Below are 57,671 nucleotides of genomic sequence, written 5' to 3'. Positions count from 1 at the left end.
GGGATACGGGCAGCCGGCATCCCGCTGACTGGCCCGGACGGCTACCAGGCAGCCGCAGTACCGGCACGTCGTGCCGTACTGGAGGCCCTGGCAGCCGGAGCAGACCGCCAGCCGCCGCGCGTATTCATCATCGCTGGCGGCTGGGCGGTTCTGAACGGCCATCTGGATGAGCCGTTCCAGCTTCTCCGGCGGCACGTGCACACTGGCCGTGCCGGAGCAGCCCTTGCAGCCGGCGGGGGCACCGCCGGCTAAGCCCGCCTGCCGGCTCATGCCAGTTCCAGCACAGCTACGGAGGCGGCCGGCAGATCAAAGCTCAGCACGCCGCCCTCCAGCGATACGCCGCCAAGTGTAACCGGCGCCACCAGCTCCGGCTGGTCAAACGTGTTGTGCGCGTTCAGGGAGGTGTGGCTCAGCACGCGTCCTGACGCCTTGACGCCGTCTCCGGCAAGTCCGTCTACCTGAATCTGCAGGCTGACAGGCTGATCGTGATGGAGATTGCAGGCGGACAGGTAGACCTTGCCTTCGCTGTCTTTGGAAGCGGAGAGGCTGATCTGCGGAATGGATTCGGCTCCGTACCGGTAAGCAGGGCTTTCGAACTCCAGCTCGACCAGCTCGTTGTCGTGATGCACCTTGAACATTTCAAAGACATGGTAAGTTGGCGTGAGGAGCATTTTGTCGCCTTCGGTCAGAACCATGGCCTGCAGCACGTTCACCATTTGGGCAATGTTCGCCATCTTCACCCGGCTGCTGTATTTGTGGAACAGGTTCAGGTTGATGCCGGCGATCAGGGCGTCACGCAGTGTATTCTGCTGATACAGGAACCCTGGATTTGTGCCAGGCTCCACGTCACACCAGATGCCCCATTCGTCAATAATCATGCCGACGCGGCGGTCCGGGTCGTATTTGTCCATGATGGCGGAATGCTTGACGATCAGCTCTTCCATCTTCAGCGTATTGCGCAGCGTTGCGAACCAGTCGGCCTCGGAGAAATCAGTCGCCGAGCCTTTGCTGGTGAACCAGTCGCCGGATGGAATGGTGTAGTAGTGCAGGCTGAGTCCATCCATATGGCCGGCCGCTTCGCGCATCAGCACCTCGGTCCAGTGGTAATCGTCCGTGTTGGCGCCGCAGGCAATCTTGTAGACCTTATTGTTACCGTAGTTGCGCACATAGGTAGCGTAGCGGCGGTACAGGTCGGCGTAATACTCCGGCCGCATGTTGCCGCCGCAGCCCCAGTTCTCGTTGCCGACGCCGAAGAATTCCAGCTTCCAGGGCTCGTCGCGGCCGTTTGATTTGCGCAGGTTCGCCATCGGAGATTCGCCTTCAAAAGTGATGTATTCGACCCACTGCTGCATCTCCTGAACCGTGCCGCTGCCGACATTGCCGTTGATATACACTTCGGTTCCCAGCAGCTCGCACAGCCGGTAAAATTCATGGGTGCCGAAGTGGTTGTTCTCCTCCACACCGCCCCAATGGTTATTGATCATCCGCGCCCGCTGTTCCTTTGGCCCGATGCCGTCCATCCAGTGATATTCATCTGCAAAGCAGCCGCCCGGCCAGCGCAGCACGGGGATATTCAGCTTCTTTAAAGCGGCCAGGACGTCATTGCGGATGCCGTCCGTGTTCGGAATCGGCGAATCCTCGCCGACCCAGAGGCCCTCATAAATACAGCGGCCCAAATGCTCCGCGAATTGTCCGTACAAGTACCGGCTGATTGTACCTTTAGCGTTTTGGATATCTATTTTTGCAGTAATGGCCATGTTCAATCACTCCTGTTTTGTATAGTTAAAGGTTGTTTAAATAGGTTCCCGGATCAGCCTTTCACAGCTCCTGCGGTCATACCGTCGATGAAGTATTTCTGGAAGGCAATAAACAGAACGAAGATCGGCAGAATGGAGAAGAACGAGCCGACAATCAGCAGGTCATAGTTGTTGCCGTAAGGCGTAAGCAGCGTCTTGAGACCGATCGGCAGGGTGTACTTGTTCTCGTTGCTCAGCACCATAAACGGCCAGAGGAAGTTGTTCCAGCTGTTCATCCCGTTGAGGATCGCCATGGCGGCGAAGGAAGGCTTCATAATCGGCAGGATCAGCCGGACATAGATGCCGTATTCGGTGGCACCGTCGACACGGCCCGCTGCGATGAGCTCTTTCGGAATGCCGGATAAATATTGCCGGAAGAAGAAGATGGTCGCCGCACTGGCGATGCCGGGCAGAATAATAGCGGAATAGGTATTCATCAGATTCATGTTAAAGATGAGCTTGTATAAAGGCAGCAGCAGAATCTCAAACGGCACCATCATGATCAGCAGCACGCAGATGAAGAGGAAGTTCTTCCCGCGAAAGTCATAAGCCGAGAAGCCGTACGCTACCGTCGCGCTGATCAGCAGCGTCAGGACAACCTGAACGATGGTCAGGATCAGCGAGTTGAAGAACCAGGTGAAGTAAGCATGGTCGCCGGTGAACAAATAAACGAAGTTGTCAAAGCTCATGACATTTAAATCAAATTTCAGGTTAAGTCCGTACCGGACCAGCTCCTCGCCGGGTTTGAAGGCCGAGATGGTGACGGCATAGAAGGGCACCAGAATAAAGAAACTGATAATAACAAAGAAGATAAACAGACAGATCCGAACGGCCTTTTCTCTGCTTTTGGTCATCGCACTAATCCTCCTTCTTGAACAGGCCTGTAAACGCAAGCTGCGTCAGATTGATAATCATCGTGATCAGCAGCAGGACGATACCGACTGCAGCGGCGTAGCCGAGGTTGTTCTTCTCAATGCCTTGACGGTACAGATAACCGACAATCGTAAGCCCGATATTTTTCGGGGAGTTGTTGCCGTTCCAAAGCATCATACTTTCAATAAACATGGCCAGACCGGCGTAGATACTGATGGTCAGCACATAAATGGAAGTTGGCTTCAGCAGAGGTACAGTAATCTTCATGAATTTCTGGAAGCTGGAGGCGCCGTCAATGGAAGCCGCTTCGTAGTAGTCGTCGGGGATATTTTTAAGGCCAGACAAGAAATAGAGCATGTTCACTCCGGTCCATCTCCAGGTGGCCAGTGCCAGCAGGGCGATCATACCGGTAGTGTGCTCCTTCAGAAACTTCATGGGTCCTACGCCAAAAAGGGCTAAAATGCTGTTCATCAACGAGCCATCCATTTCGCCAAACATCAGACGGAAGATCGTACCGGCTACGACGACGGAAGTCAGGGCAGGGAAGAAGAAGGACGATTTGAAAAATTCGCGTCCCCACATCAGCCGGTTATTGATTAAAACTGCAAACAGCATCGGAAAAGGAATAAGAATAACGAGCGTTAGAACCATATAAAGCGCACTGTTGCCGATCGCCTTGAGGAACGTTTTGTCTGTCATCAGCTTGGTATAGTTATCAAACCCTATGTACTGGGCTTCCTGTCCAAGGGTGATTTTCTGAAAGCTCATTTGGAACGAGCTGATCAGGGGATAAACCCAAAAGATCGCAAAGACAAGCACAAAAGGAAGCACGAAGACATAGGGAGCGACCTTCTGGGAGTACAAAAATCTTTTAATCATGATTGCGCAGCTCCTTTTTTAAACAAAGCCGCCCCGCAGAGGGGCAGCTTTGTTTGCAAATTTTTAAGAAGGAAGGAATTACTTCAGCTCCTGCTCGATTTGCGCTTGAGCATCGTCCAGTGCCTGCTTGACGTCTTTGCCGTCCTCGAAGATTTCATTCAGGGTTACGGTGCAAAGTACGTTGTTAATCGTTGGTGAAGCAGGGGTGGATTTAATCAGCTTGATTTCATCCTTGATTTCGTTCAGTACGTCGAATGGATTGTTCTGGAAGTATTTAACGAACTGGTTATCCGGATTGTGAGTTACATCTTCCATAGTCCAAACGTTCATATTAACCGGGTCAAAGCCGAGTGTATTCCAGATTTCGATATTGGCGTCCTCAGACAGTTTGGCGAAAGCGAGGAAATCTTTGGCAAGCTGCACATCTTTGGCTGTCTTGGTGACTACTGTACCTGTACCGCCGCCGCCATAGGATCTTGGCATGCCTTCTTCGATAACCGGGATCGGAGCGATAGCTACTTTGCCGGACAGGTCAGACATGTAGTTCGTGAAGCGGGACATCATCCAGAAAGGCATGAACGCTGAAGCATAATTACCGGAGTTGAATTCGCCGTAAGCTTCTTCCGTATCCGGCTGGCCGCCTGCAACCGTAGCAAGGACATTGCTGTCCTGAAGGTCTTTAAGAAGCGTCAATGCCTTGACCATTTCAGGAGAGTTAACCTGAGGGTTGCCGTCGGCGTCAGTGAAGTCAGATCCCTGCTGAGCCAGCAGCATGGAAGCCTGCCAGGTTGCGCTTGTGTCCGCAGTACCCATATGTTTGCCGGTTTTTTCATAAACCAGCTCACCGGCTTTTTTGTAATCATCCCAAGTTTTGATTGTAGTGTAGTCAACGCCGGCTTCCTTGAGAATATCCGTATTATAGAAGGCTACAGCTGCACCAACGTGAGTCGGAATCCCGTAGTTCACGCCATCCTTGCTGTACAAGTCGATCCGGGATTTAACGATGGTATCTCTGTATGGATCAATGACATCGTTCAGCGACTCCAGCTGAGGCGTGCCTTTCAGGAAGTCAGGGAATTTGCCAAGCTCGATATCCGCGATATCCGGCGCGCCTGTTCCAGTCTGCAGCGCGATGGACAGCTTGTTGTGCATGTCGTCATAAGGCATGACCGTTACATTCAGCTTGATCTGGCGGTCCGGGTTGGCTGCATTCCATTTCGTCAGCATTTTCTCAAAGTGCTGGCCATGAAGCTCAACAAAAGTCCAGTACGAAAGCTCGGTTGCCGTCTCTCCTGCACCGCCGTCAAGAACGGATTTTGTACCGCCGGAGCTGTTTGACGATTTGCCGCAGCCGCTCATAAACAGGACGAGCGAAATCACGCTGAGCAGGATAAACCATTTTTTCATTTTCATCTTTTGACCCTCCCCATAATTTTGAACAAGATGTTTGTTGAGCAAAATCTCTGTCAAACCAAATTGCAGTCCGCTTTCTTAAGCGCTTACATGGATGTGGGGTGTTGGACTTATTTCTATAATGGGGCTTTGTCATCCAGGGCAGCAGGCCTCCCTGAATAACAAAGCCGTAAAGCACAAGTTCAGGTCATCAGGCTTTCGCCCCGGCGGATTAGGCCTTCGTCAAACGGATGACGTTCCAGGAGGCTTTGGACAGCATCGTTTCGACATAGCCGTCATTCAGGGAAGAATCGCCGTTTGACTGCGGTTTAACCGCTTCATGGTCAGCCGTATTTACGGCTTTGAGATCATCGCTGTGCAGTACGATGTGCTCGGCTACCTTGTAGCCTTCGAAGCTGCGGACATCGCAGGTCAACTCAATGTCTTCTTCCAGATGGCGGTTCACGGCAAAGATCGTCAGGCTTTCGTTCTCTTCATCGTAGACGACGGCGCTGTCCACGTAAGGGACGTCCGTATAATCTTTGGCGTCATAGACCGGAGAGTCGACAATCGGCTTCAGGGAGACGCCGCGTCCAAAGCGGGAAGCATGGAGGTAAGGGTAGTAGATCGTCTGCTTCCATACCCGGCCGCCATTCTCCGTCATAATCGGAGCGATGACATTGACGAGCTGGGCCATGCAGGCCATCTTGACCCGGTCCGCGTGCTTCAGGAACGTAATCAGCATGCTGCCGACAAGGAGGGCATCTTCAAAGTTGTAATGATCCTCCAGCTGCGGCGGCGCGATGCTCCATGGATCGATTTTGCTGTCGGCATCGTTGGAATGGTACCAGACGTTCCATTCGTCGAAGCTGAGATACATCGTCTTCTTGCTGCGCTTCTTGGCTTTGATGTAATCGCAGGTGGAGATGACTGTATGAATGAAATGATCCATATCCATGGACCGGGCCAGATAGTTGGCGGTGTCGTTGTCACGGTTGCCGTAGTACTGATGCAGGGAGACGAAGTCAGCCACATCGTACGTATGATCGAGAGTGACAGCCTCCCATTCCGGAAAGGTTGGCATTCCGGTGCTGGAGCTTCCGCAGGAGACCAGCTCAATGTCAGGATCGACAAGGCGCATGGCTTTCGCCGTTTCATAGGCGATTCGGCCATATTCCTGAGGCGTCTTCTGCCCGATCTGCCAAGGACCATCCATCTCGTTGCCGAGGCACCAGGTCTTGATGCGGTGCGGCTGCTCATAGCCGTGCTTCCTGCGCAGGTCGCTCCAGTAGCTGCCGCCGGGATGATTGCAGTACTCGATCAGATTTCTTGCGTCATCCACGCCGCGGGTGCCCAAATTTACGGCCATCATGACATCGGAGCCGATCTCCCTTGCCCAGGCGGTAAATTCATTTGTGCCTACCCAGTTGGGCTCGACCGTTCTCCAGGCCAGCTCTAGCCTGCGTGGTCTCTCCTCTACAGGGCCGACACCGTCCTCCCAGTTGTAGCCGGATACGAAGTTGCCTCCGGGATAACGGATAATCGGTACGCCCAGCTCCTGAATCAGCTCTTTGACATCGCTGCGAAAGCCGTTCTTATCAGAGGTTGGATGACCCTGCTCGTAAATTCCACCGTATACGGCTCTGCCAAGGTGCTCGATGAAAGAGCCGTAAATGCGCTTGTCGACCTCAGCGATCCGGAAAGCTTTGTCAACGATAATCCGTGCTTTTTGAACACTTGCGACCATAGCTGCCACCTTCCACTCATTTAGTTTAGATCTTTGTGAATTGATCAGCATATTTTAGTATGAATCCGCTTACAGATATAAAATAACATAGGAAATTCAGGAAGTAAACTAATTTTTCTAAATCTTTTTAAATTAATTTAAATGAAAAGGGAGTGCAGACTTATTTACAAAGCTGAAATAGGAAAAAGGGTTGGAAATAGCGGAGTTTGCAGGTGGTAAACTTAAGGATTGAGGTTTATTTTTTCAAGTAGTTTAACGGAATGAGGCATATTTCATTGCTTTCTTTGTGGTTTAGTTTATAATTATATAAAACAAATCAGCACCCCAGCGGAAGAAGGTCCAGCGATGATTTATATTAAAGACTTAATGAGCGGTATTGATATCTTCAAAGCTTTAAGCTCGGAGATCCGGATTCAAATTCTGGAGCTGCTTGCCTCCAATCAGTCTCTGAATCTGAATGAGATTGCCGGCAGGCTTAACCTCAGCAACGGTGCCATTACGATGCATATCAAGAAGCTGGAGGACAGCGGCCTGATTGAGATCAATACGTCTGTCGGCAAACATGGCATCCAGAAGATGTGTTATCTGAATAAAGATAAGCTGATGGTTGATCTGCGCAGCAAGGAATTGGAAAATCTGTACGAAGTGGAAATTCAGGTCGGGCATTACAGCAATTATCAGGCGGTGCCAACCTGCGGGCTTGCGACGAAAGACAGTATTATCGGCGATTTTGACGATCCCCGTTATTTCGCAGATCCCCAGCGGATTGATGCTGAAATCCTGTGGCTGACGGAAGGGTTCATTGAATACCGGATCCCGAATTATCTGAAACCGAATCAGACGTTCCGGGAGATCCAGTTCTGTCTGGAACTGGGGTCCGAAGCTCCGGGCTACAACGAGAACTATCCGTCGGATATTTATTTCTACCTGAACGGAATCGAGCTGGGTTACTGGACCAGCCCCGGTGATTTCGGGGATGCGCGCGGCACCTTTAATCCGGACTGGTGGCCTCCCCATTTGAACCAGTACGGGATGCTCAAGCTCATCCGCATCAACCAGGAGGGCAGCTTCATCGACGGCTGCCGGATTTCGGATGTGACGCTGGATCAGATCGGCTTGAACTATAAGAGCGAAATGATCTTCCGTTTGGCGGTCACGGAGCAATCGGCTAACAAAAGAGGGATGACGATCTACGGCAAACATTTTGGCAACTATGCCCAGGATTTGATGGCCCGGCTCTTGTATGATGTTAAACCGCCGGGTATGGCCTAATACAGCCTGCTGCTAATCTGAATTTGAATCTGAATGTTAATCTGAAGTTGAAGGAGAAGGAAGTCCCGCCTGGGAAGGCGGGGCTTTTTTTGTGCTGCTGCATCTGCAGATATACCTTCTACAAGGCAGGGGGCAGACTCCTGCTTGACGCCTAAGCTTCGTTCAACGCGCGAAGCAGCGTGCGGCGGTCGCGCAGCTTATGCGCCTCGCGCAGGCTGTCCGCGAACAGCTCGTCGTCCACGCCGAGCTCCGCGCGGGTGGAAGGGCCGCCGGCCAGCTCCAGCAGCCGGCGGATCTCCGGCGCGGCAGGCACGGCGGCCAGCCATTCGCGGACCTGCGCGCCGTGGCGGAGCAGCTGCTCCGGCTCGCGGACCGGGTACTGCGCCCGGTCCACGGCGTCGTGGTACAGCTGCGAGATCTCGGCGCAGGCGACGCCGACCTTGGCGCCGTGCAGGAGCGCTTTGCGGCCGCGCTCCAGATAAGCCATCTCCCAATAGTGGGAGAGATGGTGCTCCGCGCCCGAGGCGGGGTGGGACTGGCCGAACAGCAGCATGGCCGCGCCGGATTCGATCAGGGCGCTCATCAGGACGCGGATGCCCAGCTCCGTGCGGCGGCCGATCTCGGCCGCGTGGGCGACGCAGGCCTGCAGCGCTTCTTCGGTAATCCGCGCGGCCTTGTCGTCATAGGATTCTCCGCCGGTCAGGCTGGAGAACTTCCAGTCAAACAGGGAGGTGAATTTGCCGAGCATATCACCGAACCCGGCCGCGACGAGCTCCTGCGGGGCGCGGGTCAGAACGTCCAGGTCAGCGAACAGCGCCTTCGGCGCGGCAGCGCTGACCGTCTGCTTCACGCCGCGGATGATGAGCGGCGCGCCTTTGGAGGTGAAGCCGTCGACGGACGGCGCCGTAGGGACGGACAGGAACGGAATGCCGGTCTTGCTTGAGGCAAACCGGACTATGTCGTGAATCGTGCCGGAGCCTACGGCCAGCAGGCAGTCGGTTTTGCCGGGCGTGACAGCGAGCAGCAACTCGACGAGGCCTTTCTCGTCGGCGATGCAGTCGCCTGTGCTGCCTGGCTGAAGCAGGCACAGACTGGCCGCGCAGCCGGCCCTGCCGAGCTCGGCCTCCACCGTCCTGCCGGCGGCTTCATAGGTGTTGCGGTCAGCCGCGATCAGGGGGCGTTTATAGCCGGCCTTTTTCACATAAGGAGCCAGCTTGCCGAGTGCGCCTCTATCAAGCGCCATAAAGTCCAAGGGGATATCGTCCAGCAAATGGATCATCATCATAATTCCTCCTTGATTCCGATTCGGAAAATAATGAACCCTGCAGCATACACAGTACTCCGGCAGCGACTAAATTGAATCCGCTTTCATAATCATAGGTGGGACGCTTCCTGTTATTGAAGTTGCCATCTTCTGTCCATTAACTTGTACATACTATTCCGAGTAAACAGCAAATATGATTTTGAGTTGTACGTACAAATAAATTTGTTTTTATTGTAATCCCGTGCGGCGGAGTTGACAACCCCTTTTTTGTAAAAGTTTCCCGTGCAATCAATAAAAAAGCAGGCCCCTTATCGGGACCTGCCTAGGCAGAGCTGGATCTGAAGTATAAAGTTACAGATTCAGGATTATACCTGCGAAACCAGTGTGCTCAGATACTCGCGGATTTGGCCGGGCGTCTTGGCATATTTGCTGTGCAGGTGGGCGATCTTCTGGCCGTCTTTGTAGACAAGCAGGCTCGGAATGCCGCGGACTTCATTCTCCTGGGCAACCTGCTCAAGCTGCTCAACATCCAGGGCGTAGAACTGCTTGTCGCTGTTCTCTTCAATAATAGAGCCGATGAAGCGGTCCAGGTTCTTGCAGTCCGGGCACCAGGTTGCATCAAATTTAATGACGGTGTATCCGTCTGAATGAATCAGGCTTTTATATTGGTCTTCACTTGTGATTCTATCCATAGGGCAGCAGCCTCCTGACTGTAAATGTAGAATTGATTTCCTTATTAAGGATTGACACAATTATAACAGTACAAAATTATATTTTACAATACCTAATTTGATGAAATGTAAATGAAGGGCTCTGAGCGCATCCTTGCTCAATTTCTGGCACGATCCAAGCTGTTGGTAAAAATATTATAACCGATTTTGACGGTTTAAGTCTGAACTTATCGAATAAAGCAACCAGAAAAAACACAAAATGAAAGCAAAATTAAGAAAAAATCAAAAATATATTTCAAACTGATATTTAAAAGGTGTAATATAGGGGTAGAGAGTTCGTTTCGGCTCAAGTGTGATTTCACCATTTCGTCATTAACCTGTTGAGAACATGTGCTGATTGTGCGGACCCGGTTCCTGCACGGCGCAGAGAACAGGGGCTCTTTTTTGCGGGTAAATGTTGACGGGTGGTCGAGCGAACGCAATGCACTGGCTGATGAGGTTCAAAACGGCGGTCTGCCCGGCTGTTTCTGTTTTGAAGGCATCCGCATGCCCGAATATTGACGGACTGTAACTAAGCGTAAAGGAGGACGTTCCAAATGTCACAAACTTTGAATCAATCGGAAACACAAGGAACGCAAGAAACGGCGGCTGCTGCAAGCACGAAGGATCTTGTGGATCAACTGCTCAAGCCTGAGGTACAGCAGTCTCTAACTACCCTTGTGGACAATCTGCCAAAGCTGACTGAGATGGTGAATACCATGACTCAAGCTTACGAAGTAATGCAAAGCCTGGCTACAGACAAAGTGTTTATTGAAGATATCAAAGCAGGTTTCACAGGCGTTGTAGGCCCAGTGGTAGGCATGGCCAAAAATGCGGCTGCAACCGCTATGGAAGCCAGCGACCGCGCGAAGAAAGACAACTCCAATGTCAGCGTATTCGGCCTGCTGAAAATGCTGAAGGACCCTAACATCCAACATGCCCTCAAGTTTGCACAGGCTTACCTGGATGTAACAAACGAGAAGAAGAAGTAAGAGAGCACTTGAATTTTTGGAATCGCATAACGAACGGAGGATGGAAATGTCGAAGCAAATTTTGATTTTGGGCGGCGGATACGGTGGACTTCTGAGCGCGCTGACTGCGCGTGAATACCTGAGTGCTGAAGAAGCAACCATCACAGTCGTAAACAAATACCCAACACACCAAATTATTACTGAGCTGCACCGTTTGGCTGCCGGCAATCTTGATGAGAAAGCTGTAGCACTTCCGCTTGAGAAGCTGCTCAGCGGCAAAAACGTGAAGCTGGTTGTAGACACTGTTGAGAAAATTTCTCCGGATGAGAAGCAGGTTAAACTCGTGAGCGGCGCTACATACAAATATGACGCCCTTGTTATCGCTCTTGGCAGCGAAACTGCGTACTTCGGAATTCCTGGATTGAAGGAAAACAGCTTAACGCTGAAATCCGTAGACGAAGCTCATCGTGTATATGAAACGGTTAAAGCTCGTCTTGATGCTTATAAAGTCTCCAAAAACAAAGCGGACGCTACCTTTGTGGTTGGCGGCGGCGGTTTGACTGGTGTTGAGCTGGTCGGCGAATTTGCGGATGAGCTTCCAGAGCTTTGCCGCGAAAGAGGCATTGATTTCAATGATGTCAGCCTGTACTGCGTAGAAGCTGGCCCGACGATTCTGGCTGGTTTCCCTGCCGATCTGGTTGAACGCGCTACGAAGAGCCTTGAGGCTCGCGGCGTAAAATTCGTGACTGGCGTGCCAATCACTGAATTGAAGGACAACAAAGTATTCCTGAAAGACGGAAGCTCCTTTGAAGCAAGCACTGTAATTTGGACCGGCGGCGTACAAGGCAACGCACTTGTGGCTGACAGCGGCATCGAAGTGAACCGTGGACGCGCAACTGTAACAGAATCTCTGCAATCCACGTCCCATAAAGATATTTTTGTTGCTGGCGACAGTGCAGTTGTATTCGCTCCAGGCGCAGAACGTCCGTATCCGCCAACAGCGCAAATCGCTTGGCACATGGGCGAAACGATCGGTTACAACCTGTCCGTGCTCTTTAAAGGCGGCACAATGGAATCCTTCCATTATGTAAGCTCCGGTACGCTGGGCAGCCTGGGCCGCAAAGACGGCATCGCAATGGTTGGCGGAAGCGCTACTAAGCTGAAAGGTATGCCGGCTTCCCTGATGAAAGAGGCAAGTAACATCCGTTACCTGGCCCGCATCAAAGGCTTGTCCGCTTTGGCGTACTAATCACATAGGTTTATGGGTTTGAAGCCGTCCTTCGGGGCGGCTTTTTTCATGGGCAAAATTGCTTTCTGTTTGCCGGGACTGTTTGCTTTTTCGGAAAAGGGGTAACTATACCCTACCGACAATCGTCTCGGCGAAAGGAGGTGAACAGATGAGAAAAGACAGATGGGTGATCAGTGCGGCGGTATTGGCCGTTTCGTTCGCCCTGGGAAATCACTCTTACGCTAAAGACGAAAAGCCTTCAACAGGCGGGCCGGTTGGTTCAATTGTATCCAGTGTAACCGGGATTTTGTCCTCGGCTGCGGATCAGACCGAGCAAGCAGAGCAAGCCGAACAAGCAGAGCAGGCAGGCGGCAGCTTGTCCGTTCACGCCGGAATCTCCGCAGGCGCCTTATTGCAACCGCTCACAGAAACTGTGGATACGACGGTTCAAGAAACGGGGAATGCAGTCTCCCGTTTGGTGGAAGAGACTGTTATTCAGGATACTGCGCAGCCCGTAGTGGAGGCTGCCGGGCAGGCCGTTCAGCAGACGGTTGAGGACGTCGTGAGCACGGCTGCTCCCAAGACGGCGGAATCCCTTAAGCCCGTTCTTGATCCGCTGCTGGAAACCGTAGGTGAAACGGCAGACGGAGCGCTGGAAGCGGCCGGAGATACGGTCCAGGCAGCGGCTGATACGGTGGGCAGCACGGTTGATGCCGTGACAGACACCGTCAGCGTTCTTGCAGAGGACATGCCGGATGTGCAGATTGATGTGGAGCCGGACGGGCCGGCATTGCCGGGCATTCCGGACGAGACGGGTTCAACCGTTAAGCCGGGGACGGGAAGTCCGTCAGCAATGACGGACCTTGGGGACCGCGGTACAGATTCCGGCAAAAGGCCGGCAGATGCCGCGGCAGAGCCGGCAATTTCAGCGGAATTGTCAGATGAATCAGAAGTTCAGCCTGACTTCTCGCTGGAGTTCCCAACCCAAGCCGTCACTTCTGACGGACAGACAGCGGAGTCTTCGTCAGAGCAGAGTCTGCAGACGGGAGCTGTGGTTGGAGAGTCGGCTGCAGCGGAGGAAAGCGCCGGCCTGAACGTTGAGGCAGCTGCCGGCAAACAGGATGCGGACCGGAGCGCAGCCGTTCTTTCTGCCGGGGCTGGACAAAAGGCCAAGCCGACGCAGCTTCCTTTGAATCAGCCGTCGCCTTGGGCGGATTCAGCCTACTTGGCAGCCGGCCAGCCGGGCAGCGGCGCAAACGGCGGCGCAAGCTCGGGCAGCGGAGGCCCGTCGTTCAACAGCGGCGGTTATTGGACCGCCGTCTTAAACGAAGGGTTTGTTCTCGCCAAGACGCAGGGGATAAACCTGCATGGGGCAGGATTTTTCATGAAGGACCAGTATTCGAATGCTCCTCCATCTATGCCGCCGAAGGCATTCCTATTCTTTGAGGCCGCTTGACACTAAGCCCAAAACAAGAAAAAGGAGTGCTTGACTAATGAATAAAAAACTAACCGGATTTATGATTGCATCGTCTTTTGTTTTTGCTGTGGGTTTGTCCCAGAAGGATGTCCATGCTTCAGCCAGCCAGGAGCAGGCGGGAAGCGGGAGCAGCCTTGTGAACCTTCACCTGAACGTGCTGCAGGATGACAGCAGCAGCAGCAGTGTGCTGAACGGCAAATTGAAGGTGCTGAACGACCAGAGCCAGAGTGGAGGGACGCAGCAAAGCAGCGGGCGGGATAACCAATCCGCGTTAGATTTGAGCGGTTCTGTGCTGAAGGATGGAGAGGACAACGAATCTGTGCTGGATTCGAATCTGAACGTTCTGAAAGACGGAGAGGATAACGAGTCTGTACTGGATTCCAAGCTTAACGTTCTGAAAGACGAAGAGGATAACGAGTCTGTGTTGGATTCGAATCTTAACGTTCTGAAAGACGAAGAGGACAACGAATCTGTGTTGGATTCGAATCTGAACGTTCTGAAAGACGGAGAGGACAACGAGTCTGTACTGGATTCGAAGCTTAACGTTCTGAAAGACGGAGAAGATAACGAGTCAGTGCTGGATTCGAAGCTCAACGTTTTGAAAGACGGAGAGGACAACGAGTCTGTGCTGGATTCGAAGCTTAACGTTCTGAAAGACGGAGAAGATAACGAGTCTGTACTGGATTCTAAGCTCAATGTTTTAAAGGATGAAGAGGATAACGAATCTGTGTTAGATTCGAAACTTAACGTTCTGAAAGACGGAGAAGATAACGAGTCTGTGCTGGATTCTAAGCTTAACGTTCTGAAAGACGAAGAAGACAACGAGTCTGTGCTGGATTCGAAGCTCAACGTTCTGAAAGACGGCGAAGATAACGAGTCAGTATTGGATTCGAATCTGAACGTTCTGAAAGACGAAGAAGACAACGAATCTGTGTTGGATTCGAATCTGAACGTTCTGAAAGACGGAGAAGATAACGAGTCCGTGTTGGATTCGAATCTTAACGTTCTGAAAGACGGAGAGGACAAAGAGTCTGTGTTGGATTCGAAGCTTAACGTTCTGAAAGACGAAGAAGACAACGAGTCTGTATTGGATTCGAATCTGAACGTGCTGAAGGACGAAAAGGACAACCAATCCGTGCTGGACGCTCGTCTCAGCCTGTTGAAGGATGAGGATGGCGAGTCCCTGCTTGACCTTAAGCTTGGTCTGCTGAAGGATTGGGAGGATTCTTCATCTGTGCTGGATCTTGATTTGAATCTTCTGAATAACTGCTAAGACCAAACCTTGTCTTTAAGGATGAGGTCATTGCAAGTTAGGGCTGCCCTGTAGGGCGGCCCTTTTCCATTTATAGAGAAAAGGATACAAACCCCATTTCTAACGCGCCGATCTGGTATAATAAACTCGCTTTTACCATACTTGATGACAAATGCAGGAGAAGACTGCCATGAATCAAACGACAACAGGCACAACGAAAGCAGGTACAAAATATACAGCCGCAGACCCGAAGGGGGCAGCCCGGAGAAATGTGGGGATTTTTGCCCATGTGGATGCCGGAAAAACAACGACCACCGAGCACTTCCTGTTCTTAAGCGGCAGGACGCGTGAGCTCGGCAGCGTGGATTCGGGGACAGCCGTGACGGACTGGCTGGACATTGAGAAGGAACGCGGCATTTCGGTGCGCGCGGCAACAACGTCTTTTATGTGGAAAAATACGATGGTGAACCTGGTCGATACGCCCGGACACGTCGATTTTCTGTCTGAGGTGGAACGGTCCATGCGCGTGATGGACGGGGCCGTGCTCATCGTTTCGGCGGCCGAGGGCATACAGGCGCAGACCGAGCTGATCTGGGGAGCGCTGAGAAAGCTCAAGATTCCTACGATCATCTATGTCAACAAAATGGACCGCACCGGAGTCGACGAAACGGCTCTGATGGCGGATATCCGCAAATATTTATCGCCGGATGCGCTGCCGGTTCAGGAGCCGCTGGGGCGGGAGCAGGATTTTGCAGGCGTGGTTTCGCTGCTTGGCGGGGAAGGAACAGAGGCTTCGGAAACTGAAAGCGCTGCCGGAACGGAGCTGCTGGAATCGCTGGCCGAACGGGATGAGGCGCTGTTCCAGCGTTATCTGGCTGAAGAGCCGGTCTCCCCCGCAGAGTGGAAGGCCGCTGCTATTGCGATGGCCCGCGCCTGCCGGATGTTCCCGGTGCTGTTCGGCGCTTCAGGCAAAGGGATCGGCGTGAAGGAGCTGATGGATGCCGTCGTGGATTTCCTGCCCGGGCCAGGCGGGGAGAGCACAGAGGCATTATCCGGAATTGTCTTTAAAATTGAACGGGACAAAACCATGGGCAAAATGGCTTTTGTCCGGCTGTACTCCGGCATGATCCGCAACCGGGATCTGGTACGGAATGTGACGCAGAATCTGGACGAGAAGGTCACGCAGATCCGCAAAGTCGACGGGAGCAGATCCGAGGACCTCGGCGTGCTCGAAGCGGGAGATATCGCAGCAGTCTGCGGGCTGGCCTCCGTCCGGATCGGGGACGTGCTGGGCAGTCCGGACCGCATTCCCGAGGAAGCCAGGCTTGCCGTTCCTCTGCTGACCGTCCAGGCCCACTGGGCAAGTGAAGCCGATTATCCGAAGACGGTTCAGGCTCTGCAGGAGCTGTCGGATGAGGATCCGCTGCTGGATGTGCAGTGGATGCAGGATGAACGGGAGCTGCATATTAAAGTGATGGGGCCGATTCAGCTCGAAATGCTGACCAGCGTTCTGGCGAGCCGGTACGGGCTTGATGTCCGGTTTGGCAAGCCGTCGGTCATTTACAAGGAAACGCCGAAGCAAGCCGGGGAAGGCTATGTCGCTTATCTGATGCCGAAGCCGTGCTGGGCGATTCTCCGCTTTGCTATTGAACCCGGGCCGCGGGGCAGCGGGCTTCAGTACGAAGCCAGGGTCCGCACCGAGGACCTGCTGCTGCAGTACCAGAATGAAGTTCAGCGCCGGGTGCCTGAGGCTTTGTCGCAGGGGCTGTATGGCTGGGAGGTTGTAGATCTCAAGGTGACGCTGACGGAAGGGCAGCACCATGTGTGGCACACCCATCCGCTGGATTTTGCAGTGGCTACGCCTATGGGCATTATGGACGGGCTGGCGAATACCGGAACCCGGCTGCTGGAGCCGGTATTGAATTTCCGCATCCATGTTCCCGAGGAGAACGCGGGACGGGTCATGAACGACCTCGTCCAGATGAGGGGCGTGTTTGAAGCGCCGGTCCTGCAGGGGGACCGGATGACGATCACCGGCAAAGTGCCGCTGGCGGAATCGATGGACTATGCGGCGCAGCTCAGCTCGCTTACGAAGGGGCGCGGCGCGATGGTGACCTTTTTCGCCGGATATGAGGAATGCCCGGAGGGCTTCACTGCTGAACGCCAGCGGAGAGGAGTAAACCCGCTTGACCAGTCCAAATATATTCTGAGTGTGCGCAAAGCGCTTCAGGGATAGAGGATCTGAGCTGGGGGCGCCGTCAATCAGAAACCGGACGACAGGCGGGGCCCCGCGGTTTATTTCGGCCGTCTAGCGATCTCTTCGGTCACCACAAAGGCGAGGTCTTCGTTGCCGAACAGCGACAGTACGCCCAGCAGCGTCTCGTCGGCAATTTCGCCGGACTCCTCCTTTGGTACAGTAAGGCCCGCCATTTGCTCCAGCACCGGGCTGCCTGCCTGATCCGGATAGGCTCTGCGGTAAACCTCCGCGGGATCGAGATCGTGGTTGACGCACCACTGGGCAAAGACCAGAATCATCATATGCTCGTCCTGGCGGTAGCTGTCGATTATCCGCTGTTCATTTTCTTTAGGATCCATCTGGGCTCTCTTCCTTTCGCTTGTCAAAGGTTCATTAATAAAGTTAATAAAGTTCTATAAAATCAAATGCTATTATAGCGGAAAGGCCGTGAGCGTTACAAATGATCAAGAATGAAAAAATCAAAGCCTCCGAGGTCCGGCTGACTGGGCTTGACGGAGAAGATCTGGGCGTAGTGCCGACTGCCGAGGCTCTGGCTCTAGCCAAGAAATACAAGGTGGATCTCGTCTGCGATTCACTTATGGCAAGTCCCCCGCCGTGCCGGCTGGTCGGGTCCGGCAAAGCCCGCGAGGAGCGCGATCAGGCCAGGAAGAAGGCGGGCCCGGCGAAAGTGAAGGAAATCCGGCTCAACCCCGAAATTGAAGAGCATGACTATGATACGAAGAGCAGGCAGGCGGAGAAGCTGCTGCAGGGCGGAGATTCGGTGCTGCTGACGGTAAAAATCCCGGGGAAACAGAATGCGCAGGCTAAAGCGCTGCTCGAGCGGCTTATTAAGGATTTAGCGGCCTCAGGCCGGCCCGTTACCGGCATTCAAATGAGCGGCAGGCAGGCGCAGATTCAGCTCGACTCTATTAGCTGAACTTGAGGATTTTTCCGATGATTTTACCGGCTGATTTAGGGTAATGTTCGTGTTTTGTAGTGGAAAAAGAGAAAAATAGGCTTGACTTAAATAATTCATTCGTATATTCTAATGCTTGGCTTCAGATTATCCATGAGAAAGTTCGTATATTCCCGGCAATAAGGGCCGGGTGTTTCTACAAGGAACCGTAAATTCCTAACTACGAATAAAAGGGAGAAGTATACCTTATTATTCGCTGGTTAGGTTTTTTTTGTGCTGATTAACCATAATAAGGCAGGTACGGACTTGTCCCGGGCTAAGCATGGGCAAAATTAGAATTTTACGGATGGGGTGGCACAGCTTGGATAACTGGTTTAAGTTGAAGGAAAGAGGCACTACGGTGTCGACGGAAATTATGGCCGGAATTACGACGTTCTTGACGATGGTGTACATTGTTATTGTCAATCCGGGAGTTCTGAGCAAGGCAGGCATGGATTTTCATGGGGTGTTCATCGCGACGGTGCTGGCCAGTATAGCTGCAACTCTGATCATGGGGCTTGTCGCCAATTATCCGATTGTCATTGCTCCGGGGATGGGCCTGAACGCTTATTTCGCCTTTACAGTTGTCGGCGGCGGGGATGTCAATTGGCAGACGGCACTTGGCGCCGTATTCGTTGCCGGTATCATTTTCATATTATTGTCGCTTACCAGCTTCCGCTATATGCTGCTTGATGCGATTCCGAGCAGTCTGAAGCATGCCATTACGGCCGGGATCGGCTTGTTTATTGCTTTTCTTGGTTTGCAGAACTCGAAAATTGTTATCGCATCAGAATCCACGCTTGTTACGCTGGGCCATCTCTCCGAGCCTATGACGCTGCTTACGATCATCGGACTTGCGGTTTCCCTGGTTCTGATGGCTTATAATGTAAAAGGCTTTCTGTTTATCGGCATGCTGATTACGTCCTTGCTCGCCTGGATATTCGGCCTGCTGCATGCGCCTGCTTCTATCGTTTCCCTGCCGAGCGGGTTCGCTTCTACGGCTATGCAGCTGGATATCGGAGGCGTATTCTCAAACGGAATGTATGCCGTTATCTTCACCTTCCTGCTGATTACGCTGTTCGACACGACCGGAACGATGCTGGGCGTTGCCGAGCAGGCGGGTCTGATGAAGGACAATAAATTCCCCCGTGCCCGCGGCGCGCTGCTGGCGGATGCGGTCGGGACCACCGTCGGCTCTTTGCTCGGGACAAGCCCGACTTCGGCCTATGTGGAATCGAGCTCAGGCGTTGCTGCCGGAGGGCGCACCGGGCTGACTGCGATAACAGTTAGTGTGCTGCTGGCGATCACGCTGTTCTTCTCCCCTACGGTGGAGGTGCTTGCCGGCATTCCGGCGATTACTTCGCCGGCCCTGATTATCGTCGGCTTCCTGATGATGAACGGGCTGCGGCAGATTGACTGGCGCGATCTGGAGGAGGCATTCCCTGCTTTCCTGATCGTCATTCTTATGCCTCTTACCAACAGCATTGCTACAGGCATCGGGATCGGCTTTATCGTGTATCCGGTGCTGAAATTGATCCGCGGCAAACGCAAGGATGTCCATCCGATTTTTTACCTGTTCGCGGTGCTCTTCTTTATACAAATCGGATTCTTTACGCATTAATCAGCTTAACAGCATTTTATTAAAATATTAGGACACGGATGAGGGATTGGCCCTCGCCGTGTTCTTTTTTTTGTTTGGGGAGCCCGGAGTAGAGAACGGCCCGTTTCTTCTTGCGGGTGCATATTTTGGCCATTTATGGCAAATACCAACACAAAGAGGTGAGAAACGTGTCGTGGTTTGAAGGCAAAGAGCAGGCTAAAGGAAACGACAAGCCGAAAAAGGAGCCCAAACAGGAGTCCAAAAAGGAGCTGAAAAAGGCCGTGGAGCCTGCCCGAATTGGAGAAGAGCAGCCTGAACCGCAGGAGCTGGACCGGGGAGAATCCGGGGTGGAGGCGGGCGAGTTAGATTCGGGCGAGGCAGAACCGGAGCCAGAATCCGAGGTGCCGGAGATGGGCGCCCAAGAGGCTGAAGGCGACGGTGATCAGGGCCGCAGGTCAGAGTCTCATTCGGCGAAAAGCGCCGCCCGCGGGAAGCAGGAGCCCGGCAGCCCGCAGCTGCCTGAACAGGCGAGGGGGGATGCGCAGTCCGGTCATTTGGCAGGCCAAATTTCAGGCCGGGATGCAGGCCAGGATGCAGCCGGGGATGCGGGCCAACATGCAGGCCAGGATACCGGCCAAAACGCTGGCGCTGCCGATCCCGCTGCCGACCCCGCTTGTGATCCCAAAAGCGCCCCCGGAGGCGGCTCGGAAGCTCCGCTTCAGCCCGGCTTGGAAGACAATCTGAAGCGGTTTGAGGCCAGCTTTGCGAAGTGCTCGGACATTGTTTTCCGCCGGTTTGTCATCATGCCATCCGGCACAAAAGCTGCGGCGATTTATTTGGACGGCATGTGCGATACCCAGCAGGTGGAGGAAGCCGTTTTGCGGCCGCTGATGGAGGGCGCTAACCAGGGAGCAGACCGCTTTGTTAATGAAGCGGGCAATGAAGCCGGTAATAAAGCGGCTCATGCCGAGAGCGATGCCGCGCAGCTGGAGGGGCGCCTGGTTTCTGCGCTGCAGGTCAGCAGAGAGACGCAGTTCGGGGTGGTTATCGGGCAGATTTTGAAGGGGGAGACAGCTGTTTTGGCCGATGGAAGCCCGGAGGTTTTGCTGGTTAACCTGGTCAAAATGGAGCAGCGCTCGATAAGCGAGCCTACTTCGGAGAAGGTGGTGCGCGGTCCCCGGGACGGCTTTACCGAATCGCTGAGAACGAACACCTCGCTGATCCGGCGGCGGATCGTTACACCGCGGCTCAAGACGGAAGCCCTGACGGTCGGCACCTTCACCCATACGGACATTGCGCTTATGTACATGGATGGAATCGTCCAGGAATCGATGGTGGAGGAAGTCAAAGGGCGGATCAAGGACATCGATGTGGACGGCATTCTCTATTCGCAAAATATTGAGGAGTACCTCGAGGATAAGGTCTACTCCCCTTTCCCGCAGGTGCAGAACACAGAAAGGCCTGATGTCGCCGCTTCCAGTCTGCTGGAAGGCAAGGTGGTGGTTGTGGTCAACAATTCACCGATCGTCCTGGTCGTCCCGATGACCTACTGGTCCGGCCTGCAGGCCGCTGACGATTACACGGAAAGGTCCATGTACGGGACGGCGGTAAGATGGGTCCGGTATATTTTCATCCATATCTCGCTGCTTCTTCCGTCGCTGTATGTGGCGCTGACTACGTTTCATCCCGAGGTCATACCGACGCCGCTTCTGATCAGCATCGCCTCGGCGCGGGAAGGGGTGCCTTTTCCGGCTGTGATTGAAGCGCTGCTGATGGAGCTGATCTTCGAAGGGCTGCGCGAAGCGGGCATCCGGCTGCCGCAGCAGGTCGGTCCGGCGGTGAGTATCGCAGGTGCGCTCGTAATCGGGCAGGCTGTCGTGGAGGCGGGAATTGTGTCTTCCTCGATGGTCATTATCGTGTCTCTTACGGGCATTGCCTCCTTCGCGTTCCCGATGTACAACATGGGGACTTCATTCCGGATGCTGCGTTTTCCGCTGCTGTTCATTTCAGGCTTTATCGGATTTTACGGGATTATGCTGTTCATGATACTGCTTACCGTCCATTTGGCGACGCTTAAACCGTTTGGTATTCCGTACCTGGCTCCGGCGTCTCCGCTGGAAGCATCAAATTTGAAGGACATTCTGATCCGGGCGCCCAAATGGAAAATGAACAAGCGGATGGGCCTCTTGTCCGGCCGCAACCGCAGGCGTTCGCCGCTCGGGTAGGCAGCATAGGCAGCATCCTGAATTCAGACGGGGAGGAGGACAGACATGTGGAGGAAATTAGCGCCCGTTCTTCTGTGTATGCTCCTGCTTACAGGATGCTGGGACCGGCTGGAGCTGAATGACCGGGCCATCCTGCTGGGCACAGGGGTGGATCTGCTGGAGGACGGGAGGTATATGATGACAGCGAATATTGTCGTGCCGTTAGCCGCCGGCTCAAAGGGCGGGAATGGCGGAACGCCCGGCTTCCTGACGGAAACGGCGGTGGGCAAGGATCTGACCGATGCCAAGCAGAATATGCAGAAGAAGCTTTCGCGCGTAGCCTTTTCCGGGCACCGGCGTAATATTTTTATCGGGGAAAGCCTGGCCAGGCATGGTTTAAGCCACCTCATGGACCAGTATGCACGAAGCCCGGATGTCCGCCCCCGCAGCAACATTTATGTCGTCAAAGGAGGCACCGCGCAGCAGGCGATGTCTCTGTTCTACAAGCTTGAAACCAACCCTTCGATTGCCGTGCAGAAGATTCAGGAGAAGGTCGGGGCGCCGATCAGCCGCTCGCTCCTGGACTTCTTTATCTTGATTAACAAGGATAACTGCGGGGTCATGCCGTCTCTGAAGCTGGTGGATCCCGAGGTTGAGCCGGTCAAGAAGACGGATAACGACAGCCCTCCGCAGCCAACCCTGGAGATTGAAGGAATCGGGATCTTTAACGAGGAGCTCAAGCTTGTCGGCTATATGGAAATGGATGATTTCTGGGTAAGGCTGTGGGTGACTAACCGGCTGAAGCACAGGGATCAGACCGAGAGCATCGGCGGCAAAGAAGACACGGTCAGCATCCGGCTGACGCATCTGAAATCCAAAGTGACACCGGAGTTTAATGAGGATGGGGTTTCTTTCAATATTTTGCTGAAAGCCAAGGGGGAAGTCATTGAGAATAACACTGCGCTTGCGCTGGCCGATGAACAGGCGGTAAAAGATCTGGAACAGCAGTTCGAGAAAATCCTGCAGTCGCGCGCAGAGCAGTCCATCAAGAAGATTCAGACCGGATACGGCCTTGATATCTTTGGATTAGGCGATTCGATCCGGATGTTTCACCCGTACAAGTGGAGAAGGCTGGAGCCGAATTGGGAGAACACCTTTAAGAAGGCTGAGATCAAGGTGCGGGTTGACTTAAATGTTAGAGGGACAGGGCTTGATCTGGATTCCCTTGTGCCTGAAAGGAGCCGTGAGGATAGCCAATGAGAATCAGCAACCAGCAGCTGTTCTGGATGATTATGATGCTGAACGTAGGAATCAATCTGCTGATCGCCATCAGCCTGGTGATTCAGGACGGGCACCAGGATGCCTGGATGTCGTCGATGATCTCCGGCCTGATTGGCGTGGCTGCTTCCTACCTGGGCACAAGGCTTGCCCTCCGGCATCCCGGGCAGACGCTTGTCGAATTCAGCGGGGTGATTCTGGGAAAATGGCTCGGCAAGCTCATCCTGCTTCCCTATCTGTTTCAGTGGTATATCGTGATTCCGCTGATTATGCGCGATCAGTATACCTTTGTACACATAAATGTGCTGTTCATGACGCCTGTCTGGATGGTGGTCGGCCCTATGCTGCTGGTCATCGTGTATGCCGTTTACCATGGAGGAATTGAGGCGATTGCGCGCTGCACCCAGGTCTGGAGCCCGATTCTGCTGGTGATCCTGCTGATCACTTTTGGGGTTACGATTAACAATTTGGACTGGAAGGCTCTCTTTCCCGTCTATGCCTTAACGGGAGCCGGGCCCATTCTAAAGGGCTCGCTGGTTCCGGCCGCGCTGCTCGGAGAATCCGTTAATGTGATGATGCTGGCAGCCTTTGTGGACAAACCCGGCAGGGGGACGCAGCGGGCGGCGGTATCCGGCGTTCTGCTGGCAGCTCTTTTTATAACGATAGGCATTCTTTGGGTCATCATGACGTTTGGCTGGCACATTGCTTCGAAATTGAAATATCCGTTCTTTGATATGGTGAAGCTGGTCTATCTCATGGAATTTATCCAGAACATGGATGTGTTTATCATGGCGGTCTGGCTGGTAAGCATATTCATAAAAATGTCCGTGTACGTATTTGTCGCCAGCTACGGAACGGCCCAGTGGGTCGGCAAAACCGGCAAATGGAGATCCTTCATCTGGCTTCCGGCGGTGACTACCTTTATCCTGGCCATGCTGATCATCCGAATGAATGTGCCCAACCGTCTTGTCCTGAATTATTTGTGGGTAGGGACGATTCTGCCGCTTAATTCCTTCCTGATTCCACTGCTGCTGCTCATTGTATCGGTGATCCGGTTTCCTGCAGGCAGTGGAAAGCCAGGCGCGGTCCAGCCTGACGGCGGGGAGCGGGAGCAGACTCAGACTGCGGGGGAAGCTTCAAATGAGAATCAGGATTCCCGGGATGCAAAGTCAACGAATGCGGGAACGCAGGGTAAGGCATACTACTCCTGAACTTCATCAGTGATGGTCTTAAATCACTTCATTGGATTTGTAATTGGATAAGGAGGAGACAGCAGTCATGACCAAGGATAAACACCAGAAGCACGAGCGCCAGATTGCGAGCAGTAACGGACAGAGCGATACGGCCGGAGGCCGGGGAGAGCGCCGCGCGGGAAGGCTGGCCCAGTTCAAGAACCACAGCCAGGACGGCGATCATGTGCCGAATGAATATTTGAACTCGAGCAGAGGAGAGGAAGAAGATTTGAAAGGGGAAATCCCGTTCCCTCGCTGACCGTCAGCCCCCGGCAGCGGGGGCTTTTTTTGGAACCCGGATATTCGGGTAAAGGATATCGTGAGCATTCTTAAGCTAACCAAAGGAGGCTAAATCTGGTGCAGAAGACGAAAATCATATGTACGCTGGGTCCGGCGTGTGATGACTTGAACGTGCTGAAGCAAATGATTCAATCCGGAATGACGGTTGGGCGGCTGAATATGGCGCATGGTGAGATGGAGGATCATGCCAAGCGGATTGCGGGTCTCCGCAAGGCTGCAGAAGAGCTGGGCACCTTCATTCCGGTGATGATGGACATTAAAGGCCCCGAAATCCGGATCGGCAAGCTGAAGGAAGCTTCGGTCATGCTGGAGCAGGGCGCTGCCTTCACATTGACCACGGAAACGGTGCAGGGCGACGCAAGCAGGGTCTCCGTCAACTATCCCGACATGCCAAACGTTGTGAAGCCGGGTGACCGAGTGCTGATTAATGACGGGCTGATCGAGCTTCATGTCGTCAAAGTGGACGGTACGGAGATGTACTGCAAAGTCATCAGCGGCGGCCAGCTGAAGCCGACAAAAGGCGTCAACCTGCCGGGTGTCAAAACGACGCTTCCAGGCGTAACGGAGCGGGACATCCGCCATATCAAATTCGGGCTGGAGCAGGGCATTGAGATGATTGCGGCTTCCTTTGTCCGCAAGGGCGATGATATCCGTCAAATCCGCCGGATTCTGCAGGAGCACGGGTCGGAGCACGTTCAGATTATTTCGAAGATTGAAAATGGCGAAGGCGTCGAGGATCTGGACGACATCATCGAAGCGTCGGACGGAATTATGGTTGCCCGCGGTGATCTGGGCGTTGAGGTTCCGGTAGAAGACGTGCCTATGCTGCAGAAGGAAATCATCGAGAAGTGTAATTTTGCAGGCAAGCCGGTGATCGTGGCCACGCATATGCTGGAGTCGATGCAGGTCAATCCGCGTCCAACCCGCGCAGAGGTAGGTGACGTCTTTAATGCCGTCATTCAGGGGGCGGATGTCGTCATGCTGTCCGGCGAGTCGGCTGCGGGCAAATACCCGGTTAAATCCGTGCAGACGATGGCAACAGTAGCGAGGAAAGCGGAAAGTATCCTGAATTATGAGGAGCAGTTTGACCGGAAAAGACTGCAGCATCCGTCTGACATTACGGAAGTGATCAGCCAGAGCGCCGTTAATGCCTCTTTGGAGCTGAAAGCCGAGGCAATCATCGTCTCGACCGAAAGCGGCTTTACCGCCCGGATGGTGTCCAAATACCGTCCTAAAGCGCCGATCATCGCTGTAACGCCGCAGAAGGAGGTTCTGCCGAAGATCTGCCTGCTCTCGGGTGTGATTCCGGTGCTCGGCGATAAGGTCGCGACAACGGATGAAATGTTTGAATCCTCCATTCGGAATGCGCTCAATACCGGGTACATCCATAAAGGCGACACGATTGTCCTGTCAGCGGGCCTTCCAGTCATGCAGGCCGGTACAACCAATCTGGTCAAGGTTCAGCAGGTTTAGAAGAGCTGCCCGGAGCCAAACGGCGGTCTGTAAGCTGAATTCACCCGGAAAAATAACGCAAAACCAGGAGCAGGACACCGTCCTTCCTCCTGGTTTTTCCTATTTTATGAAGGTGCGCGAATTGCCCAGGTCCAGTAATACCTGCTTATTTATTCGTGCCGTGCCGTTTGGTCGGCAAGACGGCATTAGGGGTGCCCTGCCCCCGCTTCTTGTTGCGTTCCTGCTTCTTCTGATTCTCCTGCAGCTTCGCTACGAATTCGTGTGTACTTTCCAAGTTGCCTCCTCCTTTCCCTCACAAGAGTCACCCTTTACTATGTCCCTGCCCGGAAAAATTATGAATCCGTGCCCGCCATCTTTGCCGTCATCTTCATCTTTCTTCATTTAACTTCATTTTGGCTGCTGAATCATTCATGTTTCTTTCATTCGTTCTTCATGATGCAGAGCGTTAATGCTGTTAGAATCAAATTTAGATCAAGTCTAAATATAGAGAACGAGGTGCTGAATAGATGAACGAAAGATTAACGACAAACCAGGGTGCTCCCGTAGGTGACAACCAAAATTCAAGAACGGCGGGCAGACGCGGACCGGCGTTGCTGGAAGATTACCATCTGCTGGAGAAGCTGGCCCACTTTGACCGGGAGCGCATTCCGGAGCGCGTGGTACACGCCCGCGGAGCCGGTGCTCACGGCGTGTTCGTAACGGAAGCGGGCATGAGCGAGCATACGAGAGCGCATTTTCTGCAGCAGGCAGGGCAGGAGACGCCGGTATTTGTAAGATTTTCCACTGTAATCAATGCTGCGGGTTCACCGGAAACGGCGCGCGATCCGCGCGGGTTTGCCGTTAAATTTTACACAGAGGAAGGCAACTATGACATCGTAGGCAACCACCTGCCGGTGTTCTTCATCCGCGATGCGATGAAATTCCCGGATATGGTGCACTCGCTGAAGCCGTCGCCGGCCACCAATGTGCAGGAGCCTGGGCGGTATTGGGATTTCATGACACTGTCGCCTGAATCGACGCATATGATGACCTGGGTCTTCTCCGACCATGGCACCCCGGCGAACTACCGCGAAATGGACGGCTTCGGCGTCCACTCCTTCAAGTGGGTGAACAGCGCAGGGAAAGTGACCTATGTTAAATACACCTGGAAATCCAAGCAGGGCGTCCGCAATCTGTCTGCCGAGGAAGTTATAGAGGTGCAGGGCCGGGATTTCAACCATGCGACGCGCGACCTGCATGAACATATTGCCGCTGGCGAGTTCCCGCAGTGGGAGCTGCATGTGCAGCTTATGCCGGTAGAAGACCTGGATATCTGGAGCTATGACCCGCTCGATCCGACAAAGGTATGGCCGGAGGAGCACTATCCGCTGCTGAAGGTGGGTACCATGACACTGAACCGCAATCCGCAGAACTTCTTCGCCGAAGTGGAGCAGTCCGCCTTCTCGCCAAGCGCTACCGTGCCGGGCATCGAGCCGTCCGAGGATAAGCTGCTGCAGGGCCGTCTGTTCTCCTACCCGGATACGCAGCGTTACCGTCTTGGCGCCAACTATATGCAGATTCCGGTTAACTGTCCTTATGCGCCGGTCCGCAACCATCAGCGCGACGGCATGATGAATGTGAATCAGAATCCGTCACCGGTCAACTTTGAGCCGAACAGCTATACGGAGAGCACCAAAGAGGACCCTGCATACCGGGACAGCGTGATGCCGCTCAGCGGGCAGGCCGGCCGGGAGCGTATCGAGAAGACCGATGATTTTACACAGGCTGGAGAGCTGTACCGCAGTTACACCGAGGTGGAGAAGGAGCATCTGATCAGCAACATTGCGGGTGACCTGAAGCAGACGAATGAAAAAATCCAGCTGCGCGCGATCTGCAACTTCTTCCGTGCCGACGCCGACTACGGCATGAGACTCGCCAAGGCGCTGGGCGTGGACATCGGCGGATTTATGCCTGCCAATATGCAGCGTTAATCGGGCAGAGCCTCTCTCCCCATCCCTGTTAAACGCAGGGAAGGTTCATATAGATTGTATGGCAAAACAGTCTCCCCGCTGTGTCCAGCAGCTTCGGGAGACTGTTTTTATTGCCTGCTTGCCTGCTGCGATGTCAGAAAATATAACTTATAATCCGATGCGGGGCGTCATAAGGTAAAAGAAAAAGCTTGCTTTCACCTGCCCCTCCCGAAGTTGACGCTCGGCAGTTGACAATTCAGCCGTTTGCTATATAATTTTTCAAAATACAAGAGAGAAACGGGGATAGATCATGGAGAGAACAAGCAGACGGGAGCTGTACGAAGTCAGCGGGACATTGGCGAAGGTCGCATTGGGCCAGGCGAAGGCCGAGCTGGTCATTCAGAACGGGACTTTGGTTAATGTTTATTCCGGCGAATTGATCGAGCATACAGATGTTGCCATTGCAGAGGGGCGGATCGCGTTTGTCGGCAAAGCGGAGCATGCCATCGGTCCGGACACGAAGGTGCTGGATGCAGCCGGACGCTATTTGGTGCCGGGCCTGCTGGATGGGCATATGCACGTGGAGAGCACAATGATGACGGTGACGGAGTTCGCCAAGGCGGCTTTGGCAAAAGGGACGACGGCGGTATTCATGGACCCGCATGAAATTGCCAATGTGTTTGGCAATGAAGGGGTCGCCTGGATGCATGAGGAAGGACAGCAGCTGCCTCTAAAAGTATTCACCACATACCCCTCTTGCGTCCCGGCGGCCGAGGGTCTGGAGGATGCAGGCGCCGAGCTGGAAGTGGCGGACATTGAAGCCGGGCTGAAGTGGGAAGGAGTCGCGGGCTTGGGCGAGGTGATGAATTTCCCGGGCGTCGTGTACAATGATCCGAAAATGAAAGGCGAGATCGAAGCGACGATCCGGGCCGGCAAAACGGTCACCGGACATTTTCCAAGCGATGATCCGCTCATGCTGCAGGCCTACATTGCTTCCGGGGTTACCTCGGACCACGAAACGGTCACCCGTGAGCAGGGACTGGCCCGAGTCCGCCTGGGGATGAATCTCATGATCCGCGAAGGCTCGGCCTGGCAGGACGTGAAGGAGGTCATCAAGGTGGTGACCGAGGATCATGCGCCTACGCATAACATTACGCTGGTAACGGATGATGTGTATCCGCAGACGCTGGTCGAGAAGGGGCATATCAATCATGTGGTGCGCCGGGCGATCGAGGAGGGCGTCAGCCCTGTAACGGCGATTCAGATGGCGACGATCAATACGGCCAGATACTTCAATAAAGAGCGGGACCTCGGGGCCATCACGCCAGGAAAATGCGCTGACATTCTGCTGATCGACGATCTGCAGCAGATGGTGCCTTCCGCCGTCATCGCGGACGGGACGGTCGTGGCAGAGCAGGGCCGCATCGTGGTGCCTTTCCCGGTCTACGAGTATCCGGAGAAGGCCCGCAAGTCGGTGAAGCTGGCACGTCCGCTCAAGGCCGAGGACTTCCGGCTGCGGAGCAAGCGGGCGGCCTCACTGGAGACCGCCGCTTCCGCCGAAGCGTCCGCCCGGCCAAACGGGGCCGCCAGCGCCTCCGCTGAAGGAGCCGCAGGCACCTCCGCCGGCGTCAGCGCCAGCACCCAGGCCGAGTCCACCACCCGTGTCCAGGTGATCCGGATTATTGAAAATTCGGCCCGGACGGCAGGCGGCACCGCCGAGCTGCCTGTGAAGGACGGCATCATCCAGCCCGATGTGGAGCAGGATGTTCTGCTGCTCGCCTGCATTGAGCGCCACAAAGGAACAGGCGGCCTTTCGCTCGCCTTCGCCAGCGGCTTTCAGCTGAAGGCAGGCGCCGTCGCTTCGACGGTCGCGCATGACAGCCACAACCTGCTGGTCATGGGCACCAATGAAGCCGACATGGCGTTGGCCGCCAACAAGCTGGCGGAGTGCGGCGGCGGCATGATTGCCGTCAAGGACGGCAGGGTGCTTGGCCTGGTGGAGATGCCGGTTGCCGGCCTTATGTCCGACAAGCCGCTGGAGCAGGTGGTCGAGGAGGTCCGCGGCCTGGAGGCCGCATGGAAAGAGCTGGGCTGTCCGGTCCACGCGCCGTTTATGACTTTTTCGCTGATTGCGCTGCCGGTCATTCCGGATCTGCGCATTTCCAACCGCGGCCTGGTCGATGTGACGACCTTCCAATTGACAGCTGTCGAGCTCTAGACCTGAAGCGAAGAAGCTGCTGCTAAATCTTCGGAAAAATAATAAAACCGCCGTGCTTTCCCTGAGGAAAGGCGGCGGTTTATTTTATATAAGCATTAATGAAAGAATTAATGAGCCTGCTGTTCAAGCTGGTCTTCTTCTTTGAAGATCTTTATGCAGAACAAACCCATGGACACGAAACTTAATGCTGCCATTACAGTCAAGAGAGCCATCATGATGAATTCCACTCCTTTTTCGTAATCTATATCCTTATTTTACTCCTGGCCCCAGGTCCTCCGCATAGCCCGTTCGGGCTATAAACAGCCCTAAAAATTGAACGTTGTGAGGCAAGTCACAAAACGAGTCTGTCAATGAGCTTTGCGATAAAAAGGCGGTTATTTTACCACTGGTTATGCCTGAATTGTGTGCAAATCTGAAGAAAGTTGTGATTCTAGTCACAAATTTTATAAATTTACGACCATATATGTGATGTTTATCACAAAAAAGAGATGGTGCTTACTGCCATGATAAGAGCAGAAATTTGTTAGCGGCAAAAGAGGCTTTTTACAATTCCAACTATTTATAAAGGAGAGTTCGATCAATGGATCCGTTAATGCTTGCACGCATCCAGTATGCTGCGACGACGATCTTCCACTTCTTCTTCGTGCCCGTATCGATCGGCATGGTGTTTATGATCGCGGTCATGGAGACGATGTATGTCGTCAAAGGCAAAGAAGAGTACAAAAAAATGGCGAAGTTCTGGGGCAAATTATTCCTCATCAACTTCGCAGTCGGGGTTGTTACCGGAATTCTGCAGGAATTCCAGTTCGGCATGAACTGGTCGGATTATTCCCGGTTTGTCGGGGACGTGTTCGGTGCGCCGCTTGCGATTGAAGCGCTGGCCGCCTTTTTCCTGGAGTCGACCTTTATCGGCATCTGGATCTTCGGCTGGGACCGGCTGTCCAAGAAAGTCCACCTGCTGAGCATCTGGCTCGTCTGCTTCGGCACCACGCTGTCTGCACTCTGGATTCTGGCGGCAAACTCGTTCATGCAGCATCCGGTTGGCTATCAGATCAACAACGGCCGGGCTGAAATGACCGACTTCTTTGCCCTGCTTGCGAACGGCCAGCTGTGGGTCGAGTTCCCGCATACCGTGCTGGGGGCGCTTGCTACAGGCTCCTTCCTGATCTGCGGCATCAGCGCCTACAAAATGCTCAAGAAGATTGACTATTCGTTCTTTAAATCTTCTTTTAAAATTGCGCTGGTTGTGGCGCTCTGCTCATCCTTCCTGACTGCGATCTTCGGTCACCAGCAGGCCCAGTACCTGGTTGAGACCCAGCCGATGAAGATGGCGGCTTCCGAGGGTCTCTGGGGGGAAAGCGGCGATCCCGCTCCGTGGACTGTCGCGGCGTTTATTGATCCAACGAACAAAGAGAATAAATACGAGATCAAGATTCCTTACCTGCTGAGCTTCCTCTCCTACAGCAAGTTCTCAGGGGAAGTTAAGGGAATGAATGAACTGCAGGCCGAGTATACGCAAAAATACGGCGAAGGCAACTACATCCCGCCTGTACGCACAACCTTCTGGAGCTTCCGGATCATGGTTGCAGCAGGTTCCCTGATGATCTTGTTCTCTGCTTACGGCTTGTATCTGTGGATGCGCAAGAAGATGGACCGGCCAAACAAAGGCTATCTCCGTCTTATGCTGTTTGGTATTTCCCTGCCTTATATCGCGAACACCTCCGGCTGGATTATGACCGAAATGGGCCGTCAGCCATGGACCGTATTCGGGCTTATGACCACGGCAGATTCCGTATCACCTAGCGTAACCGCAGGGCAGGTGCTGTTCTCGATTATTGCTTTCTGCACCGTATATGCAGCGCTCGCTGTGGTGATGGTCTTCCTTTGGCTGAAGGTCATCAAGCAGGGGCCTTACAAGACGGATGCTTCCGACAATGAACATTCCACAGATCCTTTTGGCAAGGAGGGTTACCATGCTGTCTCTTAATGAGCTTTGGTTTATTCTTGTGGCGGTGCTGTTTATCGGCTTCTTCTTCCTCGAAGGCTTCGATTTCGGGGTCGGCATGGCTACAGGCATTCTCGCGAAAAATGATACCGAACGCCGCGTGCTGATCAACTCGATCGGTCCGTTCTGGGACGGCAACGAGGTGTGGCTGCTGACTGCGGGCGGCGCGATCTTCGCGGCCTTCCCGAACTGGTACGCCACGATGTTCAGCGGGTATTATACCCCGCTCGTTGTGCTCCTGCTGGCACTGATCGCCAGAGGCGTCGCTTTTGAATTCAGAGGCAAGGTGCAGGATAACCGCTGGAAAAAGACTTGGGACATCTGCATCTTCATCGGCAGCCTGCTGCCGCCGTTCCTGCTTGGCGTCGTCTTCTCAGGCTTCATGAAAGGCCTGCCGATTGACGGCCAAATGGAGATGAAGGCCGGATTGTTCGATATGGTGAACGGGTATACGCTGGTTGGCGGCGTTACCGTTACGGTGCTGTGCTTCGTGCATGGCCTGCTCTTTACCGTCCTCCGCACGGAGGGCGAAATCCAGGCCAGAGCCCGCAGACTGGCGAAGCAGATGCTCTACCCGCTCGCGGCCCTGCTGGCCTTAACCGGAGTAGCGACTTATTTTGCAACCGACATTTTCGAGGCTCACGGCACCGTGCTGAGCGTGCTTGCGCTGCTTGGCCTTGCGGCCTTCCTGCTGGCCGGCTATTTCCTCTCTCATAAGAGAGACGGATGGGCGTTCGGCATGACCGGGGCCGTTATTGCTCTGGCGATCATCGGCGTATTCGCCGGACTGTTCCCGAATGTGATGATCAGCTCCGTCGATTCGGCGTTTAACCTGACGATCCACAACGCGGCATCCGGCCATTACTCGCTGAAAGTAATGACTATCGTCGCCTTATCGCTGCTGCCTTTTGTGCTCGGCTATCAGATCTGGAGTTATTTCATCTTCCACAAGCGGGTGCATGAGAAATCGCATTTGGAGTATTAAAAATAAAAAGAGTGAGCTGAACTTTTAAAGTTTGTTATAGTCTCTCTCGGTGGAGAGGGCGAATGAAAGCTGCTCCGAAGGCAACAGCGGTTGTAAGGACATTCGACATTGGGACGGCTCCAGAGAGCAAACTTTCTGATTCAGCGAACAAAATCAAAAAGGGATTGGGCGAACATGGACAAAGACTTGCTAAAGCTAAAAGGCTTCAAAGCTGTGATGGCGGTGATGGCAGTGCTGACGCTGATTCACAGCGCGGCCGTCATTCTCCAGGCCAAATGGCTGGCGGAGGCGGTCACGGGCCTGTTCGGCGGAGAGAAATTGCAGGAACAATACGGAACAATCGTGTTGTTCCTGCTTGCTTTTACGGTCCGTCAAGTGATGACTCTGCTGCAGCAGAAGCTGGCGTTCCGGTTTGCAGAGACGACGGGAACAACACTTCGCAAAGAAATGCTCGAGGCGCTGTTCCACCTGGGTCCGCGCAAGGCTGCGCGGGAAGGCACGGGCAAGCTCGTCACGCTTGCGCTGGACGGCGTCTCCAAATACAAGACCTATTTGGAGCTGTTCCTGCCGCGCATGCTGGCAACCGGCATGACGCCGGGCCTCATTCTGCTGTTTGTCTACACGAAAGACGCGGCATCCGGCCTGATCCTGACACTGACGCTGCCGATTCTGATCATCTTTATGATCCTGGTCGGGCTTGCAGCAAAACGGCAGACGGAGAGCCAGATGAAGAGCTACCGCATCTTGTCCAATCATTTTGTGGACTCGCTGCGCGGGCTTGAGACACTGAAATACCTGGGGCGCAGCAAATCTCACGCAGACTCCATTGCCAAGGTCAGCGAAAAATACCGCTCCGCAACGATGAAGACGCTGCGGACTGCGTTTCTCTCCTCCTTCGCGCTCGACTTCTTCACGATGCTGTCTGTAGCATCGGTTGCGGTCAGCCTTGGTCTGCGGCTGGTGAACGGCCATCTGACCCTGCTGCCGGCGCTTACGGTGCTGATCCTCGCACCGGAATACTTCCTGCCGGTCCGGATGGTCGGGGCGGACTTCCATGCCACGATGGACGGCAAGGAAGCCGGAGCGACCATCCGCGCCCTGATCGCGGAGGCGGCTGGGCAGGATGCCGCGGCTGCTGGCACCGGCGCAGCTGAGGCGCATGTGGCCGGCCTGCATGATGCGGCGCGGCCTGGTGCGCCGGAAGCCGCAGCCGGCGCGAAGGCAGCGGCCGCCGCAGAAGCTGCCGCAGCAGGGGAGACCGCTGCGGCCCGCACCGGCGATACCGCCGGTGCAGATACCGCCAGCGCCGATACCGCAGCTGCCGCAGAAGCGGCCCACGCAGCGGGGCAGCGCAGGACAGCGGCAAGCACGCTGCGCCTGAAGGCGGTGACTGTGACGCATGAGGAGGCCGGCCGCAGCTCGCTCAGCGAGATTACGCTGACGCTGCCCGGGGCCGGCCGGATCGGCGTCATCGGCGAAAGCGGCGCCGGCAAGTCGACGCTGATCGACGTGCTCGGCGGCTTTCTGGAGCCGAGCAGCGGCTCCTTTGAGCTGAGCGGCCAGCCCGTCAGGTCGCTGGCCGGAAGCGCGTGGCGGAATCAGATCACCTATATTCCGCAGCGCCCTTACCTGTTCTCCGGAACACTCGCGGAGAACATTGCCTTCTACATGCCTGAAGCTTCGCGTGCAGGCATTGAACGCGCGGCCGCGGCTGCCGGCCTGGCCGGTCTGGCAGCCCGCCTGCCGGAAGGGCTGGACACGCCGATAGGCGGTGGCGGCCAGCCGCTAAGCGGCGGGCAGGAGCAGCGCGTGGCGCTGGCCCGGTCGTTCCTGTGCGACCGGCCGGTGCTGCTGCTGGATGAGCCGACTGCTCATCTGGACATTGAAACCGAGTATGAGCTGAAGCAGACGATGCTGCCTTTTTTTGAAGGGAAACTGGTCATTCTGGCCACGCACCGCCTGCATTGGATGAGAGAAATGGATCAAATTATTGTGCTGGAGCAGGGGCGTATTGCCGAGACGGGAACTCATGACGAGCTGATGGCCAGGGGCGGCGTTTACAGGCGGATCGTGGAAGCGGAAAGGGAGGAAATGTAATGCTGGAGATGTGGATTAAACCTTATTTTCGCAGCTATAAATGGCGGTTCACGCTGATCGTGCTGCTCAGCATTTTGACCCTTCTCTCCACAGGCCTGCTGATGTTCACCTCGGGCTTCCTGATCTCCAAAGCGGCGCTGCGGCCGGAAAATATTCTGCTGGTCTACGTCCCGATCGTCGGGGTGCGCACCTTCGGGATCGCCCGGGCGGTCCTGCATTATGTGGAGCGTTTGACCGGCCACGATGCCGTGCTGCGCATCTTGTCCAAGATGCGGGTGAAGCTGTACCGCCTGCTGGAGCCGCAGGCCTTGTTCCTGCGGTCCCGGCACCAGACGGGCGACCTGCTCGGCGTGCTTGCAGAAGATATAGAGAATCTGCAGAACGTGTATATCCGGACGGTTTTTCCAGCGGCTTCGGCACTGGTGGTGTACGTGCTGGCCGTCATCTTTGCCGGGAGATTCAGCTGGGAGCTGGCGCTGCTTGCCGCTCTTTACATCCTGATCCTGGCGGTGATTCTGCCGTATTTGTCCTACCGGCTGACCCGCCGGCAGCACCGGCTGCTGAAGCAGCAGCGCAGCGGGCTGTACCAGCAGCTGACCGATGCCGTCATGGGCATCAGCGACTGGGTCATCAGCGGCCGTTCGAGCCGATTTGCAGCTTCCTACACCCGGGATGAGGCAGAGGTTCTGCGGCTGGAGCGCAGCCTGCGCGCTTGGGCGCGCTGGCGCACGTTAATGGGTCAGCTGATTACAGGCTTGGCCGTTCTCACCGCGCTGTATTGGACAGGCAAAGCCTACGCCGGAGGCCGGATTGACGTCACGCTGATCGCCGCATTTGTCTTGGTGGTGTTCCCGCTGATGGATGCCTTCCTGCCGGTATCCGAGGCGGCAGAGCGTGTGCCGCAGTATCAGGATTCGCTTGAGCGGCTGGACCGCGTTACATTGAATACTGAACGAGGCCCGGAACAAGGTAAAGAACAGGGACAAGTACAAGCCCGGCTGAATGAAAAAAGAGGGCCTGCTGCCGAGCTGCAGACAAGCAGCATTCACATCAAGCTCAGCGGCGTATCTTTCGCCTACCAGCGCGGGCAGACAGGGCCGAGCCCGACGGAGCCCGGCGCGGACGGCCAGCAGGCGGCCGCCGGCGAAGCTTCCGCCCAAACGGAAGCTGCATATGCCGCTCCATCCTTGAGCGGCATAGACCTGGATCTGCCGCAGGGCTCGCGGATCGCCGTCATCGGCCGGAGCGGTGCCGGCAAGTCGACGCTGCTTAAGCTAATTCAAGGGGCACTGAAACCGGATGCCGGGCAGGTTACGCTGAACGGGGCAGCTGCGGAGCTGCTGGCAGACCGCATGCCCGAGCTGGTGTCCGTGCTGAATCAAAGCCCTTACCTGTTTGATACAACGGTCGGCAATAATATCCGGCTCGGCCGCCTTGAAGCATCCGATGAGGAGGTCCGGAGAGCGGCCGAGGCTGCTCAGCTCGGAGCTTTGATTGAGACGCTGCCTTCCGGCTATGATACGATGATGCACGAAACCGGGCAGCGGTTCTCTGGAGGGGAGCGCCAGCGGGTGGCGCTGGCCCGGATCCTGCTCCAGGATACGCCGGCGGTCATTTTGGATGAGCCGACGATCGGGCTTGATCCGCGCACAGAGCGCGAGCTGATGGCGACTATTTTTGCCGCAGCCGCAGGCAAAACCCTGATCTGGGTCACCCATCACCTGATCGCTGCCAAACAGATGGATGAAATTATTTTTATGGACGAAGGTAAGATTGTCATGCGCGGCACCCATGAGGAGCTGATGGAGAGCAGCGAAAGATACCGGAATTTGTACCTTCTGGACCGCCCGGAATAAGTCTTTGATCCGAATAAGTCTCCGATCCGAATAAGTTTCCGATCCGACTAAGTCTCTGGTGCATCCAGCATCCAGCGGCCGGGAGATTAAACAGCAGGTGGAATAGATAAGAAACAAAGAATAGAGCATAAACAAAGAACATAAACAAAGAACACGAACAAAGAACATAAACAACAAAAAGCTGCCGCCCGGAACCCGGAACGGCAGCTTTTCTTATATCGGTATAGTTCTGGATCGATCAATCGATTCATCCAGCTCTTATTTTACGAGATTCTTAACCACTTCATCCATGACCTGCTCGCCGGCGAGGGCACCTTTGTACATCCAGCCTCCATCGGAGCTGATTTCGTGTACATTGCCGTTCTTCACAGCTTTCAGGCCCTGCCAGATGCCGCTCTTGATCGTCTCGGAGTCCGCTCCGTCGCTGTTCATCACGAAGATGTGATCAGCGTCCAGCTTGGAGAGCTGCTCCATCGGAACCTGGTTCCAGTCGGATTGAGCTGTCTTGGAAATGTCAGATACAAGGCTTGGCTCGGCAAACCCGAGATCCTTGTACAGCACATCGCCGCTGGCTACGTTATTTTTAACCATATAAACATTCTTCTGCGTGATCCACAGTACGGCAGCGGATTGCCCGCTGATACCGGCTGACTCCAGCTGGGCTTTCGTATCCGTGGCTTTCTGATCATAGTCGGCGAGGACCTTCTCCGCTTCCTCCTGTTTGCCGAGCAGATCGCCGATCGTGGTCAGCGCTTTGCGCCAGTCGCCGGCTACAGCATCGCCAAGCACATAAGTCGGTGCGATTGCACTGTACTGCTCGTACAATCCTTTCTCAACAGAAGACTCGGAGCCGATAAGGATCAAATCCGGAGCGAAGCTTGCAACCTGCTCAGGCGGCAGATCATAGGCGATGGTAGGAACGCCGGACAAGGAGGACTGCAGATAATCCTGAATGCTCTTGCCGTCAGCTACAGACCACTGGGCTACCGGCTTTACGCCGAGTGCGGCGAGATGGTCTTCCAGGTAGGAAGCGAGCACCTTCTGCGGGTTCGCAGGGATGGTCACATCGTGGCCCATTGCATCTTTAACGGTACGCTCCGCTGCTTCGCTTGGTGCAGCAGAAGCTGTGTCAGCAGCAGAGGCGCTTGGCTCTGAGGAGCCGGCCGCGTTGTTCGAGCTGCTGTTGTTCGCAGCGTTGCCGCCGCAGGCGGACAGGACAAGCATGAATACGAGCATAGTGAGTAGTACGAATCCGGCTCTGCCGGTCTTTTTCTTCGAAACTTCAAACATTCTTTAACCCCCAAAAATTAGCAAGATAGTTGTCTAGTTGTATTAGATGATAATGATTATCACTATCGTTGTCAATTGATTTTAGGAGATTTATTTGAGCAATCCGGCCTGTTTGGCCTGCTCTTCTGACAGAATAAATTCCTCCGTCGGCCAGGTGTCATCTTCGTTGCCGATGCCGAACCACTGCATGACCTGTGGCCAAATCCCTTTATCCACCGCTTCGCTCTGTGTAATGATTACTTTCATGCCCGATCTCTCCTTAAATGTAGAATAAATGGGTCCAGCAGGTTTATCTACTTCATGTTTACCCTATTGCAGGAGTTTGTATGCTTGTCCGGCGGCAGAATATTAGGAAGGAAGCGGAAAAAGCCTTCCAGCAGTTTATCTGCAGAAAGGCTTCCTACGGCGGTTCAATTCAGATTTTGCGGCGGACGGCGCAGGGCAACCAGCTGGTGCATCAGTTGATGCTCCGTCCTTTCGTTCCACTCGCGGACCATGTGGGGAATGAGAAAGAGGTCCACGAGCATCCAAACTGCGAGGGTCCCTCCGCACAGGAACACCAGACATAACGGAATGAGCGGAATCAGGCTTTCAGGAAAAAGAACTTCCAATACAGCGAACCCGAAATACAGCAGGATAGCACCTAAGAATAATACCAGTTGGGTAATTGCGGTTCCTGTCCTTTTCAAGTAAAAGCGGTGTACGCCCAAATGGCCGCCCAGCAGCATCAAGTAGGCGATTGCCAGCGACTTCTCATGACGTCGCAGTTCTGAGCTCAGGACAAGCAGCTCATTCGTAGTCAGCTCCTGTTTAGAAACGTACATGATTAAGGCTGGAAAGGAGGAACGTTGCTGCCGCGTTCCCATTCAATTTGATCGATAATCTGGTTTTCCAGTCTGGCATTATGCTCTTTGATCCAGGTATGGACTAGAAAAGCATCCACAATCCACCAGATAGCGGTTACAATAAGGCCGACAATGGTAATGGAGAGAATCAGCTGCAAAATTGCTGTTCCTTTGCGTCCAGTGTAGAAACGCGGTCCACCGAAATGACCGAGGAAGTACCACAGCAGGTATGCAACGACCATGCTTTTTCCCCGTCTCTTCACCTCGGACTCGAGAAGCAGAAGCTCCCGGGTGTCCAGCTGACTTTTTCTTACCATGTTGTAATCCATGCTCATCTTAAACCCTCCTAAAAGTTCCCTTGCAACGGCTCCAAGTATACACAGGCTCTACGGAAAGATCAATAAAATATACCAATAAATTACATTAAATCTAAATCCGGTAATCCATACGCAAAAAAACTGCCCCAGCAGCTGCACAGCAGGCTGCATAGGACAGTTCAGGCCTAAGAGGAAGAAATAAGATTAATTAAAAGAGTTCCAGTTGGTCACTTCTTCAAACGTAAGGCGGGAGGTTGGATGGCCGGCTTCAGAAGCTTTACCGACAGCGATCAGCAGGGCCGGCTCATAGGTGGCTGGCACATCGAAAGCTGCTTTGAACTGCTCGGCGTTATAGCCGCCCATCGGAACAGTGTCATAGCCCATGGAACGGGCGGCCAGCATCAGCTGCATGGAGACGAGGCCGGCGTCAAATGTGCCGACACGGCGCAGAGCTTCCTCAGGCAGGCTGCCGTAGAGCTTCAAGGAGCTTTGGATCATTTTGTCGCGGAGCTCTTCGCTCATGACACCCAGATTGGCTGTGCTGTGGTAGATTTCAGAAGCTTTTTCATAAAATTTCATATCGATCAGAACGGCGATAACCGCAGAAGCTTCCAGAACGTGCTGCTGGTTGTAGGAGATCGGCAGAAGCTTCTCCTTCAAGCCCTGATCGTCGATAATCAGAAAGCGCCATGGCTGCATGTTGGAAGAAGAAGGAGCGGTCAGCGCAAGTTCGAACATTTGCTTGATTTCTTCACGGGAAATTTTGACGGTCGGGTCATAGTGGCGTACGGATCTTCTTTCTTTCAGAACGGCTGCGAACTCTTGGGCTGCTTGAAGCGGTTTACTCATAGGATCATCCTCCATTTATTTTTTAAAAAAGTATACTGTGCTCGATTTGACCACAGTTTAGAACATAAGCGGGCCAACCCGCTCCTTGTGAATGCCATTATCAACAAACACTTCAGAGCCCGGTTGGAATCTCACAGGACCGGGACAGGTCCTCAATGGTGTATTCGCTAAGCACTTCGAGCGTGCTGTTGTTGATTCTGCCGATGATCTGCTCAAACGGGCCTTTGATTTCCTTACCGAATTCATGGGGGCCGACAGCCTCCAGCATGCCGCTCCAGCATAAGTCTTTGGCTTCCATGGCCAAATAGACCTCCGCAAGCGTAATCTCGCCAGGGGGACGGTTCAGGCGGTAGCCGCCAACCCGGCCCTCACGGGTCTCCAGGATGCCGCCCAGGGCTAACTGGGACAAGATCCGCCGGAGCAGGGTCGCTTCCGATTTGACATATTTGGCAATAGCATGGCTGGGGCAGGGTTCATCGTCATGTCTGGACAGAACCACAAGCGCTTGAAGGGCAAGGCCAAACCATTTGAAATTCGGCGATTTACATAGGTCGGCGTTAAACATCGTCATTCCTCTCCCTGGTGCCTGCTGCACTGAGCATAGTATAGCTTCATTCTGTGGTCTCTGCAAGCACAGTTTATTCCGGATAAGAATCAGGCCCTGTTGATGATATGAAAAAAAAGAACCGGCGCACGCCTGCGCCGGCTAAAGCTGTAGGTCAATAATCAGCGATTCTGTGAAACGCGATTCAGCGAAACCGCAAGTCGGCGAAGAGGCAATCAAATTCGGATCAGCCAATCAGCGACTCTGCAAATCGGGGCTGCTGTGCTGTCACACCTCCGGCGCAGGCTCCGGACGGACCTCCTTCGGGCGCGCAGGCGGCGGAGACCATCTTACGCTCCGGCGCAGGAACAGCGAGAAGAACAGCCCGACAATAGCGAGCCAGGTGGCGACAATAAACGCATCATTGATTCCGCTGATCGACGAATCGCGCTGGGCCAGGCCGTAGATCGTCTGGACAGCCAGAGCCTGGGCCGTTTCCGGCGGCAGTCCCCCCATGACGGACAAGGTTTGCCCGAGCTGACTCACATTCTGGACGGCTGAAGGATTATTGGTCGTCAGAGTGTTGCTGTAATTAGCCAAATGTACGGTGGAGCGGGTGGTCATAATGGTGACGAGCAGAGCGGTCCCGATGGAACCCGCAATCTGCCGCACGGTATTCGACATTGCGGTGCCATGGCTGCCCAGATGTCTGGGCAACTGGTTGAGCCCTTCCGTCTGGACGGACATCATCAGCAGGGACATGCCGAAGCTGCGGACGGTATACAGCGTCATGATCGACCCGTAGGTCGTTTCGGCGGTCAGCTTGCTGAATTCGTAGGTGGTAACTGCGGTAATCAGCAGGCCGATAATGGCAAGCGGTCTTGCGCCGATCCGGTCGAATATGCGGCCGGAGATCGGGGACATGATGCCCATCAGGATCGCTCCGGGCAGGAGCAGCAGGCCGGACTGCAGCGGGGTGAAGCTGCGGATGTTCTGGAGGTAAAGCGGCAGCAGCAGCATGCCTCCGAACATGACCATATTGACCGATGCGCCCACCAGCGTGGAGATCGTGAAGATGTCGTACTTGAACACCCGGAATTCCAGCATCGGTTTGTCCATGCCCAGTTCGCGGAGTACGAACAATATAATGAACAGCACCCCAACCGCCAGCGAGATCACCACCGTGCCGCTGGTCCAGCCGTCGCTGCCGGCGGAGCTGAAGCCGTAGAGCAGGGCGCCAAAGCCGATGGTTGAGAAGATGGCGCCGTAAGCGTCGAACTTCGGTGAAGACAGCTTGGATACGTTCCGCAGCCAGGCAAAGGCAAGCAGGATGTCCATGAGCGTCAGCGGAATGACCATAATGAACAGGATGCGCCAGGTATAATGCTCCACGATCCAGCCGGACAAGGTCGGGCCGACGGCCGGGGCGAACATCATGGCGATGCCCATGGTTCCCATGGCGGCGCCGCGTTTTTCCGGCGGGAATACGGTCAGGAACACATTCATAACGAGCGGCATAATGATGCCGGCGCCGCTGGCCTGAATAATCCGGCCGACCAGCATGATGCTGAACGAGGGACTGGCGGCGCAGATGACCGAGCCTATGCCGAACAGCAGCATGGAGGTGATGAAGAGTATCCGCGTGCCGAAGGACTCGATCAGGAAGGCCGTGATCGGGATGAGCACCCCATTCACAAGCATGTAGGCGGTCGACAGCCACTGGACGGTTGTCGCCGACACGTTAAAGTCGGCCATCAGGTGGGGAATGGCCACATTCAGGAGCGTCTGGTTCAGAATGGAGATGAACGCTCCCAGCATCAGAACGGACAGGGTCTTGCCCATGGAGATCTGATTCATGGCATCACCTATATGTGCACGCGGACAGAGGCATTCATCCCCGGAACGATTCCAAGTCCTTTGTAGCCTTCAATGGTAATGACGACCGGAATGACCTGAGTGACTTTCGTGTAGTTGGCGCTGCTGTTGGAAGTCGGAAGCAGCGAGAAGGTGGCTGCGGTAGCCAGGCCTATTGTGTCTACCCGTCCCGTCAGGGTAGTGCCCGGATAAGCATCGACATACACATCAACCGTCTGGCCGACCTTGATATCGCTGATTCTTGTCTCCTCAATATTCGCCGTAATCCAAAGATTATTGAAGTCATACGCGCGGCCAAGCACAGTCCCGGCCGATACGAGTCCCCCTTCGGAAGCGGTGCTCTGCACAACGGTGCCGGCAGAAGGCATGGTTACATCAACAGCTGTCCCGCTCCCGGAGACAGAGCCGAGCTTTTGCCCCGCGGTAAACTCTTTGCCGACTGTACCTGTCCACTGCCGGAGCTGACCCGCCGCCGGGGATACCAGATTAATCGCCTGGCCGGCCACCTGGGCGTTGTCTGTCTTTACATAGCTGGAGGCCTGATTATAGTAATAAATCCCCGCGCCTGCTCCGACCAATATAACGACGATTACGATTACATTGATCAATATGGCTTTTGCACTCATGGCTGCAGCTCATCTCCCTTGTCTCATTTCGGTGTTGGACTATTGTCGAGAGTTTCTCCGAAAGGGGGCGAACTTATCCCTTTATTGTCATTTCAAAGTCATTTCATATTTACAGCCGGTTTGGACACCATGAAGGGAAAGCTTATTTTTGGGAACAGACGATTGTGCTGGCCGGAAAAAGATTCAGAACCCAAAGATTCAGAAACCATGGTCAGACACCAGTAACAAGGGGAGATGCAGATGAACATCTATGTAGTGTATGACAGCGACAGCGGCCACACGGAGCTGCTGGCCAAGGCGATTGCGAAGGGAGCTGAAGGGGCGGGAGCGGTCGTGGAGCTCCATCACGTCAGCGAGGCCTCCGTTCACGATCTGGGCGGAATGGACGCCATAATCTGGGGCTGCCCGGGTCATTTCGGCAGCATCAGCGACGGACTGAAGGAATGGATCGACAAGCTGGGTTACCTGTGGGCAACCGGCGGGCTGGTCAACAAGGTCGGAGCTGTATTCTGCACCACGGCAACCGTGCACGGCGGCCTGGAGACCACGCTGCTCAACCTGATTGTGCCCATGCTGCACCAAGGCATGATCATTACAGGCATGCCGGGCACCCTCCGGGAGAACGCGCTTTACGGCTCCTATTACGGCGTGGGGATTACCTGCCCGGTTGAAGATACGGACTCGGCGGGGAACCCGCTGGTTGGGCTCAGCGAGCAGGATATCAAGCTGGGCCGCGCCCTTGGAGCCAGAGTAGCCGAGATCACGGGAACCTTGCTGCGGGGTAAGGGGCAGGGAGGGAGCTAGAGATGATATTCGGAGTTGTCATCCTTGTTGTGGCAGGTATTCTGTTCCTGATCATCTATAACATAGCGAATGCGAGAAGAAGCAGCCAGGCCGGCAAACAACCCGCTTCCGCTTCGGACGCTCAAGGCGGCGGAGCAAGACTGCGTGCGGGCAGCGGACCGGCCGCGGAGACCGGAGGGACTGAGGGGCTCGGCAGAGCAGGAGGAACAGGCAGGGCAGGCGAAGCAGGCGAAAAAGGCGAGGCAGGCGGCGTAGGCGGAGAAGGCGTGGCCGCCGGAGCAGACGAGGCAGTCCGGGCAGTTGCGAGCCGCGGCCCTTCCTCGCCGGCGGAGGAGGCGCTCGAGCGGCCGGAAGCCGTGGTTCGGGCTGAGCCGGGCCTGAACCCGGACTCCTTCGATCCGGCCTCGCTGGAAAATGCCGCAGCGGCAGGCGCCATCCATCTGGATGAGCCGACTGCCGCGACGGCAGCGGAGGACTTGAAGGCGGCCCGCCGGGGCAGTCTGGACGCCCAATACCGCGACGCGCTGCGGCGGTTTGCCGCGGAGGAGAACGGCGGCCTGCCGGAGTCCCGCAGGGACCGCCAGGATGAAGCAGCGCCGGGCAAGAGCGCTGACGAAGCCTACCGCGACGCGCTGCGGGCCCTTGGCCGCAAAGAGTAAGAGAGCCGGGTGATCCGGGCGCGCTGACCCGGAAGCCTTGGAGACCCGGCGTTGTACTAAGCATGCGGCGGGCAGCATGCCAAAGCATAAAAAAATGGCCGTGCCAAGGAGATTATCCTTGCACGGCTATTTTCCGTTGCTGCTGCCTGAACTGGCTGCCCGAACTGGCTGTCCGGACTGTTTGCCCGAACTAACCGCCCGGCCTGTCTGCCAGACTGGCGCACACTTACGCAGGCTGCTTCATACTAAATCCTGTTTATTCCTGCTTACTCTTGCTTATTCAGACATCGTAATGTCCACGCTGCGCATATAATTGGACAGCTCGCCGATTTGGACGGTGCCTCCGAACAGGGCCGGCACCGATTCAAGCGGCGCGGCCATCGTGCCGTCGATTTTGCCGACGGAGGCTGCGAGCTTGACGGTTTGACCGTTCACCTCGGCTTCATCCGAGCCTTCCGTTAATATGGCGGTATAGTCGCCTTTTCTCATCGTAATTTTCTTGGTTGACTGGTCATAATCGAAGCTTGCCCCAAGCAGCTCGGCGAATTTCTTGACCGGCGCCATCAGGGTATCGTCAGAAGAAGGCGGGATGAATCCGAAGCTCTGCTCCTCGCCGTTGATTTTCAGATCGAGGGAATAGACCGTCCCCGCTTCCTTGTTGACCACGACATTCTCCGCCTGCCGTTTCAGGTTATGGATTTCTTCCTCCAGATTGTCTGCCGTAACCTGATGCATACCCTTGGAAATCTCGTCCACAATCAGCGAATTAATCGCCCCCGAATGGTGGGAGAGGTCCTTGTAATTATCCAGATTATACGTAATTTCCTTGTCGGTCTGGAACTCGTAGATGCTGACGTTGTCGTATTTGCTGAGCTGCTCATACATATAACGCTTCATTTCCAGCTGATTCTCATACCGCTCCGGATTGGTCATGTACCAGACCTGCTGCCGCAGAACGGAATAAGGCGGATAGTAGAAGTAGAAGGTCGTTTCCGGATGATCCTTCACCAGCTGGAGCACATTGTCGTCAAAGCTTTGTTCAACGGATTCCAGCGGATCTTCATTGTTGCCGTATGCCGTTTCATTATTCCGCGCAGACTCCCAGTTCTTGATGACAAGCTTGCTGCCGTAGGTCACGCTGCTGTCCCAATTGTACAGCTTCTCCAGCGAAGGATGGGTTGCCGCCCGTTCTTTGGAGTCCTTGAGGGCAAGAATGGCGCTTTTGATATTGGATTCATTAAAAATATACTTATAATCGTTCAGCACATTATTGTCGTACAAATAATAAGGGAAATCCCCCTGATCGGTGACATGATTGCCCCGGAATGCGAAGTAATCAAGCCCCCACAGCACCTGCTTGACCTGCCCGGTTCCAAACGCGACTTTGGCCGTCAGATACTGCTCTTTCGCCGTGGAGCCCTCGATGGACAGCTTCAGCACGGAGCCGCCCAGCTTCTCTCCAACCTCGGACGGCAGGAAATTCTCCGTCATCGAGCTGCCCAGCACGATCGTATCGTAGGTGTAGCTGCGGGCAAGCCCCGGGTTCTGATAGCGCTCCTGCCAGGAGTATTTTGGCGTATAGAAAGTGGCTTTGCGGTAGAACTGCAGCGGGTCGACAATTACCACGAAGGAGCCGACCAGCAGGGCAAAGACGATGACGCTTGCCAGCAGCTGAAACAGAAATTTTTTATGTTTGGACTGTTTATATCTCACTCTAAAAATCTCCTTACATACCGGACGGGCCGGAGTTTAGAAGCTGAAGTACAGGAATTCACTGATTTTGTTGAAATAAACGATGGCGAACACGAACAGGAAGCCGGCGAACACGGCGCTCTTCCAGCCCGGCTTGAAGCGTTCCATCAGCTGCATGGAATTTTTGAACAGGAGAGCTACCAGAATGAAGACAGCTACCCAGAATACAGCAGTCTTGTCCAGCGATGCAAGGCCGATTCCGTTCAGTCCGAGCATTCCTTTCAGCACTTTGATGGCATCGTCCCAGCTTGTAGCCCGGAAGAATACCCAGGCGAAGTTGATAAACTGGAAGGTGATGAACCAGGCGACCCATTTCGGCATCTTGATGCCGGCCTTCTGCCAGATCCGGTGGATAAACTGTGCAAATCCGTGGAGAAAGCCCCAGAATACAAAGGTCCAGCCGGCCCCGTGCCACAAGCCGCCGATCAGCATGGTCAGCATGGAGTTGATATGGGTACGGGTTGTCCCTCTGCGGCTTCCGCCCAGCGGTATGTATATGTAGTCCCGCAGGAAACGGCTGAGCGTCATATGCCAGCGCCGCCAGAAGTCCTGAATGCTGACAGATTTATAAGGGGAATTAAAGTTTATCGGCAGCTTGATATTGAACAGCAGCGCGATCCCGATCGCCATATCGCAATAACCGCTGAAATCGTAGTACAGCTGAAGCGTATAGGATAAAGACGTGGTCCAGGCCTGTACGAAGTTCAATTGGGTCAGTGTGTCAAAGCCGTTTGCGGCAATCGGAGAGAAAGAATCGGCGATGACCACTTTCTTGAACAAGCCGATACTGAACAGGAACAGACCCTTGGCAACGTTGCTGTAATCAAGGCGTTTGCCGCGCAGACGGTCGAACTGGGGCATCATTTCCTTGTGATGCAGGATCGGCCCCGCAATCAGGTGCGGGTAGAACGTAACAAACAGAACATAGCTTACAATATTGTACTCTTTAGCCGTGCCGCGGTAGGCATCAACCAGATAAGCGATCTGGGTGAAGGTGAAGAAGCTGATGCCGAGCGGCAGGACGATATTCAGCAGGTTAAAGTTCTGATTCAGCAGGGAATTCACATTGGTCAGGAAGAAGTCGGCGTATTTGTAGTACCCCAGCAGCAGCACGTTAACCGTAATGGCTGAAGCCAGCGCGATCTTGCGGGGTTTGGCGCCGGGCTGTCCCAGATTGCCGATCGTTCTCCCCATAATATAGTTGAAGGCAATTGAGCCCAGAAGAAGCGGCAGATAGCGGACGTCCCACCAGCAGTAGAAGAACAGGGAGCTGAGCGCCAGCCATAATTTGCTCAAGAATACGAGCCTGAACCTGTTAAGCAGAAAATAAACAATAACGGTAACAGGCAGGAAGACAAAGATAAATTCATACGAGTTGAAAAGCACGATCAAACCCCTCTTTCTGATTTCTTTCCCGGGTAAAGCTTGAAGCGTTCCATCCTTCCGCGGAAGTGAAGGAGTTCCTGTAAATGTAAACCAGACCCTCCTACTATACTAAATCTCCGGCTTGAAGCAAACTCTATTATCGACATAAAATCTGAATAAATGCAGAAGTTATGCTGAATAGAAGCTGAAAAAAACATTAAGCTTTCCTTAAGATAGTGTGCCAAAAAAAGGACCGCCTTATGAAAGGCGGCCAGCTTGGAAAAAAGATATATGGAAAATGAGAGGAAAACCAGTCTAATTCCCCGCCGGTGCTTCTTCTAATGCAGCATCAGCGAGATAAAGAGCGGAGCGATGCCAAGCGTAATCAGCCCCGCCAAAATCATGGAAATACTCGATATGGTGCCGGTAAGCGAGCTGAGCTCAAAGGCTTTGGAGGTCCCGGTCCCGTGAGCGCTTGTGCCCAGCAGAACGCCTCTTGCGATCTCGTTCTCAATCCGGAACAGCTTCAGGATAACCGGGCCGATCATGGTGCCCAGAATACCGGTAATAATGACAAAGATGGCGGTTATGCTCGGAATGCCGCCGATCACCTGTGAAACGTTCATCGCAATCGGCGTAGTCACCGAACGGGGAACGAGGCTGTTGATCAGGGAAGCGTCAAGGTGCATCCATTTCGCGAGAAATGCAGATGAGATCATCGCGGCCACCGAGCCGCTCAGAACACTTACAACAATCTCGACCATATACTTCTTGAGCACATTAAAATATTTATACAATGGAACTGCAAAGGCGATAGTGGCCGGCTGCAGAAAATCGCTCAGCAGCTTGCCTCCCTGGCTGTAGGAAGTATAAGAAACCTTGGCCAGCAGCAGACAAACGACCAGTATAATTGGTGTGACGAGCAGCGGAGAGAAATAAACCCGGGGTTTGCTCTTGTACACCTTCTTGCAGACCCAGTAGACAGCGAGAGTAAACAGCAGGCAGATCAAGCCTAGAATCATGCGGATTTCTTCTCCTTTCGTTTGGTAATCCGGGAAGCAACAATGCCTGAGCACAGCATGACAATGACCGTGCTGAGGATAACGACCACCAGAATTTGCAGCCCTTCATTCTCCAGCATTGGTATGTACTGCATAACTCCGACAGCAGAAGGAATAAAGAACAGCAGCAGTTCGGCAAGCAGCCAGTTGGCGCCGCGTTCGATCCATTCGAGTTTAATGACTTTGGTCTTCAGCAATATAAAGACGAGAACAATGCCGAGAATACTGCCTGGGATTTTCAGGTGGAGCAGTTCCGTCAATTTGTTCATCGCCATGGAGATCAGAAACAACACGACAACCTGAAGGATTCCGATGAACAGGGCTTTGAGTTTGGACACAGCGGCCTCTGCTCCTTTCGTTAAATAGGATGGATTGTGAAATCGTATGGACGGTGCAATCTGTTTACTGAAATTTTACATCAGACTCTTTCATAGGTAAAATTCATATATAGAATACTTAACATGCCTTTTGGTTATGGAAAATGAGGTTGATCACGTGGATATCCGTCAGCTGCAGTATTTGGTTGAAGTGGCAAGACTCCGCAGTTTCACAAAAGCGGCTGAGGCTCTGTTTATCACACAGCCTACGATCAGCAAGACCATCCGCCAGATGGAGGAAGAGCTTGGCATTGTGCTGTTCGCGAGAGAAGGCCGGAGCATAACGCTCACCGACGCGGGGCGCATTATTGTGGACCGGGCTCAGGAAATCCTGAATTCCTTCCAGAGCTTGTCCGGTGAGCTGGACGATCTGCGCAATTTAAAGCGGGGTCACATCCGCATCGGCCTGCCTCCGATGGTAGGCTCGAGCTTTTTCCCAAAAGTTATGGGCCAGTTTCATTCCAGCTATCCCGACATTACCATCCGCCTGTTTGAGGACGGCTCCAAGAAGGTGGAGATTGATGTAGAGGAGGGTTCCCTCGATCTGGGGGTCGTCGTGCTGCCGACTACGGAGGGGGGATTTGAGGTGTTTCCCTTTGTGGAGGAGAAGCTGAATTTGCTGCTTCCGCCGTCCCACCGGCTGGCGCAAAGCAGCGAGATCTCGCTGGAAGAGCTTCAGGAGGAGTATTTTCTGATCTTCAGGGAGGACTTTGCTCTTCATGACCGGATCATCAAAGAGTGCCAGGGGGCCGGGTTTCAGCCTAAAATTATCTACGAAAGCTCCCAATGGGATCTGATCAGCCAAATGGTAGCGGCCGGCCTTGGCATCGCGCTGCTGCCGGAGACAATCTGCCGGGAGATGGACCCGGACCGCGTCCGGATTGTGCCTATGACCGTTCCGGTCATTCCGTGGAATCTCGGCATCATCTGGAAGAAGGACCGCTACTTATCCTTTGCCGCCAGGGAATGGATCCGGCTTGCCCGCACCGTGCTGCAGCAGGAGAAGAAGTGACCGGCTGAAGGACGCTCATCTGTGCTTGTGTATAAATTCGTCTGTTCCGGCAGAAATTAAAGGCTGACCAAGAATGGCGAAAGGAGACAACATGATGAAGCGCTGGATGCTTGCATTAGCAGCCCTGCTGGTGGGCTTTGGCATGATTTTTCCGCAAAAGGGAGCTTTGGCCTCGGCCTCAACTTCGGCTTCGGCCCCGCCGTCCGACAGAACATTCCATTTCGGCTTTAAACGAGCCGAGAACGGGCAACTTCCTTCCATCAACGAGGAGGGCTTCAAGGAGATTATTGACCGGAACCAGGCGGTGTTCCTGGGGGATACGAACCAGAAGGAGATTTACCTGACGTTTGACAACGGCTACGAGAACGGCTACACCAAGCCGATTCTGGATACGCTCAAGGCCAAGCAGGTTCCGGCCGTCTTCTTTGTTACCGGTCATTATGTGAAGGACCAGCCCGAGCTTGTGAAGCGCATGGCAGCAGAAGGCCATCTGATCGGCAATCATTCCTGGAGCCATCCGGATATGTCCTCCATTTCGGACAGTCAGATCAGAACGGAGCTGGAGCGGGTCCGTGCTGCGGTTGCCGAGCTCACCGGGGGGCAGAAGATGGAGTTTGTCCGCCCGCCGCGCGGGATCTTCAGCGACCGGGTGCTGCGAACCTCGAACGCTGCCGGATATCGGAGTGTGTTCTGGTCGGCCGCGTATAAGGACTGGGATACAAACGACCAGAAAGGCGCCGATTACGCCTACCGGAAGGTGATGGCCCAGCTCCACCCGGGCGAAGTGCTGCTGCTGCATTCGGTGTCCAGGGATAATGCCGAAGCCCTTGGCCGGATTATCGACGATACCAGGAAGCAGGGCTATACCTTCAAAGCGCTCACGGAACTGCCGAAGCGGTGAAGAGCGGCGGAGAATTTCTTCCTAAATATATGGTGGCCCATACAGCGGCCTGAATGAACTGCCCGCCCGGGCAGTTTTTTTGCATTCCAGGCGTTTAGGTTTGTTGGCGGCAGGTGAATAGAAGAGTAACATTAGAGGTGTGGACTTGACCCGGCAGATTGGCTGCATCTGTTATGAATTTCTGCCAGGCTATATTGCTGTTGCAGGGGTTCACTATTATTTAATATGATCTTACTATAATTATGATCTTACTATTGGAAAGCAGCTTCATAGGGGGCGTCATTATGAGCTATGCATCGGCAAATCGATTAGGGGAACAGTTATTCAAATATGCACCGATCGGCATGGCTGTGGTGGTACCGGCCCAAGGCACTGTGCTAGGAGGAAATAAGGCGTTCAGCCGGTTGTTTGGCTGCAGTGATCAAGAGCTGACTGGAGTTCCATTTAAGCATCTTGAGGGCTTAGGTGCCATTGATTTGAACGAAGTGAGCAGACAAGTGAAACAGCATCAGCCGCCTGGATATATTCAGCAGGTGACGTTTACGTCCGGTAATGGAAGCTCTGTGTCAAGAAGATTGATCTGGTCCCTGCTGGAGGAACAGGAAGGCTTGGAGGAGGAAGCACTGGTCTGCTGTGTAGAGGATACCGTGCTGCAGCCTCATTCCCAAGAGAAGGATATTGAAAGCGAAGAGTTATTTGCCCTGATCACCAAAAATGGGCAGGATCTCATTACCATGAGCTCGGCTGAGGGGATTCTTCATTATGTCTCGCCTTCAGCGGATTCGCTGCTGGGCTACACCCCCTCGGAAATGATCGGCAGGCCGCGCATTTCTTTCTATCATCCTGAGGATGCCAGGGAAATGGAAGAGCCGGGCAAGCTCTATTCCGAGAGGGATATTTTTATAAGAAGAATCCGGCATAAGGAAGGCCATTACCTCTGGTTCGAAACCTCGTTTCAAGTGATCAGGGATCAAAGCGGGCAGGTGCAGAGCGTGCTTGCCATCGGACGGAATATAACCAAACGGATGAATGACGAGCAGACGCTGGCCAAAGCGCAGCAAATTGCCCAGGTCGGTTCCTGGAGATGGGATCTGGTAAAGGGGAGCCTCGCTTACAGCGCGGAGATGCGGCGCATTTATGATAATGTGATGCCTCCGGAAGAGAAGGATCCGGCCTCCCTTATGCAGCTTGTACTTGAAGAAGACAAGGAACAGCTCCAGACAGCCGTAGAGCGGGCAGTCGGAGGGATCAATGATACGGTCACCTACCGGATTCAGCTGCTGAATGGTGATATTCGGACCATCCGGGCCCAGTGGGAGGTATCGCGGACGGAGGACGGCAGGCCGTTTGAAATGATCGGCATGGTACAGGACATTACGGACCGGGTCGCCATCGAGCAGCAGCTGATGGAGAGCGAACGGAAATACCGGCTGATTACGGAGAACTCGCAGGATTTTATTTCGCTCAGCACCCTGGAGGACCACGCCTACCTGTACTGCTCCCCGGCCTGCTACAATCTGATCGGCTACCGGCCGGAAGAGCTGGAGGGAACGAATCCCTACGACTATCTTCATCCGGAGGATGTGGAATCCTTCCGCCGTCATATTGAAGCGTGCAGAGCCAGCCATGAGAACAGACAGCCGGTTCCGACCGTCACTTACCGGTTTATCCACAAGGACGGCCGCCATATATGGTTTGAAGCGAACAGCAAGGTGGTTACGGAAGACAACGGCAGAATGCTTGAGATCATCTCCATAGCCCGGGACATCACAGAGCGTAAAGCCATAGAGTTCAAGCTCAAGGAGAGTGAGCAGCGCTACCGCTCGTTGTTTGAATATAACCCTTCGGCTGTTTATTCCATGAATATGGAAGGGGACTATTTAACGGCCAATGCCAATCTGGAGAAGCTGACCGGTTATACGCTGGACGAGCTTGTCGGAATGTATTTCGGCCCGATTGTAGCAGAGAAGGACCTGGAGAGGACGCTTTATCATTTCAACCTGGCCAAGGAAGGCAAGCCGCAGAGCTATGATCTCACCATTCTCCATAAAGACGGGTATCCGGTAGAGATCAATACGGTGAATATTCCAATTATCGTAGATGATGAGGTTGTCGGGGTATACGGAATTACGAATGATATTACCGAACGGACGCGCTACATCGAGCAAATTGAACGGCTGAGCCGGGAGCACAGGCTTCTGCTGAATACGGTGTCTGAAGGCATTGTCGGGCTTGATAATGAGGGGAAAGTCGTCTTCGTAAACCCTGCAGGAGCAAGCATGCTCGGTTATGAAGCGCTGGCCATGATCGGAATTCCGTGCAACAGGCTCATCCGGGAGACCCGGGAGGACGGCGGCTATTATACCGTGCAGGAATCGCCGGTTCTCCAGGCGGTCCGGGCCGGAATCCTTTACTCCAAGAAGGACGCTGTATTTTGGAAAAGGGATGAGACAAGCTTCTTTGCCGATTATCAGGTAACTCCTATTTGGGACAAAGGCGAGCGTAAGGGGGCGGTGTTCGTCTTCCGCGATGTGACGGACGAGAAGGAGATTATCAGCGCCAAAGAATCGGCGGAGCGGGCGGACCAGGCCAAATCCCAGTTTCTCGCGATGATGAGCCATGAGCTGCGGACCCCGATGAACGGAATTGTCGGCATGATCGATCTGCTGCAGACGACAGAGCTGGATGAGGAGCAGCGGAGCTTCACCGACATTCTGAAGGAGAGCAGCGATGCGCTGCTGCATATCCTGAACGAGATTCTCGACTTCAGCAAAATCGAAACCGGCAAAATGACTCTGGCCAGCGAGCCGATCCATCTGCAGGCGCTTCTGGGAGGCGTCATCGAGCTGTTCTCCGCCAGAGCCAAAGAGAAGGGCATCTACCTGCGCGGTCTGCTTCTTGAGCCTGAGCAAATTCCGGATATTGTCATCGGGGACGCTGTGCGCCTCCGGCAGGTGCTGGTCAATCTGATCAGTAATGCAGTCAAATTTACCGACCAGGGCGGAGTGACGGTGACGCTTGAGGCCGAGCCGGATGCTTGCGAGCGGCGGACGGCCCTCACCTTCAAGGTGAAGGATACCGGGATCGGGATTCCTTACGAGCGGCAGAATCAGCTGTTTCAGCTGTTCTCGCAGCTGCATCCGGCTCTGAACCGCAAGTATGGCGGAACGGGACTGGGGCTGGCCATCTGCAGGAAGCTGGTCGAGCTGATGGGCGGCACGATCGGCGTTGAGAGCGAAGCGGGCGCAGGCTCCACTTTTTATTTCACGGTGCCTTGTGAGTGCTTTGTTGAGGAGGAAGAGGCTTCGGAACCAAACGGGGAGCAAAGCCGGCTCGGTTAGTGGTTAGTGGTTAGTGGTTAGTGGTTAGTGGTTAGTGGTTAGTGATAATATGTTGTAAAAAAAGGGGGCTGTACCGGATCGTAATCCGGCTCAGCGCCCTTATTTATTTTCACCCTAAACGCTACAGGTTAGCGGAAGGTTCATATAACGATTCAAGCTCCGAGACTAGCGAGCCTACATAAGCAGCGGCTTTTGAAATCGGCTCCCTGCCCGTCATGTCGACGCCGGCCATCGCCATCAGCTCCAGCGGCGTGCGGCTGCCGCCCGCCTTCAGCACCTCAAGCCAGCGGTCTACCGCAGGCTGGCCTTCTTCGCGGATCAGCTGGGCGGCCGCGGTTGAAGCGGTCAGGCCCGCAGCGTAGGTATACGGGTAAAGCCCCATGTAGTAATGCGGCTGCCGCATCCACGTCAGTTTGGCGCCTTCATCCAGCTCAAGCTCGTCACCCCAGAAATCGGACAGCACGCTGCCCTTAAACTGCGACAGCAGGTCCGCCGTAATCGGCTGGCCGGCTTCGGCATGGCGGTAGACCCGGCGCTGCAGCTCGGCCTCAAGCAGATGCGTCACAAAGTTGTGGTAGTACGTATTCAGCAGCTGGGAGATGATCCAGCGGCGCATCCGCTTGTCCTGCGATTTGGACATCAGATGATCGGCCAGCAGCAGCTCGTTCATGGTCGACGGCGCTTCGATAAAATACATCGACGGGCGGTAGTTCGCCAAGGACTGGTTTTTGGCTGCGAGCATCAGGTGCCCGGCATGGCCGACCTCATGGGCGAGCGTAAAGGCGCCGCGCATATTGCCTGCCCATGTAATCAGAATGTAGGAATGCACGCCGTAAATGGAGGAGCAGAAAGCGCCGGTGGATTTGCCGATGTTGTCGGCGTAATCCACCCAGCGGTTGTTGAACGCCGATTCGACGATTTCGCCGTATTCCGGCCCAAGCACCGCCAAGGCTTCCTGCACATTGGAGCAGGCCTCTTCAAAGGTAATGGAAGGATTGTAGTCCGGATCGAGCGGCGCCTTCAGGTCGCAGAACAGCATCTTGTCCAGGCCGAGCTCCCTTTTCTTGAGCGCAGCAAGCCGCCGCATATGCGGAGCCAGCTCGGCCAGCAGCGTATCGTGGATATTGTTGTACATGTCCAGCGTCACCTGCTGCGGCTGGAGCAGCATTTCCGTAACGGAGCCGTAGCCCCGGAGGCGGGACAGGACAACCTGCTTCTTTACCTCTGTCGCATAAGCTTCAGCAAACGTATGGCGGGAGCCGTGCAGCGACTTGGAGAAGGAGGCAAAGGCTTCGCGGCGGAGCTTCGGGTCCGGCGACATTTCGTAGTTATTTTCATATAAGCGGAAGGAGTTTGGCAGCTTGTCTTCCCCTTCGCCAAGATCGTCAAAGGTCATATCGGAGAGCTTGGCCCGCAGATAAAGCCGGTAAGGGGCTCCAAGCACTTCGCCCAGGGAAGCCAGCACGCTTTCCGTCTCCGGGCTTAGCCGGTGAGGTTTGGTTTCGAGGAGCCGCTTCAGACTGCGCTCATAGCCAGCGAGCCCCGGTTCAGCGGCCAGATAGGCTTCCACCCTGCCGTCTTCCAGCTCCAGCAGCTCAGAGTCAATAAAGCTTAGTGACGAGCTGATCTGGGACATGATATCGCCCGACTTGGCGGAGTTCGCCAGATTCACCGGATTTGTGCCGTCCTCGGACTGGCGCAGCCGGGCGTAGCTGGCGGCCCGCATCGCGAGCTGCTGCAGCGCATCCTGCTCCTGGAGACAATCCAGCAGGACATCCGGGCCTTCATGAAGCCGTCCTTTGAAGCGGTTCAATTGCCGGGCCAAGCCAAGCGCCTCCTGCAGTCCGGCTTCAAAAGCTTCCTGAGAGTCAAATAGATCCTCCAGATTCCACGTCGCCTGAGCCGGAATTTCGGTTCGCGTAAGCATTTTTGCCATGAACAAACGTCTCCTCTCTCATTCATCTGAAATTTTCTGATTTGTAATTTATGTAAAATAATCTGCCATATTTTTATATTAGCATAGATGGGTGATGGGTAAATGAAGGGGGTGTGGAGGAGTAAATATTGAAGTCAAAATTTCTGCTGCTTATAGTGCTGCTGACTGCCACTGTAACAGGTAATTTACTGCCGAAAGCCGATGCTGCAACACCCGTCGTTTATGGTTCGGTCATTTTAAATGGAGAGCCGCTAAGCTTCAATGCCAAACCAATTATAATTCACGGCAATACTATGGTTCCTTGTCGTCAGATTTTCGAATCGCTGGGCATGAAAGTGGACTGGGATCTAAGACTAAAAATATTACAGCAGCCTAAACCGGCTTAACCATTAAGATGACTCTCGACCAATTTAAAGCGACTGTAAATAACAAAGAATACACTTTAACTCAGACGCCATTTCATTCTCCACAAATTTAGAGAAACCCGCGGCTTTGCGCCCGTCGGGTTTCTCTTTATGATTTGCGATTTTCTTAATTCGTCCGCGTTTGTCCGCGGCGGTGCCTGAAACTACCGCGGAACGCTGCGTGTTCCTCTGCGCATGGCGGAGCCGCACAGCGGGCAGAGCCGCTCCGTCAGCTTCGCTTCGCGCTCGCTGACGATGCGGACCCAGGCGCTGCAGCCCTGGGCCGTGCAGAGCCAGGCCGGCACGTCGCGCAGCCGTGCCGGGGAGCCCGCTGCCGCAGCTCCGGCAGCGGCGCTCCTGCCGCCGGGGCTGCCCGCGGCGGCAGCTTCGCGCGCGGCGTTCCCGCGGATGCCCGGGAACGCCGCCGCCCCCCGCCCGCTTTCCGCATGGCGGAAGCGGGCGCC

The 57,671-nt window shown here is 54.4% G+C and carries 49 protein-coding genes and 1 riboswitch (1 of these 50 running past the window's edge); of the genes, 25 read left to right on the top strand and 24 right to left on the bottom strand.

Annotated elements, in window-relative coordinates; genetic code table 11:
* From FCN15_RS14045 to arfA, 6 genes are all read right to left on the bottom strand, one after another.
* Positions 1-201, bottom strand: the 5' portion of a protein-coding gene (locus FCN15_RS14045) for a DUF6171 family protein (RefSeq protein WP_238996693.1). Its footprint begins 51 nt before the window's first position; the window shows 201 of its 252 coding nt (coding positions 1-201); its start codon is at positions 199-201; its stop codon lies beyond the left edge, outside the window.
* A 65-nt stretch (positions 202-266) separates the two neighbouring features.
* A complete protein-coding gene (locus FCN15_RS14040) occupies positions 267-1,757 on the bottom strand; it encodes an alpha-N-arabinofuranosidase (RefSeq protein ID WP_138495625.1) in 1,491 nt (496 codons plus the stop codon).
* Positions 1,758-1,810: 53 nt separating this feature from the next.
* Entirely contained in the window at positions 1,811-2,650 is an 840-nt protein-coding gene (locus tag FCN15_RS14035; RefSeq protein ID WP_138495624.1) for a carbohydrate ABC transporter permease, read from the bottom strand.
* Positions 2,651-2,654: 4 nt separating this feature from the next.
* Complete coding sequence (locus tag FCN15_RS14030) at positions 2,655-3,548, bottom strand: carbohydrate ABC transporter permease (RefSeq protein WP_138495623.1); 894 nt, start codon at positions 3,546-3,548, stop codon at positions 2,655-2,657.
* 78 nt (positions 3,549-3,626) lie between these two features.
* A complete protein-coding gene (locus tag FCN15_RS14025) occupies positions 3,627-4,955 on the bottom strand; it encodes an ABC transporter substrate-binding protein (RefSeq protein ID WP_138495668.1) in 1,329 nt (442 codons plus the stop codon).
* A gap of 217 nt (positions 4,956-5,172) precedes the next feature.
* Complete coding sequence (arfA, locus tag FCN15_RS14020) at positions 5,173-6,687, bottom strand: arabinosylfuranosidase ArfA (RefSeq protein WP_138495622.1); 1,515 nt, start codon at positions 6,685-6,687, stop codon at positions 5,173-5,175.
* A 345-nt stretch (positions 6,688-7,032) separates the two neighbouring features.
* Here arfA and FCN15_RS14015 point away from each other — a divergent pair, with 345 nt between their 5' ends.
* Complete coding sequence (locus FCN15_RS14015; RefSeq protein ID WP_138495621.1) at positions 7,033-7,959, top strand: ArsR/SmtB family transcription factor; 927 nt, start codon at positions 7,033-7,035, stop codon at positions 7,957-7,959.
* A 151-nt stretch (positions 7,960-8,110) separates the two neighbouring features.
* On the opposite strand, the gene FCN15_RS14010 is transcribed toward FCN15_RS14015, so the two are convergent.
* Positions 8,111-9,241, bottom strand: coding sequence for a sn-glycerol-1-phosphate dehydrogenase (locus tag FCN15_RS14010; RefSeq protein WP_238996692.1), 1,131 nt, complete (start codon positions 9,239-9,241; stop codon positions 8,111-8,113).
* Between the two features lie 347 nt (positions 9,242-9,588).
* On the bottom strand, positions 9,589-9,915 hold the full coding sequence (locus FCN15_RS14005) for a thioredoxin family protein (RefSeq protein WP_138495619.1): 327 nt from the start codon (positions 9,913-9,915) through the stop codon (positions 9,589-9,591).
* Between the two features lie 575 nt (positions 9,916-10,490).
* Between FCN15_RS14005 and FCN15_RS14000 the strand changes: the two genes are divergently transcribed.
* From FCN15_RS14000 to FCN15_RS13980, 5 genes are all read left to right on the top strand, one after another.
* Positions 10,491-10,925 carry a DUF1641 domain-containing protein gene (locus FCN15_RS14000; protein ID WP_138495618.1) on the top strand — a complete coding sequence of 145 codons (435 nt, stop codon included), beginning with the start codon at positions 10,491-10,493 and terminating at the stop codon, positions 10,923-10,925.
* A gap of 46 nt (positions 10,926-10,971) precedes the next feature.
* Entirely contained in the window at positions 10,972-12,153 is a 1,182-nt protein-coding gene (locus FCN15_RS13995) for an NAD(P)/FAD-dependent oxidoreductase (RefSeq protein ID WP_138495617.1), read from the top strand.
* 148 nt (positions 12,154-12,301) lie between these two features.
* Entirely contained in the window at positions 12,302-13,588 is a 1,287-nt protein-coding gene (locus tag FCN15_RS13990) for a prolipoprotein diacylglyceryl transferase (RefSeq protein WP_138495616.1), read from the top strand.
* A 37-nt stretch (positions 13,589-13,625) separates the two neighbouring features.
* Positions 13,626-14,882 (top strand): hypothetical protein, encoded by a 1,257-nt coding sequence (locus tag FCN15_RS13985; RefSeq protein WP_138495615.1) that lies wholly within the window; start codon positions 13,626-13,628, stop codon positions 14,880-14,882.
* Positions 14,883-15,051: 169 nt separating this feature from the next.
* Positions 15,052-17,097 carry a GTP-binding protein gene (locus FCN15_RS13980; protein ID WP_138495614.1) on the top strand — a complete coding sequence of 682 codons (2,046 nt, stop codon included), beginning with the start codon at positions 15,052-15,054 and terminating at the stop codon, positions 17,095-17,097.
* Positions 17,098-17,156: 59 nt separating this feature from the next.
* Here the strand turns inward: FCN15_RS13980 and FCN15_RS13975 are convergent, their stop codons facing one another.
* Positions 17,157-17,456 (bottom strand): hypothetical protein, encoded by a 300-nt coding sequence (locus tag FCN15_RS13975; protein WP_138495613.1) that lies wholly within the window; start codon positions 17,454-17,456, stop codon positions 17,157-17,159.
* A gap of 101 nt (positions 17,457-17,557) precedes the next feature.
* Here FCN15_RS13975 and infC point away from each other — a divergent pair, with 101 nt between their 5' ends.
* The 7 genes from infC to pyk all read left to right on the top strand — a co-directional run bounded on the left by infC (position 17,558) and on the right by pyk (position 26,139).
* A complete protein-coding gene (infC, locus tag FCN15_RS13970) occupies positions 17,558-18,034 on the top strand; it encodes a translation initiation factor IF-3 (RefSeq protein WP_138495612.1) in 477 nt (158 codons plus the stop codon).
* A gap of 122 nt (positions 18,035-18,156) precedes the next feature.
* A riboswitch (purine riboswitch) is annotated at positions 18,157-18,256 on the top strand.
* A gap of 79 nt (positions 18,257-18,335) precedes the next feature.
* Positions 18,336-19,673, top strand: coding sequence for an NCS2 family permease (locus FCN15_RS13965; RefSeq protein ID WP_238996691.1), 1,338 nt, complete (start codon positions 18,336-18,338; stop codon positions 19,671-19,673).
* Between the two features lie 167 nt (positions 19,674-19,840).
* Complete coding sequence (locus FCN15_RS13960) at positions 19,841-21,877, top strand: spore germination protein (RefSeq protein ID WP_138495610.1); 2,037 nt, start codon at positions 19,841-19,843, stop codon at positions 21,875-21,877.
* Positions 21,878-21,922: 45 nt separating this feature from the next.
* On the top strand, positions 21,923-23,116 hold the full coding sequence (locus FCN15_RS13955; RefSeq protein WP_138495609.1) for a Ger(x)C family spore germination protein: 1,194 nt from the start codon (positions 21,923-21,925) through the stop codon (positions 23,114-23,116).
* Entirely contained in the window at positions 23,113-24,345 is a 1,233-nt protein-coding gene (locus FCN15_RS13950) for a GerAB/ArcD/ProY family transporter (protein WP_138495608.1), read from the top strand. Before FCN15_RS13955 ends, FCN15_RS13950 begins: the two co-directional genes overlap by 4 nt.
* Before the next feature lie 67 nt (positions 24,346-24,412).
* Entirely contained in the window at positions 24,413-24,625 is a 213-nt protein-coding gene (locus tag FCN15_RS13945; RefSeq protein ID WP_138495607.1) for a hypothetical protein, read from the top strand.
* 98 nt (positions 24,626-24,723) lie between these two features.
* Positions 24,724-26,139 (top strand): pyruvate kinase, encoded by a 1,416-nt coding sequence (gene pyk, locus FCN15_RS13940; protein WP_138495606.1) that lies wholly within the window; start codon positions 24,724-24,726, stop codon positions 26,137-26,139.
* A 145-nt stretch (positions 26,140-26,284) separates the two neighbouring features.
* On the opposite strand, the gene FCN15_RS13935 is transcribed toward pyk, so the two are convergent.
* Positions 26,285-26,413 carry a DUF4023 family protein gene (locus FCN15_RS13935; RefSeq protein ID WP_138495605.1) on the bottom strand — a complete coding sequence of 43 codons (129 nt, stop codon included), beginning with the start codon at positions 26,411-26,413 and terminating at the stop codon, positions 26,285-26,287.
* A gap of 232 nt (positions 26,414-26,645) precedes the next feature.
* On the opposite strand from FCN15_RS13935, the gene FCN15_RS13930 reads away from it, so the two are divergent.
* From FCN15_RS13930 to FCN15_RS13905, 6 genes are all read left to right on the top strand, one after another.
* Entirely contained in the window at positions 26,646-28,109 is a 1,464-nt protein-coding gene (locus FCN15_RS13930) for a catalase (protein WP_138495604.1), read from the top strand.
* Positions 28,110-28,398: 289 nt separating this feature from the next.
* Positions 28,399-30,306, top strand: a complete 1,908-nt coding sequence (locus tag FCN15_RS13925; protein ID WP_138495603.1) for an adenine deaminase — start codon at positions 28,399-28,401, stop codon at positions 30,304-30,306.
* 580 nt (positions 30,307-30,886) lie between these two features.
* On the top strand, positions 30,887-32,293 hold the full coding sequence (locus FCN15_RS13920; RefSeq protein ID WP_138495602.1) for a cytochrome ubiquinol oxidase subunit I: 1,407 nt from the start codon (positions 30,887-30,889) through the stop codon (positions 32,291-32,293).
* A complete protein-coding gene (gene cydB, locus FCN15_RS13915; protein ID WP_138495601.1) occupies positions 32,280-33,296 on the top strand; it encodes a cytochrome d ubiquinol oxidase subunit II in 1,017 nt (338 codons plus the stop codon). Before FCN15_RS13920 ends, cydB begins: the two co-directional genes overlap by 14 nt.
* A 174-nt stretch (positions 33,297-33,470) precedes the next feature.
* A complete protein-coding gene (locus tag FCN15_RS13910) occupies positions 33,471-35,393 on the top strand; it encodes an ABC transporter ATP-binding protein/permease (protein ID WP_138495600.1) in 1,923 nt (640 codons plus the stop codon).
* On the top strand, positions 35,393-37,249 hold the full coding sequence (locus tag FCN15_RS13905) for an amino acid ABC transporter ATP-binding/permease protein (RefSeq protein WP_138495599.1): 1,857 nt from the start codon (positions 35,393-35,395) through the stop codon (positions 37,247-37,249). Before FCN15_RS13910 ends, FCN15_RS13905 begins: the two co-directional genes overlap by 1 nt.
* A gap of 258 nt (positions 37,250-37,507) precedes the next feature.
* On the opposite strand, the gene FCN15_RS13900 is transcribed toward FCN15_RS13905, so the two are convergent.
* The 8 genes from FCN15_RS13900 to FCN15_RS13870 all read right to left on the bottom strand — a co-directional run bounded on the left by FCN15_RS13900 (position 37,508) and on the right by FCN15_RS13870 (position 43,595).
* Positions 37,508-38,539 carry an ABC transporter substrate-binding protein gene (locus tag FCN15_RS13900; RefSeq protein WP_138495598.1) on the bottom strand — a complete coding sequence of 344 codons (1,032 nt, stop codon included), beginning with the start codon at positions 38,537-38,539 and terminating at the stop codon, positions 37,508-37,510.
* Between the two features lie 90 nt (positions 38,540-38,629).
* Entirely contained in the window at positions 38,630-38,785 is a 156-nt protein-coding gene (locus tag FCN15_RS19345; RefSeq protein ID WP_203232149.1) for a hypothetical protein, read from the bottom strand.
* Positions 38,786-38,949: 164 nt separating this feature from the next.
* The gene (locus tag FCN15_RS13895; protein ID WP_138495597.1) at positions 38,950-39,363 is read right to left on the bottom strand and encodes an NINE protein; all 414 of its coding nucleotides are present in this window, start codon (positions 39,361-39,363) and stop codon (positions 38,950-38,952) included.
* 2 nt (positions 39,364-39,365) lie between these two features.
* Positions 39,366-39,719, bottom strand: coding sequence for a TM2 domain-containing protein (locus tag FCN15_RS13890; protein ID WP_338044380.1), 354 nt, complete (start codon positions 39,717-39,719; stop codon positions 39,366-39,368).
* A gap of 186 nt (positions 39,720-39,905) precedes the next feature.
* Positions 39,906-40,550: a nitroreductase family protein gene (locus tag FCN15_RS13885; RefSeq protein ID WP_138495596.1), complete on the bottom strand. Its 645-nt coding sequence runs from the start codon at positions 40,548-40,550 to the stop codon at positions 39,906-39,908.
* A 112-nt stretch (positions 40,551-40,662) separates the two neighbouring features.
* Positions 40,663-41,115: an RrF2 family transcriptional regulator gene (locus FCN15_RS13880; protein ID WP_138495595.1), complete on the bottom strand. Its 453-nt coding sequence runs from the start codon at positions 41,113-41,115 to the stop codon at positions 40,663-40,665.
* Positions 41,116-41,382: 267 nt separating this feature from the next.
* Positions 41,383-42,951 (bottom strand): DHA2 family efflux MFS transporter permease subunit, encoded by a 1,569-nt coding sequence (locus tag FCN15_RS13875; RefSeq protein ID WP_138495594.1) that lies wholly within the window; start codon positions 42,949-42,951, stop codon positions 41,383-41,385.
* A gap of 8 nt (positions 42,952-42,959) precedes the next feature.
* A complete protein-coding gene (locus tag FCN15_RS13870) occupies positions 42,960-43,595 on the bottom strand; it encodes an HlyD family secretion protein (protein WP_138495593.1) in 636 nt (211 codons plus the stop codon).
* Positions 43,596-43,829: 234 nt separating this feature from the next.
* On the opposite strand from FCN15_RS13870, the gene FCN15_RS13865 reads away from it, so the two are divergent.
* Positions 43,830-44,399: an NAD(P)H-dependent oxidoreductase gene (locus tag FCN15_RS13865; RefSeq protein ID WP_238996690.1), complete on the top strand. Its 570-nt coding sequence runs from the start codon at positions 43,830-43,832 to the stop codon at positions 44,397-44,399.
* Between the two features lie 2 nt (positions 44,400-44,401).
* Entirely contained in the window at positions 44,402-45,058 is a 657-nt protein-coding gene (locus FCN15_RS19205; protein ID WP_162515363.1) for a hypothetical protein, read from the top strand.
* Positions 45,059-45,334: 276 nt separating this feature from the next.
* Here the strand turns inward: FCN15_RS19205 and FCN15_RS13855 are convergent, their stop codons facing one another.
* From FCN15_RS13855 to FCN15_RS13840, 4 genes are all read right to left on the bottom strand, one after another.
* Entirely contained in the window at positions 45,335-46,771 is a 1,437-nt protein-coding gene (locus FCN15_RS13855; RefSeq protein ID WP_138495591.1) for a copper amine oxidase N-terminal domain-containing protein, read from the bottom strand.
* A gap of 36 nt (positions 46,772-46,807) precedes the next feature.
* Positions 46,808-48,196, bottom strand: a complete 1,389-nt coding sequence (locus tag FCN15_RS13850; RefSeq protein ID WP_138495590.1) for an MBOAT family O-acyltransferase — start codon at positions 48,194-48,196, stop codon at positions 46,808-46,810.
* Between the two features lie 317 nt (positions 48,197-48,513).
* Complete coding sequence (locus tag FCN15_RS13845; RefSeq protein ID WP_138495589.1) at positions 48,514-49,197, bottom strand: CidB/LrgB family autolysis modulator; 684 nt, start codon at positions 49,195-49,197, stop codon at positions 48,514-48,516.
* Entirely contained in the window at positions 49,194-49,574 is a 381-nt protein-coding gene (locus FCN15_RS13840; protein ID WP_138495588.1) for a CidA/LrgA family protein, read from the bottom strand. The genes FCN15_RS13845 and FCN15_RS13840 overlap by 4 nt, the downstream gene beginning before the upstream one ends.
* 157 nt (positions 49,575-49,731) lie before the next feature.
* Between FCN15_RS13840 and cidR the strand changes: the two genes are divergently transcribed.
* The 3 genes from cidR (at position 49,732) to FCN15_RS13825 (ending at position 54,867) form a co-directional block, all read left to right on the top strand.
* Positions 49,732-50,625, top strand: a complete 894-nt coding sequence (gene cidR, locus FCN15_RS13835; protein ID WP_203232148.1) for a cidABC operon transcriptional activator CidR — start codon at positions 49,732-49,734, stop codon at positions 50,623-50,625.
* A gap of 94 nt (positions 50,626-50,719) precedes the next feature.
* A complete protein-coding gene (pdaA, locus tag FCN15_RS13830) occupies positions 50,720-51,526 on the top strand; it encodes a delta-lactam-biosynthetic de-N-acetylase (RefSeq protein WP_138495666.1) in 807 nt (268 codons plus the stop codon).
* 284 nt (positions 51,527-51,810) lie between these two features.
* Positions 51,811-54,867, top strand: a complete 3,057-nt coding sequence (locus FCN15_RS13825; protein ID WP_138495586.1) for a PAS domain-containing protein — start codon at positions 51,811-51,813, stop codon at positions 54,865-54,867.
* A 121-nt stretch (positions 54,868-54,988) separates the two neighbouring features.
* On the opposite strand, the gene pepF is transcribed toward FCN15_RS13825, so the two are convergent.
* The gene (gene pepF / locus FCN15_RS13820) at positions 54,989-56,803 is read right to left on the bottom strand and encodes an oligoendopeptidase F (protein WP_138495585.1); all 1,815 of its coding nucleotides are present in this window, start codon (positions 56,801-56,803) and stop codon (positions 54,989-54,991) included.
* A 128-nt stretch (positions 56,804-56,931) separates the two neighbouring features.
* On the opposite strand from pepF, the gene FCN15_RS13815 reads away from it, so the two are divergent.
* Positions 56,932-57,189, top strand: coding sequence for a stalk domain-containing protein (locus FCN15_RS13815; RefSeq protein ID WP_162515362.1), 258 nt, complete (start codon positions 56,932-56,934; stop codon positions 57,187-57,189).
* A 182-nt stretch (positions 57,190-57,371) separates the two neighbouring features.
* Here the strand turns inward: FCN15_RS13815 and FCN15_RS19715 are convergent, their stop codons facing one another.
* Complete coding sequence (locus FCN15_RS19715; protein WP_420819580.1) at positions 57,372-57,512, bottom strand: cold-inducible protein YdjO-related protein; 141 nt, start codon at positions 57,510-57,512, stop codon at positions 57,372-57,374.
* Positions 57,513-57,671 lie beyond the last annotated feature (159 nt).

The sequence above is a fragment of the Paenibacillus pinistramenti genome, assembly GCF_005869875.1.
Classification (GTDB): domain Bacteria; phylum Bacillota; class Bacilli; order Paenibacillales; family Paenibacillaceae; genus Fontibacillus; species Fontibacillus pinistramenti.
Note: the sequence above shows the minus strand (reverse complement) of the source record. Positions and strands in the feature narration are given on the sequence as shown.

Bases quoted from the DNA above. Each gene is read 5' to 3' on its own strand.
- FCN15_RS14040 (WP_138495625.1), bottom strand. From the start codon at position 1,757: ATGGCCATTACTGCAAAAATAGATATCCAAAACGCTAAAGGTACAATC.
- FCN15_RS14035 (WP_138495624.1), bottom strand. From the start codon at position 2,650: ATGACCAAAAGCAGAGAAAAGGCCGTTCGGATCTGTCTGTTTATCTTC.
- FCN15_RS14030 (WP_138495623.1), bottom strand. From the start codon at position 3,548: ATGATTAAAAGATTTTTGTACTCCCAGAAGGTCGCTCCCTATGTCTTC.
- FCN15_RS14025 (WP_138495668.1), bottom strand. From the start codon at position 4,955: ATGAAAAAATGGTTTATCCTGCTCAGCGTGATTTCGCTCGTCCTGTTT.
- arfA (WP_138495622.1), bottom strand. From the start codon at position 6,687: ATGGTCGCAAGTGTTCAAAAAGCACGGATTATCGTTGACAAAGCTTTC.
- FCN15_RS14015 (WP_138495621.1), top strand. From the start codon at position 7,033: ATGATTTATATTAAAGACTTAATGAGCGGTATTGATATCTTCAAAGCT.
- FCN15_RS14010 (WP_238996692.1), bottom strand. From the start codon at position 9,241: ATGATGATCCATTTGCTGGACGATATCCCCTTGGACTTTATGGCGCTT.
- FCN15_RS14005 (WP_138495619.1), bottom strand. From the start codon at position 9,915: ATGGATAGAATCACAAGTGAAGACCAATATAAAAGCCTGATTCATTCA.
- FCN15_RS14000 (WP_138495618.1), top strand. From the start codon at position 10,491: ATGTCACAAACTTTGAATCAATCGGAAACACAAGGAACGCAAGAAACG.
- FCN15_RS13995 (WP_138495617.1), top strand. From the start codon at position 10,972: ATGTCGAAGCAAATTTTGATTTTGGGCGGCGGATACGGTGGACTTCTG.
- FCN15_RS13990 (WP_138495616.1), top strand. From the start codon at position 12,302: ATGAGAAAAGACAGATGGGTGATCAGTGCGGCGGTATTGGCCGTTTCG.
- FCN15_RS13985 (WP_138495615.1), top strand. From the start codon at position 13,626: ATGAATAAAAAACTAACCGGATTTATGATTGCATCGTCTTTTGTTTTT.
- FCN15_RS13980 (WP_138495614.1), top strand. From the start codon at position 15,052: ATGAATCAAACGACAACAGGCACAACGAAAGCAGGTACAAAATATACA.
- FCN15_RS13975 (WP_138495613.1), bottom strand. From the start codon at position 17,456: ATGGATCCTAAAGAAAATGAACAGCGGATAATCGACAGCTACCGCCAG.
- infC (WP_138495612.1), top strand. From the start codon at position 17,558: ATGATCAAGAATGAAAAAATCAAAGCCTCCGAGGTCCGGCTGACTGGG.
- FCN15_RS13965 (WP_238996691.1), top strand. From the start codon at position 18,336: ATGGGCAAAATTAGAATTTTACGGATGGGGTGGCACAGCTTGGATAAC.
- FCN15_RS13955 (WP_138495609.1), top strand. From the start codon at position 21,923: ATGTGGAGGAAATTAGCGCCCGTTCTTCTGTGTATGCTCCTGCTTACA.
- FCN15_RS13950 (WP_138495608.1), top strand. From the start codon at position 23,113: ATGAGAATCAGCAACCAGCAGCTGTTCTGGATGATTATGATGCTGAAC.
- FCN15_RS13945 (WP_138495607.1), top strand. From the start codon at position 24,413: ATGACCAAGGATAAACACCAGAAGCACGAGCGCCAGATTGCGAGCAGT.
- FCN15_RS13930 (WP_138495604.1), top strand. From the start codon at position 26,646: ATGAACGAAAGATTAACGACAAACCAGGGTGCTCCCGTAGGTGACAAC.
- FCN15_RS13925 (WP_138495603.1), top strand. From the start codon at position 28,399: ATGGAGAGAACAAGCAGACGGGAGCTGTACGAAGTCAGCGGGACATTG.
- FCN15_RS13920 (WP_138495602.1), top strand. From the start codon at position 30,887: ATGGATCCGTTAATGCTTGCACGCATCCAGTATGCTGCGACGACGATC.
- cydB (WP_138495601.1), top strand. From the start codon at position 32,280: ATGCTGTCTCTTAATGAGCTTTGGTTTATTCTTGTGGCGGTGCTGTTT.
- FCN15_RS13910 (WP_138495600.1), top strand. From the start codon at position 33,471: ATGGACAAAGACTTGCTAAAGCTAAAAGGCTTCAAAGCTGTGATGGCG.
- FCN15_RS13905 (WP_138495599.1), top strand. From the start codon at position 35,393: ATGCTGGAGATGTGGATTAAACCTTATTTTCGCAGCTATAAATGGCGG.
- FCN15_RS13900 (WP_138495598.1), bottom strand. From the start codon at position 38,539: ATGTTTGAAGTTTCGAAGAAAAAGACCGGCAGAGCCGGATTCGTACTA.
- FCN15_RS19345 (WP_203232149.1), bottom strand. From the start codon at position 38,785: ATGAAAGTAATCATTACACAGAGCGAAGCGGTGGATAAAGGGATTTGG.
- FCN15_RS13895 (WP_138495597.1), bottom strand. From the start codon at position 39,363: ATGTACGTTTCTAAACAGGAGCTGACTACGAATGAGCTGCTTGTCCTG.
- FCN15_RS13890 (WP_338044380.1), bottom strand. From the start codon at position 39,719: ATGAGCATGGATTACAACATGGTAAGAAAAAGTCAGCTGGACACCCGG.
- FCN15_RS13885 (WP_138495596.1), bottom strand. From the start codon at position 40,550: ATGAGTAAACCGCTTCAAGCAGCCCAAGAGTTCGCAGCCGTTCTGAAA.
- FCN15_RS13880 (WP_138495595.1), bottom strand. From the start codon at position 41,115: ATGTTTAACGCCGACCTATGTAAATCGCCGAATTTCAAATGGTTTGGC.
- FCN15_RS13875 (WP_138495594.1), bottom strand. From the start codon at position 42,951: ATGAATCAGATCTCCATGGGCAAGACCCTGTCCGTTCTGATGCTGGGA.
- FCN15_RS13870 (WP_138495593.1), bottom strand. From the start codon at position 43,595: ATGAGTGCAAAAGCCATATTGATCAATGTAATCGTAATCGTCGTTATA.
- FCN15_RS13865 (WP_238996690.1), top strand. From the start codon at position 43,830: ATGCAGATGAACATCTATGTAGTGTATGACAGCGACAGCGGCCACACG.
- FCN15_RS19205 (WP_162515363.1), top strand. From the start codon at position 44,402: ATGATATTCGGAGTTGTCATCCTTGTTGTGGCAGGTATTCTGTTCCTG.
- FCN15_RS13845 (WP_138495589.1), bottom strand. From the start codon at position 49,197: ATGATTCTAGGCTTGATCTGCCTGCTGTTTACTCTCGCTGTCTACTGG.
- pdaA (WP_138495666.1), top strand. From the start codon at position 50,720: ATGAAGCGCTGGATGCTTGCATTAGCAGCCCTGCTGGTGGGCTTTGGC.
- FCN15_RS13825 (WP_138495586.1), top strand. From the start codon at position 51,811: ATGAGCTATGCATCGGCAAATCGATTAGGGGAACAGTTATTCAAATAT.
- pepF (WP_138495585.1), bottom strand. From the start codon at position 56,803: ATGGCAAAAATGCTTACGCGAACCGAAATTCCGGCTCAGGCGACGTGG.